We start from the raw sequence: 56,497 nt of genomic DNA on the forward strand, positions 1-56,497 counted from the left end.
AGGAGCCCCTGGCGGAGCCTGGGGCGGGGGACAGGAGCGGGGCAGAGTGCCCAGTCGGCCTGCTCAAGCCCGGCTCCTCAAAGTTGATTGCTCACTGGGCCGACAAGCTCTAGATTGAGATGCCGTGGTTCGTTCAAGCTTCGTTTTCGTTTACATGGCGTTGAATATTCCTCAGCCATCGCAGACCTTGTCTTGTTCCTGAATCACAATCGCCCCGGTTCCGGAAAGATGCGGCGCGCGCGGTAGTGAAGGCCGGGACGGGGTGTGAGGAGGAGAGGGTTCCGATGAACTATGTGTTTGGTGCGGCGGACAACGCCTTGATTTGCGGCTTTGTGCTGGCCCCGGGCCAGAAGGGCCGTGCAATCGGTTTGACCGAGGCGATGACATGGCTGGCTCAAAACGCGGAAGCGACCGGACCGGAGTTTCTCTGGCTGCACTTCAACCTCACCGACACCACCGCTGAAAAGTGGATGCAGGCGAATTTGAGCCTGCCGCCGGAGTTCTTTGAAGCCTTGCGCGAAGGCTCTCGCTCCACCCGCATTGAGGATGCATCCGACAACCTGATCGCCGTCGTCAACGATGTGGCCTTCGAGTTCACCTTTGACCCCTCAGAGATTGCCACCTTGTGGGTCAATGTGAGCGAACGGGTGCTGGTCAGTGCCCGGGCGCATCCCTTGCGTTCCATCGACCGGCTGCGCCAAGCGGTCAAAGACGGGGCCTGCTTTGGCTCCAGCGTCGAGTTGCTGAACCACTTGATGAACGACCAAGGCGATGTGCTGGTGCGCATCGTGCGCGAGGCGACGCTGCAGGTGGATCAGATTGAAGACGGCTTGCTGGGCGGGCGTTTGCAGAAAAAACGCGGTGAGCTGGGCCAGCTGCGCCGGGTGCTGGTGCGCTTGCAAAGACTGTTAGCCCCGGAGCCGGGGGCACTGTTCCGCTTGCTGCGGCAGCCGCCGCCCTGGGTGGCGGCACATGACCTAGATGAATTGCGCCAAGCGACCGAAGAGTTCTCGCTGGTGATTCGGGACTTGTCGGCGCTGCAAGAGCGCATCAAGCTCTTGCAAGAAGAAATGGCCGCTCAAGTGGGCGAGCAGACCAACCGCAGCGTTTTCACCTTGACCGTGGTGACCGTGCTGGCGCTGCCGATCAACATCATGGCCGGTATGTTTGGCATGAATGTGGGCGGCATTCCGCTGTCTGACCATCCGCATGGCTTTGCCATCATTGCGGCGATCGTGCTCTGCTTCACCGCCGTGGCGGCTTGGCTGGCTTTTCGAAAAAGGGACTAGCTGCAGCAAGGCGAGCGAGCGTGTTTGCAACGCTGCTCGCTAACGCTGGATTTCAGCGCTTTGCCAAGGCGGCCAGCAGCTTGTCGTGGATGCCGCCAAAGCCGCCATTGCTCATGCAGAGCAAATGGTCGCCCGGCTTGGCGAGTTTGACCACCGCCGCCACCAAGGCATCCACGTCGGCGCCTACATGGGCTTGCGCGCCCAGTGGTGTCAAGGCCTCCTTGGCATCCCAGTCCAGGCCCAGCTGATTGCAAAAGCTCAGGTCGGCTTCTTCCAGCGCCCAAGGCAGTTGCGCCTTCATCGCGCCCAGCTTCATGGTGTTGGAGCGCGGCTCGAAGATGGCCAAGATGCGCTCGGCCGGTGCAATGCGGCGGCGCAGACCGTTTACCGTGGTGCGGATGGCGGTGGGGTGGTGGGCAAAGTCGTCGTAGACCTTGATGCCAGCCACTTCGCCGCGCAACTCCATGCGGCGACGCACATTCTTGAACTCGGCCAAGGCTGCAGCGCTCTGTTCCGGCGTGACGCCCACATGCTCGGCGGCGGCGATGGCGGCCAAGGCGTTCAGCTGGTTGTGCTCGCCATACAGCGACCACTCGACCCGCGCGACTTTGAGGCTGCCGCGCAGCACATCAAAGGCTTGCGGTTCGCCTCGGGCGCGCAGCGTGCCGCTTTCTTCCTTGCGGGCGCCGAAGCGCTGCACATCGCTCCAGCAGCCGCGGCTGAGCACGCGCTGCAGCGCCTCTTCACGCGCATTGACGACGATGCGGCCGCTGGCCGGCACGGTCCGCACCAAATGGTGGAACTGCGTCTCGATGGCGGCCAGGTCGGCAAAGATGTCGGCGTGGTCAAACTCGAGGTTGTTCAGCACGGCAGTGCGCGGCCGGTAATGCACAAACTTGCTGCGCTTGTCGAAGAAGGCGGTGTCGTATTCGTCGGCTTCGATGACGAAGCTGGCGCCTTCGCCGAGCCGCGCGGAGACGCCAAAGTTTTGCGGCACACCGCCGACCAAGAAGCCGGGCTTCAAGCCGGCGTGTTCCAAGATCCAGGCCAGCATCGAGGTCGTGCTGGTCTTGCCATGCGTGCCGGCCACGGCCAGCACATGGCGGCCTTGCAGTACATGCTCGGCCAAGAACTGCGGGCCGCTGGTGTAGGGCAGGCCGGCGTCCAGAATGGCTTCCATCAGCGGGAACTTCTCGCCACGGGTGACCACGTTGCCGATCACGAAGAGATCGGGTTTCAGGCTCAGCTGATCGGCGCCAAAGCCGCTGATCAGCTCAATGCCCAAAGCCTCCAGCTGATCGCTCATCGGCGGGTAGACATTGGCGTCGCAGCCGGTGACCTTGTGGCCTGCCTCACGGGCCAGCGCGGCCAAGCCGCCCATGAAAGTGCCGCAGATGCCGAGGATGTGAATGTGCATGGCGAGAAAGAAGAAGGAAAAGCGTTGGGGCTCAGGCGCTGAACCAGTGCGGGCAGCGTTCCAAAACGTTGTGTAAAGAAGTCAGGATGGTGCATCGATCGGCCACGGCCGGATCGGGCTGCTTCAGATCGGGCACCAAGACCACGCCCATACCGGCACTCAGGCCGCCTTGGGCGCCGTAGCTGCTGTCTTCAAACACCAAGGCATTAGCAGGAGCCATGCCAAGGCTTTGGGCCGCCAGCAAGAAGAGATCGGGGTGGGGCTTGCCGCGCTGCACTTGATCGCCGCCGTGAACCCGGCTGCCAAAGAAGTCGAGCAGGCCTGCCAAGCGCAGGCGCCTGAGCACCTCAGCATGGCGGGTGGAGGAGGCCAGGGCCAGTGGCACGCCTTGCTCTTTCAGTTGGCTCAGCAGCGCTTCGGCGCCGGGTTTCAATGCAAAGCCGCGGCCTTGGAACTGCGCCTCGACTTCGGCATCCACCGATTCATACATGGCTTCGGCATTGACGCGCGAGCCGAGTTTTTCACTCAGGATCTGCAGACAGTCGGCGCGGTTGCGCCCAACAGTCAGCAGGTAGTCGCTGGGCGAGAGCGGCGTGCCGGCCGCTGCGCTTTGGCGCAGCCAGGCGTCACGGATGGGCCGCTCGGAGTCGAGCAGCAAGCCGTCCATATCGAAGATGGCCGCGTTGAAGCGGCGGCCGGTGTGGGGCATGTTTGCGTTCGGCTCAGCGCAGCGCGTGGCGCGCGGCGTCCAGCGTCGCTTGGATGTCGGCGTCCGTGTGCGCGGCGGAGACAAAGCCGGCCTCGTACAGCGCCGGGGCCAGATAGACGCCGGCGTCCAACATGGCGTGGAAGAAGCGGTTGAAGCGCTCCTTGTCGGTGGTCATCACGGTCTGGTATTCCTGCGGCAGCTGGTCCATCAGGAAGAAGCCGAACATGCCGCCTTGGCAGTCCACGCTGAAGGGCACGCCGTTCTCTTTAGCAACGGCCGCCAAGCCATCGACCAGGCGGCGCGTCTTGGCCGACAGGTCTTCAAAGAAACCGGGCTTTTGGATCTCGCGCAGCGTGGCCAGGCCGCAGGCGGTGGCCACCGGGTTGCCGCTCAAGGTGCCGGCTTGGTAGACGCCGCCCAGCGGGGCCAGATGTTTCATGATCTCGCGGCTGGCGCCAAAGGCCGCCAGCGGCATGCCGCCGCCGATGACCTTGCCGAAGACGCTGATATCGGGCTTGAAGCCGGGGATCAGGCTGGCGTAATGGCCTTGGGCGCTGTGCAGGCCGACGCGGAAGCCGGTCATCACCTCGTCCAGCACCAGCAGGGCGCCGTGCTCGGTGCAAAGCTCGCGCAGGCGCTTCATATAAGCCGTCTGGGTGCGCACGAAGTTCATATTGCCGGCGATAGGCTCAATGATCACGCAGGCCAGCTCCTTGCCGTGCAGGGCAAAAGCTTCTTCCAGCTGGGCCAGATGGTTGAACTCCAGCACCAGGGTGTGCTGCGCCACTTCGGCCGGCACGCCGGCGCTGGTGGGGTGGCCGAAAGTGGCAAGACCTGACCCTGCCTTGACCAGCAAGGCGTCGGTGTGGCCGTGGTAGCAGCCTTCGAACTTGATGAACTTGCTGCGGCCGGTGGCGCCGCGCGCCAGGCGAATGGCGCTCATCGTAGCCTCGGTGCCCGAGGAGACCAAACGCACCTGCTCCATGCTGGGCACCAGCTTCAAGATCTCTTCGGCCAGCTCGATCTCACGCTCGGTCGGCGCGCCGAAGGAGAAGCCTTCTTGTGCGGCCTTGGTGACGGCTTCCAGCACGGCCGGGTGGCCGTGGCCCAGAATCATCGGGCCCCAGGAGCCGATGTAGTCGATATAGCGCTGGCCATCAGCGTCATAGATATAGGCACCGTCGCCGCGTTTGATAAAGCGCGGCGTGCCGCCGACCGCGCGGAAGGCGCGCACCGGGGAGTTCACGCCGCCAGGGATGACCTTTTGGGCGCGTTCGAACAGGACTTGGTTTTGGGACATTGACATGAACAGATTGAATTGAATTAGTGCATTCGGCGAGGCGGGCGACCTGGCGTCACGTCTTCCAGGCTGAGACTGGGGGCCTCGGCGGGGCTGGCGGGCGCGGCCAAATTGCCGTCCTCGCCGTCTTCGCCTTCTTCCGGCGGCAGGGCCCAGAAAAAGCGGTCCGGAATGGCATTGCCCATGCCGGGCCGGAAACCGGCGTCCAGCGCCTGATCCAAGAAGGACAGCGCTTCACCGACCGCTGAATGAATCTCGGCGCCGACTGACAGCAGGGCGGCCAAGGAGGCGGACAAGGTGTCGCCGGCGCCGACGAAGTTGACCTCGAAGCGCTCGAATTTCTCGCCGGTGATCGGGCCTTGGGGGTTGGCCAGCACATTGTCGACAAACTGGTTGGCCAAGCCGATGCCGGTCACCAACACATGGGCAGCACCATGTTGGCCGGCGGCCACGGCCAACTCGCGCGGCGAGGCTGGGCGGTCGGCATCCCAGTCGGGCAGCAAGAAATCGGTCAAGGTCTTGTGGTTGCCCACCAGCACATGGGTTTGCGGCAGCACCAACTCGCGGAAAGCATCCAGATAGCTTTGCTGCTGCTCTTCATCCAGCCAAGATACGTTGGGCAAATAGGCCACCAGCGGCACATCCGGATAGTCGCTCAGCACCTCGGCCACGGCGCTGACGCCCTCCGGGCTGCCGAGGAAGCCGACCTTCCAGGCGGTGATGGGCACGTCTTCCAGAATCAAGCGGGCTTGTTCGGCGATGGTGTCCGCATCCAGCGTGTGGTGTTCGAAGGCCTCAGCGGTATCGCGCATGATGATGGCGGTCACCACCGGCAGGCAATGGGCGCCCATGGCGGCAATGGTGGCCACATCGCAGGCCAGGCCGCTGGCGCCGCTGGCCTCGCTGGCGTTGAAGCTCATCACGCAGGCGGGCGCTTGCGGCTCTTCCTGGCCCTCAAGCGCCAAGGCCGGGTCGGCAGTTGCCGCTGCGGGTGGGGTTGTTTTGCTCATAAATTTGCGGCGCGATCGGTCGGTTTCTGCAGGAAAAAACAGTTGCAACAACTTCTGCATGGGGCTGGCCGCAGGCGGCAAGACCGCGCCGGATCCGTGAGCGGGAGAAAGGTGCAAAACGTGCAAAGCGAACGGATTCGCTGTTGCTTCCTTGCCGATTCACCCGCCACGGCGGACTTGCCGGCGTGGCTACAATCTTTGCATTGTAGTGAGCAAAAAGAACCCCATCGTGAGCAACCCAAGTACCTGGATGTGCCTGATTTGTGGCTGGATTTACGACGAGGCCGCGGGGGATCCGGAACACGGAATTCCGCCCGGCACGCCTTGGGCCGCGGTCGATATGAATTGGACCTGCCCGGAATGCGGTGCCCGCAAAGACGATTTCGAGATGGTTGCAATTTGATGCGATCTCGGGGCTTGTTCCGCTGATCAAATTGGCGCTTGGCGGGCATACTGCGGCAGCCGAGGCTTGGAGTCTCGTTGGCTTTGAGGAGAGACAAGCTTGGACGTGCAAGTTCCTGAAGGCAGCCGCGCATATGCCGCCAAAGTGTTGGTCATCGATGACAGCAACACGATTCGCCGCAGCGCCGAAATTTTTCTAAAGCAAGGCGGCCACGAGGTGGTCTTGGCCGAGGACGGCTTTGACGCGCTCGCCAAGCTGAGCGAGTATCAGCCCGACCTGGTGTTTTGCGACATCCTGATGCCGCGCTTGGACGGCTATCAAACCTGCGCCATCATCAAGCGCAACCCTCTTTTTTCCGGTGTGCCGGTCGTCATGTTGTCCAGCAAGGACGGCCTGTTCGACAAGGCACGCGGCCGCATGGTGGGCTCTCAGGACTATCTGACCAAGCCCTTCACCAAGGATCAGTTGCTGCAGACCGTGCTCACGCACCGGCGTGAGGCCTGATGCGGGCCGCCTGCGTTCAAGGGCCCACTATGCCTATCGCTGCCGAATTCAAATTCGCAGAGTCCGACTCTGCCGCCTGTTTTGCCGCCGCAGCCTGTTGGGCTGCCTGAGGAATCGCGATGCCTATTCACAAAATTTTGCTGGTTGATGATTCCAAGACCGAGCTGCATGTGCTTAGCGACATGCTGATCAAGCGCGGTTTTTCGGTGCGCACCGCCGAAAACGGCGAAGAGGCGATGAAGCGCCTGGCCGAGGACACACCCGATCTGATCTTGATGGATGTGGTGATGCCGGGCCAAAACGGTTTTCAACTGACCCGCACCATCACCCGAGATGAGCGCTTTGCTGCCGTGCCGGTGATCATGTGCACCAGCAAGAATCAAGAGACCGACAAGGTCTGGGGCATGCGCCAGGGCGCGCGCGACTATGTGGTCAAGCCGGTCAAGGCCGAGGAGTTGTTGGCCAAGATCAAGGCGCTGGGCTGATGCGTCTTCATACTCAAGCGTCATGAGCAAAAGCCACGCCCTGCGAGAACTTCAGCAACGTCTCGCGCAGCGCATGCAGGCTGCACGCGAGCAGCAAACCCAGGTGGCCAACTGGTTGGCCGTGGAATGTGCCGGTTACGGTCTGCTGCTGTCCTTGAAGGAAGCGGCCGAAATCTTCACGCCGGTCACGCTCAAACCGGTGCCGTATTCGCAGCCTTGGTTGGCCGGTGTGGCCAATTTGCGCGGCGGCTTGTTCACGGTGATCGATCTGGCGGTGTTTTTGGGTCTGCGTGAGAGCAGCCCACGCGTTGAGATGCGCGCGGACGCGGTGCAAACCCGCTTGGTGTCGCTCAATCCCGAACTCAATATCAATTGCGCGTTGCAGGTGGACCGTTTGGTGGGCCTGCGCGCGGATGATCAATTGCAGCTGGAGACGCCGCTGCCCGATGAGTTGCTGCCGGGCGCGCGACCCCGCTTTGCCGGGCCGCGGATGCGCGATGCCGAAGGTCGATCGTGGCAACAACTGCATTTGGATGCCCTTTCAAAGCATGAACGGTTCTTGCAGGTTGTGGTTTGATTCGGAGTTAGCAAGAACAAGGCTGGCCTGCGCCGGCAAACATACGACTTCACGAGGGTGAGATGAGCTTCCTGGACAAGATCAAGAACCTGGGCAAGACCGATTCCGACGCGGCTCGTGAGACGCCTCAGGCGCCAGGCGCCGCCAGCGAACAACTGCCCCTCTCAACCCAAGGTCTGGCCTCGACCGGCAGTCGCCCGAGCGAGGCGTCGATCATTTCCGAAGCCTTGCCCACCGAAGTGGCCAGCACCGAGTTTGGTGAAACCACCGCCACATTTGCGACCACCACCTCCACGGTGTCCGAGCCCCGCGGTTTGCCGGCCGTCAACAAGGCCGGCGCCGGTCGGCGGCAGACCATCTTGACCTTGCTGGTGGCCTTGGGCCTGTTGGGCACGGCGGCCACGGTGAGCTTGAGTTTGCTCGGCGGTTCGCGCAATGCCGCCCAGGTGCGCGCTACCGGTCAGGCCTTGATGCAATCGCAGCGCCTGGCCAAATCGGTGTCCGCGGCCTTGGTCGGCAATACGGGCGCTTTTGCCGAGTTGCGTGAAAGCGTGGGCACCTTGAGTGCGGTGGTCGGCAGTCTGCGCACCGGTCAGGGCGAGTTGATGATTGCGCCGGCCGCGGTGCAGCCCAGCCTGGAAGCAGTGCTGCCCTTGGTGCAGCGGGCCGAAAAGAATGGTCAGCTGGTGCAGTCGCAGGAAAAAGTGTTGACCGAAGTGGGGCTGGCCTTGCGCGCCATCAACCGCCAGTCCTCCGATTTGCTGGAGAGCGCCGACGCAGTGGCGGCGGAATCCTTGCAGCAAGGCGGCTCGGCCGCCGAGATCTCCGCGGCAGGCCAATTGGTGATGTTGACGCAGCGCATTGGCAAGAGCGCGAATGAATTCCTGACCCAGGAGGGCGTCAGCCCCGAGGCGGTGTTCCTGCTGGGCAAGGACCTGAATTCCTTCAAACTGATCACCGACGCGCTGCTGAATGGCAGCTCCGAATTGAAGCTGAATGCCGCCAAGGACCCCCAGATGCGGGCGCGCCTGGCCACGCTGATGAAGCAGTACGAGCAGACCCGCAGTCAGGCCAGTTCGATTCTGGGCAATCTGCAGGGCCTGGTATCGGCGCGTGAGGCGCAGACCAGCATCTTGGCCGACAGCGAGACCTTGCGCAAAGGCCTGGAACAGGTGGCCTTGGAGTTGGAGCGTGCGGGTGGTGTCAGCATGTGGCTGATCGGCCTGATGTTGGCCTCCTTGGCCGCGCTGGTGCTTGGCGCGCTCGGTTTCCTGCGGTTTTATGTGTCCGATCAGGCGCAACGCGCGCAGATGGCCGAATCCCAAAAGGCCGAGGCCGAGGCGCAGGAGCGCGAGGCCAAGCGTGTCAATGATGCCAATCAGGCGGCGATTTTGCGTTTGATGAATGAATTGCAGTCGGTCGCCGAGGGTGATTTGACGCAGCAAGCCACGGTGACCGAAGACATCACCGGCGCGATTGCCGACTCGGTCAATTACACGGTGGAAGAGTTGCGCAATCTGGTCAGCCAGGTGCAAAGCACGGCGGCCCGGGTGACCGACACGACCGGTCAGGTCGACCAAACCTCCACCGATCTGTTGGCTGCGTCGAAGGAGCAGTTGCACGAGATTCGCTCCACCGGCGAGGCAGTGCTGCAAATGGCTGGACGCATCAATGAGGTGTCGAACCAGGCCCAGGCCACGGCCTCGGTGGCGCGCCAGTCGCGCGAAGCGGCCGAGTCGGGTTTGCAGGCGATGCAAAACAATATCAGCGGCATGAACTCGATCCGCGAGCACATTCAGGAAACCTCCAAACGCATCAAGCGCCTGGGCGAGTCTTCGCAGGAAATTGGCGAGATCACCGAGCTGATCTCCGACATTACCGAACAGACCAATGTGCTGGCGCTGAACGCCGCCATCCAGGCCGCCTCGGCCGGTGAGGCTGGGCGTGGTTTCTCTGTGGTGGCGGAAGAGGTGCAGCGACTGGCCGAACGCTCCGGCGATGCGACGCGGCGCATTGCTGCGTTGGTGAAGACGATTCAAACCGACACCCACGATGCGGTGGCCGCCATGGAGCGCTCGACGCTGGGCGTGGTGCAAGGTACCCGTCTGTCCGACGCGGCCGGACGGGCGCTGGAGGAGATTGACTCGGTGTCGCGGCGCCTGGACGAATTGATCGCGCAAATTTCGGGTCAGGCGCTCAGCGAAGCCCGTTCAGCCAATGAGGTGGCCTCGAACATTCAGCACATTTTTGCGGTGACCGAGCAGACCAGCGAGGGCACGCGATCGACCGCACAGATGGTGCATGAGTTGTCCCGTTCGGCCGATGCCTTGAAGGCTTCGGTGGCGCGGTTCAAGGTCAATTGAGGGGTGGGGACCGGCATGGATTCATCCCGCGATTCAGAATTTCCACCTGATCTCAGCCCGCTGGCCTGGGTGCAGGAGGAGTTGCGCCGCTCGCTCGAGTCGGTGCACAAGTCAATGCGCCGTTTGCTGCGCGATGGCGATGTCCGCACGACGGTGGCCGCCACGCTCGGCGGCGAGAGTTCCAACCACGCGCCGATGCAAAGCGCTGCCGCGCAATTGCATCAGGTGGCCGGCGTCTTGTCCCTGGTCGGTTTGCCGGCTGGATCGCTGATGCTCGGTGCGGCCGAGCAAGCGGTGGCCTTTTTGGCTCAGAACCCGCAAGAGATCGACCTGAAGCGGGTTGAAACGATTGAGCGCGCCGACTTCGCCTTGCTGTCGCTGATTGCCCGCATGTTGGCCGGCAACAAAAGTTCGACACTGAGCCTGTTTCCCAGCTACCGCGATCTGCAGACGCTGAATGGCGCCGAGCGTATTCACCCCGCCGATCTGTGGGACCATGAATGGAGCTGGCGCACGTTGCCGCCAGACGCCCATGCGCAAGCGATGGCTCATGCGGTGGTGCGCGGGCCATTTGAAGCGACGCTGCTGAAGGCCATGCGCGAGCCGAGTGCTGCCCATGCGCGCAGCCTGAGCGACCTGTGCGCGGCGCTGGCAGCGGGTTTGACCGAGCCCCATAGCCGCACGCTGTGGCAACTGGCCAGTGCTGTGTTTGAAGCGCAGGCGCTGGGGCTGTTGACGGTCGATGCCTATGTCAAACGCCTGGGCTCGCGCCTGCTGTCGCAACTGCGCGTGGTGGCGCAAGGGGATGCGGGCGTCAACGAACGCCTGGCGCATGACTTGCTCTTCTTCTGCGCGCAAAGCCGTGCGCCGGCCCAAGGCCAGGCCGCGCCGCGTTTGCAGGCTGCACTGGCCGCCTATGGCTTGGCCGAGCCAGGTGCCGCTGAGCCGGGGGATTATGAGGATGAGACCCTGGGCCGAATCGACCCGGCCTGGGTGACCCAGGCGCGCCGTCGAGTCAGCTCGGCCAAGGAATCATGGAGCAGCGCCGCAGAGGGCGACAGCCACCGCACCGGTGCGCTGAACGAGCAGTTCGTGGCGCTGGCCGAGTCTTTGCAGCGACTCTTTCCCTCTGGCGAGGTTTTGGCCGAATCCTTGCAGCGTGCGGTCGTGGCGACCCTGCGTTCGGGTGAGGCGCCGCCGCCGGCGCTGGCAATGGAAGTGGCGACCAGCCTCTTGTATGTGGACGCTGCGCTGGATGACGCCGCCTTTGATCAGCCCGAACAGGCCGAACGCGTGCGGCGCCTGGCCCGCCGGGTCGAAGCGGTGCAGCACGGGGACTCGCCCGAGCCGCTTGAAGCTTGGATGGAGGACTTGTACCGCCGTGTCTCGGACCGTCAGACCCTGGGCAGCGTGGTGCAGGAATTGCGCAGCAACTTGTCCGAGGTCGAGCGTCTGGCCGACGAATATTTCCGTGATCCTAGTCAGCGTGAACGCCTGATCCCGGTGCCGGCTCAGTTGTCGGCCATGCGCGGGGTGCTGACCGTGCTGGGCTTGGATCAAGCGGCACTGGCTTGTCTGCGCATGCGCGATGAGGTCGACGAGCTGGCCAACACCGAGGTTGATGTGGCCCGAACTGGGCCGCGTGAATTGTTCGATCGCCTCGCCAACAATCTGGGCGCCTTGGGTTTTCTGATCGATATGTTGAGCGTGCAGCCGCAACTGGCCAAGCGCATGTTCGTGTTCGATGAAGCCAGTGGGCGCCTCAATCCGGTGATGGGCCGGCGCAGCGACGCCAGCCAATTGCCGCCGTTGGACCCCGCCGTGGTGGCCGCGCACACGCCGCCTCCGGCGATGCCGGCCGGTTTGGCCGAGCCGCCGCAGCTCTTGCAGCCGATGCACGAGCTGGAACTGCCCGAGCTGCATCAAGCGGAGCCGGCCGTGGCGGCTGCGCCCGTGCCCGCTCCCGCAGTGCCTGTGCCACCGCCTGTGCAAACTCCGCCGCTTGCCGCGCCCGCCAAGCCGTCCTTGGTGCCGCAGATGGCCTCGGCCACCGACCCCGAGATGCAGGAGATCTTCCTGGAAGAGGCCGGCGAGGTTTTGACCACGGCCGGCCGCGCCTTGGCGGCCCTGCGCGTGAACGGGCAGGACAAGGAACAGATGACGGTGCTGCGCCGCGCCTTCCACACCCTCAAGGGCAGTGCCCGCATGGTTGGCTTCGACGCCTTTGGCGAAGGTGCTTGGGCCTGCGAGCAGTTGTACAACGCGCGCCTGGCTGAGGCCGCACCGCAGGCCGATGCCGCTTTGTTGGGCTTTAGCGCCGAGGCCTTGAGCTATCTGGGCGGCTGGTGCGAACAGATTGCCGGTCGTCAGCCGGGCCAACATGTGCCCGATCCGTTGCGCCGCAGTGCCGATGCGCTGCGCCTCGTGGGTGAGGCCTTGCCGATCGAATGGCCGGCCACCACCATCGAGGTGGAGCCGACCGTGTTTGCTGGCGAGCTGAGCGAGCCCGAGCCAGCGCCGGAGTCTGAGGTCCTTGAGCGTTTGCATCTGCACGAGATGGCCCCCGAGCCTTTGGGCGCCAGCGCGAGTGCGCCCATGGATGCGCCCGAAGTGGTCGAGATGCCCGAAGTGCTGGAGGTGCTGGAGCTCCCCGACGCCACGGAAGCCCTCGCAGCGCCCGAGGCCTTTGAGGAACTCGGCTTCGATTTGGATCTGCCCTTGCTGCCGGCCGAAGCCACGGCCACCGCACAGCCTGCGTTTGAATTGCCGGAGTTTGAACTGCGCCTGGATTTGGGCGAAGACACGCAAGACCAGCCAGGGCTGGCAGCGCCTATCGATACCGAAGCCGAGACCGAGGCCGCTGAGTTGCTGGAACTGCCTCAACTGCTGGAGTCGGACGAGCTGTCCTTGACCGACACGGTGCCGCCCGAGTCAGCCCAGACGCCCTCCGTTGCCGAGGAAGAGGGCGAAGCCGAGTTGCCCGAGCTGCCGTCGGCCACCATCATCGAGTTGCATCGGGCCCAGCCAAACGCTGAACTTCTACAGGTTCCGCAGGCCGACGATGAACTGCCGGAGCTGGAAGAAAGCCGGGACGAAAGCCTGGACGAGCAGTTCAAGATGATTGGCACGTTGCCGGTCAAGCTGGAGCTGTTCAATATCTTCCTCAACGAGGCCGATGAATTGTCGCGTCGCTTGGCCACCCAGCTGGCCGAGTGGGCGCTCGAGTTGAACCGGCCTGTGCCCGCCAGCTGCGAAGCGCTGGCGCATGCCTTGGCCGGCAGTTCGGCCGCCGTGCGCTTTGATGATTTGTCCACGCTGAACCGGGCGCTGGAACATGCGCTGGGTCGTGCCCAGCGGGCCGGCCGCTACAGCGAGGCCGATGCCCAGCTGTTTGTGCTGGCGGCCGATGAGGTGCGGCATCTGCTGCATCAGTTCGCCGCGGGTTTCCTGAAGTCGCTCAACCCGGTCACGCTGGCCAATTTGCAAGCCTATGAGCCCGATTTGGCCGCCAGCAGCCAGTTCGGCGCCTTGGATGCCGAGCTTGGCGATGAGGTGCATCAGTTTGCCGATCGAGATGGCTTGGACGAGGCGCAAGCCCTGTCCAGCGAGTCTGGCGCGCAGGCCGACGTCGCCGAAATCGAGCCCGAGCCTGGCCAGCCCGACGACATCGATCCGGTCTTGCTGCCCATCTTCGAGGAAGAGGCTCGCGATCTTTTGCGCGATCTGCATGCCGCGCTGCGGGCTTGGTTGGCGCATCCATCCGAGATTCAGCACGGCGACGCTTGCATGCGCGCGCTGCACACCTTCAAAGGTGGCGCGCGCCTGAGCGGTGCGATGCGTCTGGGTGAACAAGCGCATGTCTTGGAATCGGCGATCGAGCGCGCCATGGCGGCCGAGATGCCGACATCGAATGAATTGCAGGCCGTGCAGGCCGCTGCCGATGCCTTGGAAGCCGGGCTCGACCTGCTCATGCAAGCGCCGGCCGAGGTGATCAAGGTTGAAGCAGCGCTTGCTTCATCCGAGCCTGAGCTTGTAGTGCTGCCGACCGTAGCGGAGCCGGAGCTTCTGCAAACGCCCGAGCGCGAAGAGCCAATCGGCTTGGCGCTAGACGCAGCCGCGGCTGAGCCCGCGCTGTTGGACGAGGTGGCCGAAGTAGATCTTCCCGCGGCCGAGGCCATGCCCGTGGCTGCAGAGTTGGTAGCGCCTGAGGCTGCTGTGTTGCCTGAAACGACCGATGCGACCGAAGCGACCGAGGGGGATGATTCGATTCAGTTCAGCGATGCGCCAGCCGAGGCACCGCTCGCTGAACCGGCCGCGCCAGTCAGTGGCCCGCAGATCGATTGGGCTCGCTTCGCCGAGCCACCACTGGACGCCAGCGCCGACAGCGCGGCCTCTGGCTTGCAGGCGCTGGTGCGTGTGCGCGCCAGCCTGTTGGAACGCATGGCAGCCCAGGCCGGCGAGGTCAGCATCCGGCGCGCGCGCTTGGAGTCCGAGCTGGCGCAGATGAAGTCCTCGCTGCTTGATCTGGACGACAACTTGGACCGCTTGCGGGCCCAGTTGCGCGAGCTGGAGTTGCAAGCCGAGGCGCAGATGGGGGCCCAGCAAGAGCAGCAGCTGAAGTCGAACCAGGCCCGTTCGGCCGACTTCGATCCGCTCGAGTTCGACCGCTACACGCGCTTCCAGGAGTTGACCCGCATGCTGGCCGAGTCGGTGGGTGACGTGGCCACCGTGCAGCGCAGCTTGCAGCGCAATGTGCAGTTGGGTGAAGACGAGTTGGCGGCGCAGTCGCGCTTGACACGCGAGTTGCAGGACGATTTGCTGCGCACCCGCATGGTTGAATTCGAGAGCCTGGCCGAGCGTCTGCACCGGGTGGTGCGGCAGGCCGCGCGCGATGCCGGTCGCCAGGCCAAGCTGGAAATCGAAGGCAGCCAGACCGAGCTGGACCGCAGTGTGTTGGAACGCATGTCCGGCGCTTTCGAGCATTTGCTGCGCAACAGCGTCAGCCATGGCATCGAGGCACCGGAGCAGCGCTTGGCTGCCGGCAAAGAGGCGGTCGGCACGGTTCGCTTGCAGGTTCACCAAGAAGGCAATGAAGTCTTGCTGAGCTTCAGCGACGACGGCGCGGGCCTGAATCTGGCGCGCATTCGTGAGCGTGGCCTGCAGCTCGGCCTGATCAAGCCCGAGACCGAGGCGCTCAATCCGATCAGCGACGCAGCGCTGATGCAACTGATCTTCACGCCCGGCTTTTCAACCGCAGCCCAGGTGACCGAGTTGTCGGGGCGTGGCGTCGGCATGGATGTGGTGCGGGCCGAGGTCAGCACCTTGGGCGGTTCGATCGAGATCAATTCAACGGCCGGGCAGGGCAGTTGCTTCGCGCTGCGCCTGCCGCTGACTACGGCTTTGACCCAGGTGGTGCTTTTGCGCTGCGGCGAGCAGTCGGTGGCGGTGCCCGCCAGCTTGATGGACTCGGTGCAGCGTGTGCCGCTGGAGCAGGTCGAGGCCGCCTATGCGGGGGGCAGCTTGAACTACGCCGGCGAGGCCTTGCCTTTCTATTGGCTGGGCGGCCTACTGGGCCAGACCGGCCGTGGCCACGGGCATGGCAAACATGCCTCGGTGGTACTGGTGCGCAGTGCGCATCAACGGCTGGCCCTGCATGTGGACGAAGTGTTGGGCAACCAGGAAGTGGTGGTCAAGAACCTGGGCCCGCAATTGAGCCGGGTGCCAGGTCTTGCTGGCATCAGCCTATTGGCCTCCGGCGAGGTGGCCTTGATCTACAACCCGGTGGCCTTGGCCAGCTGGTATGGATTGGCAGCCCAGCAGCAACTGCGTGAGCTGAGCCTGGCGCAGCAACAGGCGCAGATGCAGACCTTGCAGGCCGCGGCCGAAGAGCCCGAGGCACCCTTGGTGTTGGTGGTCGACGATTCGCTGACCGTGCGGCGTGTCACCCAACGTCTGTTGGAGCGGGAGGGCTACCGGGTGCAACTGGCCAAGGATGGTCTGGATGCGATGGAGCAGTTGGCCGGCGAGGAATTGCCGGATTTGGTCTTGTCCGATATTGAGATGCCGCGCATGGACGGCTTTGACCTGGTCCGCAATATGCGCGCCGATGCACGCTTGGCGGGCTTGCCGGTCATCATGATCACCTCGCGTATTGCGCAAAAACATCGTGATTACGCCGAACAGCTAGGGGTCAACCATTACCTGGGCAAGCCTTATGACGAAGAAAAGCTTTTGTCATTGATTGCTGGATACACTTCGACACAAATTGCCGCTGAAGACACACGGCAGTGATCGAGGTGAGGAGGCGTTGGGGCTTCTGGTCACCATCAGAAGCTTGCCACCATAACGATCAGACCTCCGACAAGGGGGCGATCAGAAGCAATGTCCGAAGTCGTTGACCATCTTGCCGAACTGACGGGCTTCCGTGACCGCGATGTCATGGACGTCACCTTGGTGTCGGCCCTGCGCGATCTGCTCGAGCCCTTGTCGGTGGCGATTTTTCGCTGCATCGGCGAGCCCGGTCAGGAGCGCTGGTTGACGCGTGCCCGTTTGCATGCCGACGACGCGGTCGCCACGGCCGACCCCTTGTGGGCCGACCCGGCGGGCTTGCCCTTGGCGCACGAGCATCCGAAACGACTCGACTGCATGCACAACCGCACGGTGGTGCAAATGGAGTCGGGCGGTCAATTCATCAGCCTGTTTCCCATTGCCACCGACCGCGAGGTGGTGGGCGTTGTGGAGGTGGTGTCGTCCGAGCGGATGAAAAACACGGCTCAGCGCATGGTCACTAGCGTGCTGAGGATTTATCACAACTTCCAAGGCCTGTTGGACTACAGCGAGCGCGACACGCTGACCGGCCTGTTGAACCGCAAGACCTTCGAAGAGAGTTTTTTGAAGGCGGTCAGCGAGTTGCCGGCGCGTGCCGTCTTGTCGGACACCGATGATGGCCGGCGCCATGAAGGCCCGAGCCCGCGCTACTTTTTGGGTGTCGTTGACATCGACCATTTCAAATCGGTCAACGATCGCTTTGGTCATCTGATTGGCGATGAGGTCTTGCTGCTGCTGTCGCGTCTGATGCGCAGCAGTTTCCGCTTCCACGACCTGCTCTACCGCTTTGGCGGCGAGGAGTTCGTGGTGTTGATGCGCTGCGAAGATGAGGCCGACGCGGTGCTGGCCTTCGAGCGCCTGCGCCACAACACCGAGCATTACGCTTTTCCTCAGGTGGGCCGCATCACGGTCAGCATCGGCTTCACCCAGGTGCGTCTGGGCGACTCTCCTGCCGGCGCTTTTGAGCGCGCCGACAAGGCCGTCTATCACGCCAAGGATTCTGGCCGCAACCAAGTCCACAGCCACGCCGAACTGGTCTTGGCCGGCAAGATGAGCGAGCAGGCGCAGCTCAGCGCCATGGAGTTGTTCTAAACCCGAGTTGCCTGTTCGGCCGCGGTGTGCGGCCCGGCTTGCTGGCCCGCCCATTTGGAGATGCCGGCCGCCATAGAGACGAATTCGCTCGGCATCATGATGATGGTCGTGGTGTTCTGTTCTGCGCCGACCTCGGTGATCATCTGCATGCGGCGCAACTCCAGCCCGGCCGGGTTCTCCATGATCACGCCGGCCGCCTCCTTCAGTTTCAGCGAGGCCTCCAACTCGGCCTCCGCCTTGATGATGCGGGCGCGCTTTTCACGCAGCGCTTCGGCCTCCTGGGCCATGGCGCGTTGCATCGACTCGGGAATCTCGACGTTACGCATCTCGACCCGCGTGACCTTCACGCCCCAGGGCTCGGTGGCCGAGTCAATGGCTTGACGCATATCGGTGCCGAGTCGCTCCTGCTCCTTCAGCACATCATCAAGCGTGTGGCGGCCAATGATGTTGCGCATCGAGGTCAAGGCGACCTGAATCACCGAGCGGTCCACATCCAATACCTCGATGACGGCGCGTACCGGGTCGGTGACGGCGTACCAGACCACCACCGTCACCTTGACCGGCACATTGTCCTTGGTGATGGTTTCTTGTTGGTCCACCGAGGCGGTGATGGTGCGCAGGTCCATCATCCGCTGCCATTCAAGCAGCGGGATCAACCAGTACAGGCCCGGGCCGCGGGTCCCCCTGAGTTTGCCAAGTCGGAACACGACCGCCCGCTGGTATTGGTTGGCGATGCGCAAACCGCTCAAGGCGATCAAGCTGACTGCGATCAACAGAAGATAGATGTATAGACCGTCCATGATGGCGGACCTCCCTGGTCTTGTTTCGCCGGAATAGCGCCGGCGCACCGTCGACCCTCGAAAGCTGTTGCGGCCGACTGGGTGTCAGCTTCGCAGCAGTGGTGTTAGGAAAGCATCAGGAACCCATTGCTGCCGAGGGGCGCTGTGCAGACTCTTGAAATCTCTGCTACGGTGACCCACATGCAAGCGATGAATCAAGGCCCAAGCTCGAAACCAGTTTCTGCCCGCCTGCCCGGCGTCTTGCGTGGCGCCGCCTTTTTAGGCCTGGCGCTGGCGCTGGCGGCCTGCCGTAGCCCCAGTGTTGAGACGCAGCCTGCCGAGGCCTTGCGGGGCGAACCGCTGGCGGCGAGCGTCGATGCGCCCGCCTTGGCAGTGGACTACCGCACCGAAGACCTCGATTGGCAAGACCCCAGCCGAAGCCGCGCGGTGCCAGCGCGCCTGTACTGGCCGGCCAAGGCCACTGCGCCCGACCATGCCGACGGTACGGTGCCCTTGATCGTGTTCTCGCATGGCATTGGCGGCTCCCGGCGCGGCTACAGCTATCTGGGCGCCTATTGGTCTTCGCAGGGTTATGCCAGCTTGCATGTGCAACATGTGGGCAGCGACCGCGCTTTGTGGATGGGCAACCCCTTCGGTCTGGTGGGGCGCTTGCAGCAAGCGGCCAAGGAAGGCGAGGCTTTGAATCGGGTGGCCGATGTGCGCTTTGCGCTTGACCAGCTCCTGCAAAGTCCTTATGGCGCCAAGATTGATGTGCAGCGCATCAGCGCCGCTGGCCATAGCTATGGCGCCAATACGGTGATGCTCTTGTCGGGCGCTGAGGTCACTCGCGAAGGTCAAACCTTGGGGCAATTGCGTGACCCGCGCATCAAGGCCGCCATCATCATTTCGGCCCCACCTTTTTATGGCGAGACCGAGAAGACGGCCGCCATCCTCAAGCCCATCAGCATCCCCACGCTGCACATCACCGCGTCTGAGGATGTGATCAATATCCCTGGCTATCATTCGGATGCCAAAGACCGCATCGCCGTGTTTGATGCCACCGGCAGCTCCCGCAAGAGCCTGGTGGTGTTTGAAGGCGGCTCCCACAGCATCTTCACCGACCGGGCCGCTGCTGGTGGCGTGGCCCTGAACCCCAAGGTCAAGGCTGCCACCCAGGAGTTGTCTTTGGCCTTCTTGAACCAGGTCTATCAGGGCCGAGACGATGACTTGCGCCACTGGGGCGCGCGCCACGGCGGCTTGGTGCAGCAATGGCGCTTGAGCCCTGATGTGGGCGACAAGCCTGCCAAGGACTTGGCCTTCAGCCCTTGACCGTGGTCTTGCCGGTGGCCTCGCAACGGTCCACGGGCTTGGGGATGTCGCCATCCAAATCGGAGATCCAGCAGGCATCGAGCACCGAGCAGTAGCAGGCCTCCACCGAGATCTTGCCACGCCCTTGGCGGTCAAATTGCTGCCAAAGCTTCAGGGCAGCATCATCGCTGGCGGCCGGCTGGTCCCAGGCGAACAGCGTGACGCTATTGCCTGGCGAGATCAGGCGCGGCGCAATCGTTGAGGTCGTGATGTAAAGCGACATGGGCGTGGCCTCCTTGGCGTCGCCACGAATCTCTTCCCGCAAGCTTTTGATCAGCCGCCCCTCGGATTTCATCTCGAACCAGACGACGCGGGCTGGCCCGTTGCCGTCATTGGTGACCTTGAAACTCAGGCTGGGTTTGCCGCCGTCGTAGTTGCTGCTCATCAACTGCAGCAAGGGCGTTGAGCTGGCCAAGACCAGGCGCGAGTTTTCTTTCACCAAGGCCTGCATGGCGGCACTGGTCTTCATCGAGCTGTAGACGGCGCTGAGCGTGCTGAGCACCATACTGGCGGCCACGGCAATATGGAACCAGCGCGGGGCCGGGTCGTTCTGAGGTTTGAGCAGCTTGGTGGGTTCGATCACGGTTGGTCTCTCAGGGGCAATGACTTCGGCCCAGTAACTGGGCAGGCGACTATAGCGCCGCAGGCGTCGGCCCGCCCGACTGTGGCGCGGGGCTTGAATGAGGGTTCAGCGGGCTATGGCGGGCGGCCCGGCTGTGCCATGCTTGGCACTGTGCGAATAAGAGGCGGCCGATGATGCTGCCCGTGGGTCGTACGCTTGCCGATGAATACCTTCGAAGCCGTCTCCCTGCTCTTGCTCGACATTGTCGACAGTGCCGCCCTGGCAGAACGTCTGGGCGATGCAGCCATGGTCCAGCTCTGGACCGCCCATGATCGCGCCGCGCGTGATCTCTTGCGCCAGTGGCGCGGGCGTGAAATTGACAAGACCGATGGCTTCTTGCTGCTGTTCGTGCAGCCCAGTGATGCGCTTGGTTTCGCCTTGGCTTACCACCGCGCTTTGGCTGGGTTGTCTACGCCGATGCGGGCGCGCGCCGGCCTGCATGTTGGGCCGATTTCGGTGCGTGAGAACCCGCCCGCCGATGTGGCGCTGGGCGCCAAACCGATCGAGTTGGACGGCCTGGCCAAGCCGGTTGCAGCGCGGGTGATGGCGGCCGCCTTGGGTGGGCAAACCTTGCTGACCGAGACGGCGATGCGTGCCCTGGGTCCGGTTGCGCAGCGGCTGCTGTCGCATGGCCATTGGCGCTTGAAGGGCTTGCCCGAGCCGATGGAATTGTTCGAAATTGGCGAGGAGGCCGATGGTTGCGCGCCGTTTACGCCGCCGCCCGATTCCGACAAAGCCTATCGGGTGCTGCGCAATCGCGATGTTTGGATGCCGGTGCGCGAAGTCAGCCACAGCCTACCGGCCGAACGGGACAATTTTGTCGGCCGCCACGCAGCCATGCTGGGCCTCGCGCGCTTGTTCGAAAAGGGGGCTCGGCTGGTCTCGCTATTGGGCATGGGCGGCAGTGGCAAAACGCGCTTGGCGACACATTTCGGGCTCAGCCGCTTGGGCGACTATCCGGGCGGCGTCTGGTTCTGCGATCTGGCGTCGGCGCGCGCCATCGATGGGCTGGTGCACGCGGTGGCGCAAGGTCTGGATGTGCCCTTGGGCAAGGCCGATCCTGTCGAACAACTGGGCCACGCGATCGCCGGGCGCGGCAATTGCCTGCTCATCCTCGACAACTTCGAGCAGGTGGCACGCTTCGCCGAGGACAGCGTCGGTCATTGGCTTGACCGCGCGCCCGAGGCGCACTTTCTGGTCACCTCCCGAGAGCTCCTTGGCATTGCTGGCGAAGAGGCCTTGGTGCTGCCACCGCTGGGCGGCGAGGAGGCGCGAGACCTGTTCATCTTGCGCGCCAAGGCTGCGCGACAAGACTTTGCGCCCGACGGACCCGAAAGCCAGGCGATTGCCGAATTGATGCGCCTGCTGGATGGCTTGCCCTTGGCCATTGAGTTGGCGGCGGCGCGGGCGCGCATCTTGCCGCCCAGTGCCATGTTGGTGCGCATGAGTGAGCGCTTCAAGCTCTTGGCTGGCGGAGGTGGGCGGGGCGAACGGCAATCCACCCTGCGCGGCACCTTTGACTGGTCCTGGGATTTGTTGGCGCCGGCTGAGCGCGCCGCGCTGGCGCAGCTGTCGGTGTTCGAAGGGGGCTTCAGTTTGGCGGCGGCCGAGGTGGTCATCGATGTGTCCGCCTTTGCCGATGCGCCCTGGCCCATGGACGCGCTTGCCTCCTTGGTGGACAAGTCCTTTGTGCGCAGCCTCGGCGCCGATCGCTTCGACCTCTTGGTCAGCGTGCAGGTCTACGCCGACGAGCATCTGCGCACCGAAGGCCGCTTTCTCGGCAGTGGGCCGCCGGCCTTGCGGGCGGCGCAATGCCGGCATGGTGCTTGGTTTGCAGCCCTGGGGCCCGAGCATGCGATCGATGGCGACTGCGCCGATCTGGAGAACCTGGTGGTCGGCTGCCGGCGCGCGGTGGATCGACAAGAGGTTCAGACCGCCTTGGGCCTGCTGGAGGGCGCCTGGGAGGCCCTGAGTTTGCATGGGCCGTTCAAGTCCGGCCTGGAACTGGCCGAGCAAGTGGCCAGCATGGCCGTGCTGAATGACGCGGACCGCGCCCGAGTGCATCTGATACAGGGCCGCGTGGCCGAGTCGGTCGGTCGTTTGGTGGAGGCACGGCAGCATGCCGAGCAAGCCTTGACGCTGGCGCGCCAGGCGGGAGACTCACGCAGCCAGGCGCAGGCGGGGCTGCAATTGGCGCAGGGCCTCGCCCGCCAGGGGCATGATGAACTTGCCCGGGCGATGTTGAGCGATGCCTTGAGCCTGGCTCGAAGTCAGGGCGACCGGGCGATTGAATGCGCGGTGCTGAATGCCTTGGGCAATCTTGACCACAATGTCGCTCGGCCTAGCGAGTCGGAGGCGCATTACCAGGCTGCCTTGCGCGTCGCGCAGCAATTGCCGCAACAAAGTTGGCGCGGCAGTGTGTTGGGCAATCTCGGTATTCTGAATATGTCTCTTGGCCGGCTTGAGCTGGCGACCGAACAGTTGACCGAGGCCTTGCAACTGGCGCGCCAGTTGGGCGACCGCAAGCGAGAGGGCAATACCTTGTGCAATCTGGGCCTCTTGCATCACACCCAGGGCCGGCTTGCTGAGGCGGTCAGCGTCAGCGAAGCCGCGCGGACGATTGCCCGCGAGTTGGGCTATCTGCGCCTGGAATGCACGGTGCTGTGCAATCTGGGCATCTTCCATTTGGCGCAGGCCCAAGAGTCCCGGGCGCTGGAATGTTTAAACGCCGCCAGATCGTTGGCGCGGCAGCTTCCTGACACCCGGCTTGAGGGGCAGGCGTTGACCTATCTGGTGGCCTTGCATGGCCGGCAGCGGGCCTTTGAGCTGGGGCGGGCTTGCGCGCAAGAGGGTCAGGTCTTGCTGCAATCCGTCGGTGATCTGTCGGACCTCGGGCTTTTGTTCTGCTTTGAGGCCGAACTGGCTTGGCTGTCGGGCGATGCGCGGGCTGCGGCAGTGCTACTGGATCGGGCCGACACCTTGGCGCAGCAAGTCAAGGCCAACCCAGCGTCCGAGTTGGCGCTTGCCCTGGCGCGGACCCACGCCTTGATGACGTGAGGCCGGGCCGGGCCACATTCAGTCGTTCTGAATCACCGGGTCGACGCTGATCGATTGACCCGCGGCGTTCAGCAGATTGATGTCGTACTTGAAGCGCTTGCCATCGGCGTGTTTGAGCTTCTTGCACTCGAACATCCTCTTGTCTTTGCCCTTGATGCCGCAGTCGCCGTAGTCACCGCCATTGCCTTGGATGACGATGCCGTTGTCGGCGAAGGTGTAGCCCGAGCTTTTCAACTCCCAACGCAGCTTGTTGTGTTGCTTGCTCATGGCCACGGGGTCGGGGTTTGCGGTGATCGCTGCACCGTTCACGGTGACGTTCACAGTCTTGTCCGAGTTGCCCTGGGCGAGCGAGAGGTTGGCCGCGAGGGCCAGGCAAACAGGCAACATCCATCGATTCATCATGGCGGTCTCCAAAAAGTCTGCTTGGCCGAGTTGGCCGCTGGCGATTCTGTAACGATCTGCGCCTCGCCGATAGAGGGCGCCGGGCGGCGTCGGCTGCCGGCAACGGCGGCCAGGGCTGCCGATGTCCAAACGCCAGCTTAGGGATTGATGTTTCGATGTTTGACCACCGCATAGCGCGCCAGCGTGGCCAGCCGCGCTTGATCGTGCTGCACGATGGGTTGCGGGTAGTTGTCGCCCAGGATGACGCCGCCGGCCTGTAGGTCCCCCGGCCTGGCGGTCCAAGGCGCGTGCAGCAGCTTGGCCGGTAGCTTGGCCAGCTGCGGCAGATAGCGCTTGATGAAACGGCCCTCGGCATCAAACTTCTCGCTTTGCGTGACCGGGTTGAAGATGCGGAAATAGGGTTGCGCATCGCAACCGCTGGACGAGGCCCATTGCCAGCCGCCGTTGTTGGCAGCGAGGTCAAAGTCCAGCAACTTTTCGGCGAAGTAGGCCTCGCCGCGGCGCCAGTCGATCCCCAGATCCTTGATCAGAAAACAGGCCGTCACCATGCGCAAGCGGTTGTGCATATAGCCGCTCTGGTTCAGCTGCAGCATGGTGGCGTCCACCAGCGGATAGCCGGTCCGGCCTTCGCACCAGGCCTGAAAGTTGGCTTCGGCCTGCGGGCCTTGTTCCCAGACGATGTGGTCGTATTCGGGCCTGAAGGCTCGGCTCATCGCATGCGGGTGGTGATGCATGACCTGGTGATAGAAGTCGCGCCAGATCAGCTCGGACAGCCAGACCTCGGCGCCTCGGTCGCCGGCCTGCATGCGCTGCCAGGCCGCGCGCGCCAGTTGCCGGATCGAGATGGTGCCGAAGCGCAGGTGCACGCTCAAATAACTCGGCCCTTTGACGGCAGGAAAGTCGCGGGCGTTGGCGTACTGGTCGATGCGGTTCAAAAAATCGTCCAGCAAGGCCTGGGCGCCCGCGCTGCCCGCGCCCAGATGTGGGCTCAGGCCGGCACGCTCGAAGCCGATCTCGGCCAGGCTCGGCACACCTTGGGCCAGCGGGCTTTGGGCCAAACTGCCGGCATAGCGTTCAACCGGGTAGGCCTGCAGGTAAAAAGGCTCGAGCTTGCGCAGCCAGGCATTTTTGTAGGGCGTGAACACCCCGTAAGGCTTGCCCACGGCCGTCAGCACCTCGCTGCGTTCAAACACCACATGGTCCTTGAAGCTGTGAAAGGCGCAGGCAAAGCTCTGTAATCGTTCGGCCACTTGGGCGTCGCGGGTCAGGGCAGTCGGTTCGTCGTCATGGTTGCAAAACACCGCCTGCACGCCCAGTTCCGCCGCCAGTTGCGGGATCAGATCGACAGACCGACCGTGCCGCACGAGCAGGCCGGCGCCGGGCTGATGGCTGCGCAACTCCTCGTCCAGGGTCTTCAAAGAGGCCCAAATGAACTCGACGCGGCGATCCTGGCGGGGCAGGGGGGCGAGGATGTCGCTGTCGAACACAAAGGCGCAAAACACCTGTTCGGACTGTTTCAGCGCCTGATACAGCGCCGCCTGATCTTGCACCCGCAGGTCGCGACGAAACCACAGCAGGGCGGACTTGTACTTCTTCATTCGCGCAGTGTCGCAGCGCCGCGCTTTCTCTGTGAGGTGCAGGGGCATGGTGCGGGGCTCGGCCTCGCCTAAAATGCCCGCATGTCACAAGATCGGATCGTCCTCACCAATCAGTTTCTGATCGCCATGCCTGGCATGGCCGACGAGGCTTTCGCCGGCAGCGTGGTCTATATGTGCGAGCACAACGAAAAAGGCGCGCTCGGCCTGGTCATCAACAAACCGATCTCCATGACCCTGGGCAATTTGTTCGAAAAAGTCGAACTCAGCCCGCCCAAGGGCGAGGTGTCCAGCGGCCCGGTCTATTACGGTGGCCCGGTGCAGGCCGAACGCGGCTTTGTGCTGCATGAGCCTTTGGATGCCACCGGTGGCCACTACAACGCCACCCTGGTGGTGCCAGGCGGCCTGGAGATGACCACCAGCCGGGATGTGCTGGAAGCCTTGTCCAACGGCGCCGGCCCCAAGCGCGTGCTGGTCACGCTGGGCTATAGCGGCTGGGCCGCGGGTCAGTTGGAAGAAGAAATCGGCCGCAATGGCTGGCTGACCGTGGACGCCGCGCCCGAGATCATTTTTGACACCCCGGTGGAGCAGCGCTACGAGCGCGCACTCGGCCTGCTGGGCGTCGACCCGCGCATGCTCAGCCAAGAGGCTGGCCACGCATGAAGATTGTGAGCCCCCCAGTCGCTTCGCTTCTGCCCCCAAGGGGCGCATCCTGCCTTGGGGCGGCCCGGCGGCAGGATGGCCGATGCTGAATCCACAAAGCTCGCCCTCGTTGGCGCAATCTTTATTGGCATTTGACTTCGGCACCAAACGCGTGGGCGTGGCCAATGGCAGCCGCTTCACCGGCCGGGGCGAGCCGCTCAAAAGCATTGCGGTGGACGGCGAGGCGCGCTTTCAGGCGATTGCCAAGCTGATCAAGGACTGGCAGCCCGATGCCTTGGTGATCGGCGTGCCTTTCCATCCCGACGGCGCCGAGCATGAAATCACGCTGCGCGCGCGCCGCTTTGGTCGCCAGCTGAAAAGCCGCTTCCGCCTGCCGGTGTTTGAAGTCGACGAGCGCTACACCAGCGTCGAGGCTGAAAGTTATGGCGTCCGTGATGTCGATTCCACCGCCGCCGCACTGATTCTTGAACAATTCTTCCGTGAGAACACTTGATGAGTACTCTCCTTCTTGACGCCGAGGCGATCTACGCCGATCTGCTGCAAGGCGTGCGCAAGCTGATGCGCCCCGACAGCGCGCTGGTGGGCATCTGGTCCGGCGGCGCTTGGTTGGCCGAGCGCCTGCAGACCGATCTGGGCTTGAGCGGTGCGGCCGGCGTGATCTCCAGCTCCTTGCACCGTGATGATTTCGGCTCGCGCGGCATGTCGGCCAGTGCCGATCACACCAAATTGCCTTTTGACGTCAACGGCCAGCACATCGTGCTGATCGACGATGTGCTCTACACCGGCCGCACCACCCGCGCCGTCATCAACGAGTTGTTTGACTTCGGCCGCCCGGCCAGCGTGACGCTGGCGGTGCTGGTGGACCGAGGCGGGCGCGAGTTGCCGATCGAGCCGGCCTTCTCGGCCGCCCGCATCCATCTGGCCGCCGCGCAGCGCCTGCGTCTGGCCAAGGATGACAACGGCCGATTCAGTTTTGACTTGAAAGGGGATTGATCGATGCTCTCCAAGCGCAATCCGCAACTGAACAAGCATGGTGAACTGGTTCACCTGCTGTCCATCGAAGGCCTGCCGCAGGCCAATATTCATCAGATCCTCGACACGGCCGGTAGCTTCCTCTCGGTCAATGACCGCGAGGTCAAGAAGGTGCCGCTCTTGCGCGGCAAGTCGGTGTTCAATCTGTTCTTCGAGAACAGCACCCGCACCCGCACCACTTTTGAGATCGCGGCCAAGCGCCTGTCGGCCGACGTGCTGAATCTGGACATCGCTCGCTCCAGCACCGCCAAGGGCGAGACCCTGCTCGACACGGTGGCCAACCTCAGCGCCATGCACGCCGATATGTTTGTGGTGCGCCACAGCGAATCCGGCGCGCCCTATCTGATCGCCCAGCATTGCGCGCCGCATGTGCATGTGGTCAACGCCGGTGACGGCCGCCACGCGCACCCGACGCAAGGCCTGCTGGACATGTACACGATCCGGCACTTCAAGAAAGACTTCCGCAACCTCACGGTCGCCATCGTTGGCGACATCGTGCATTCGCGGGTGGCCCGTTCGGACATCCACGCACTCAACATCCTGGGCGTGCCCGAGATTCGCGCGGTTGGCCCCAAGACCCTGGTGCCTGGCGACTTGAAGGACATGGGCGTGCGCGTCTGCCACGACATGGCCGAGGGCGTGCGCGGCGCCGATGTGATCATCATGCTGCGCCTACAAAACGAGCGCATGAGCGGCGGCATGCTGCCCAGCGCCGGTGAGTTCTTCAAGAACTTTGGTCTGACGCCGGAGAAGCTGGCGCTGGCCAAACCCGATGCCATCGTCATGCACCCGGGCCCGATCAACCGCGGCGTGGAAATCGCCTCCACCGTGGCCGATGGCGCGCAAAGCGTGATCCTGCCGCAGGTGACCTTTGGTATTGCGGTGCGCATGGCCGTTATGTCCATCTTGGCTGGGAACGAAGCATGAAGATTTTGATCAAGGGTGGTCGCCTGATCGACCCCGCCTCCGGACTTGACCGCGTGGGCGACCTGGCCATCGCCAATGGCCGCATCGTGGGCCTGGGCGAGGCGACTGAGTTCGCTGCCGATCGCGTCATCGACGCCACCGGCCTGATCGTCGCCCCCGGCCTGGTCGATCTGGCCGCGCGCTTGCGCGAGCCCGGCCATGAGCATGAAGGCATGTTGGAAAGCGAACTGGCGGCGGCCGCCGCTGGTGGCGTGACCAGCCTGGTCTGCCCGCCCGACACCGACCCGGTGCTGGACGAACCCGGTCTGGTGGAGATGCTGAAGTTCCGCGCTCGCAAGCTGAGCCGCTGCCGTTTGTTCCCCCTGGGCGCTTTGACGCAAGGCCTGCAAGGGCAGGCCTTGACCGAGATGGCCGAGCTGACCGAAGCCGGCTGCATTGGCTTCTCGCAAGCCGAAGTGCCGGTGCGTGACACCCAGGTGTTGGCGCGCGCGCTGCTGTATGCGGCCACTTATGACTACACCGTCTGGCTGCGCCCGCAAGACGCCTACCTCGGCGGTGGCGTGGCCGCCAGCGGCGCCATGGCCACGCGCTTGGGTCTGGCCGGCGTGCCGGTGACGGCAGAGACGGTGGCCTTGCATACGATTTTTGAGCTGATGCGCTCCACCGGCGCCCGCGTCCATCTGTGTCGCATCTCCAGCGCCGCCGGCGTGGAGTTGGTGCGCGCCGCCAAGCGCGACGGCTTGCAGGTGACGGCTGATGTGTCCATCAACTCGCTGCACCTCACCGATGTGGATATCGGTTACTTCAACTCCGCCATGCGCCTGACACCGCCGCTGCGCCAGGGCCGCGACCGCGATGCGCTGCGCGCTGGCCTGGCTGACGGCACGCTGGATGCGCTGGTGTCGGACCACATGCCAGTGGCACCCGACGAGAAGAACGTGCCCTTTGCCGAAGCCATGCCGGGTGCCACCGGCCTGGAGTTGCTCTTGAGCCTGGCCCTGCGCTGGGCCGAAGACTCGGGCCTGCCGCTGTCCCGCGCCTTGGCGGTGGTCACGGCCGAACCAGTGCGGGTGCTGGGCTCGGCCCTGGGCTCTTTGTCGGCCAGCGCTGGACGCTTGGTGCAGGGCGGGGTGGCCGATGTTTGTGTGTTCGACCCGAACGCCAGTTGGTCGGTCACGCCCGAGGCCTTGAGCAGCCAGGGCAAGCACACGCCTTTCGCTTTCGAGATCAGCGGCTTTGAGCTGCCGGCCTCGGTGCGCTACACCTTGGTGGCCGGTCATGTGGCTTTTGAAGCTCAAGCTCAGCAAGAGATGGCCCGCGCCTGATGTCGATGTTTAGAAATTTGATCGCCGCAGGACGCCTGCTCCGTTTCAGCCTGCATGTGATCTACGGCCTGCTGCTGATCAAGCTGCGCTTTGGCAGCCTCAGCCTGGCCCAGCGCCATGCGCATATCCAGCGTTGGTCGCGCAAAATGCTCAGCATCTTCGGCATCAAGCTTGAGGTGTCAGGTCTTGCCGCAAGACCTGGCGCCAAGCTCTTGGTGGCCAACCACGTCTCTTGGCTGGATATTGCCGCGGTGCATTCGGTGGTGCCGGAGGCACGTTTTGTCTCCAAGGCCGACGTCAAGCATTGGCCCTTGGTCGGTGGCTTGGTGACCGGCGTGGGCACCTTGTTCATCGAGCGGGCCAGCAAGCGCGACGCCCTGCGAGTGGTGCACCAGATGGCCGATGCCTTGAAGGCTGGCGACTCGGTGGCCGTGTTTCCTGAGGGCACTACCGGGGCCGGGCCTGAGCTCTTGCCCTTCCACGGCAATCTGCTGCAAGCGGCCATCGCCACCGAGGTGCCGATTCAACCGCTGGTGCTGCGCTTCTCCGAGCCGGGCGAACGTTTCAGCTCATCGGCCCGCTTCATCGGCGACACCACCCTGGTGCAAAGCCTGTGGCGAGTGTTGACGGCCAAGGGCCTGAGCGTGTCGGTGCGGGTCTTGCCGGCCATGGGCACGGCGCACGCCGACCGGCGCTTATTGGCCGAGCATGTGCGCGAGCAGATTGCCGGGGCGCTGTAGCCGCTATAGCTGATTTAGCCGCAGCGGCCACCCCCGCTGCATCCCCTGTTCGCGGGGTGTGGCGAGAAATCCATCACACATTCGTCCTTGCTAACCGCGATACTGCGCAGCGCAATCGCGCGGCGCTTGCATTCAATCTCTGGGGAGAGGTAGCGATGACTAAGAATGGATTTCAAGCTCGAGTGAGAAAGGCGGCACTGGCATTGGCTTTGGCCTGCACGGCATGGGGCTCGGCCCAGGCGGGCGTGGTGACTGGTGACTTCGATCCCGAGTTCGGCTATATGCTGCCCGGGGTGTCGTACCGAGGGACGTTTTCCTTTGATGTGCCCGATAGTTTGATTCCAGCGGCTGGCGGCTCCCATGTGGTTGATGTCTCTGCAACCCCAATCGTTGCGAATGTGAGCCTGACGCTTTCCAACGGAGCCCTCAGCCGCACGCGGACCTTCGAAATGAATGTCTTGAAGTTGAATATCGATCTTTCCTTGGGTTTGGACTCGGGTCCGTCGGGTCCCAACAAGGGTTACTTGATCGGCTTTGAAACCGATGAGGAGATCGATTTGACTTTCGAACCCACGGTGTGGGTGGACACGACGTTTAAATTCCGATACCTCCTGAGTGGCTTGGCAGATTTGGAAGCGGATGTGGGTGGTGGCGGTGAGGTTTACAACGCGAGTTACGAGAACTACGCCATATTGATTCGACATAGCTATGACGAATCAGCGGGGGGCGGTAGCCGCCTCGGCGATGGATTGGCTTTGCGCCGCACTTATACCGGCGGTGACACCAACGGCAATCCAACTTTCGATACGCAACAAGTCAGCGTCGTTCCCGAGCCCAGTAGTCTGGCCCTGATGTTCGGTGCCCTGGGGGCCTTGGCGCTGACGCGCCGCAGCAGCCAGCGCGAGCACCGCGGCTGATCGTCAGAGATGCATCTGGCCCGCCGGTAAGGACAGGGCCAGAACATGACGGATCGCCTCGGCGGTGTCCCAGCCTTGGCCCAGTTCTTGGGCGCTGAGCCAGGCCGACTCCTCCACGCAGGCTTCACGCATCTGCGTGTGCAGGGCTTCCAAAGCGGCTTGCGCCGCGGCCGACAAACCGAGCCCGGCCTTCTTGCGCAGTTGCTCCGCGGCCGCGCCAAGGGCGATGGCCGAGGGCACTTGCCCGGCGCGCAGCGCCAAGGCGGCGTGATCTTCCAGGCAGGCCAGCAATTGCTCGCGCATTTCAAAGGCATTGAAGGCGCTCAACGCTTCCGTCAAACGGCTGCGGGCTTGCGCCAGTCGGTCCGCCAGTACATCGAGTTTGCCTTGCCAGCCCAGCGCATTGGCGGCGCCGCGCCGGTCACCGGCGCTTAGGCAAATCTTCAGCGAGCGCGCCAAGGCAGCATCGGCCGAAGCCAACTCGCCTTGATAGAAGGCCAGTTGGCCCAACACCAACTCGGCCTCGGCCTCGTTCTCAGGGTGCTTGATTTGGCGAGCCAGGCCGAGGGCTTGGTCCAGATAGGCTTTGGCTGGGTCGGGGCGGCCTGCATAGAGCTCGATTTGGCCCAGTTGCAAGAGGGCGGTGGTCTCGCCGACCTTGTTGCCGCCTTCGCGGAACAAGCTCAGCGCTTCTAGATCCGACTGCAGGGCCGCGGCCGCATCACCGGCGGCCAATTGCGCCATTGCCAGGGTCGACAAGGTGGCGGCAACTTCCACCCCATTGCCCAAGCCGCGCCTTATCTCCAAGCAGGTTTGCAGCAAACGCAGGGCGGCGGCATGGTCGCTTTGGCTCCAGGCCAGTGCCCCGGCCACATAGAGCGCATGGCCATGGGCATGCGGTGCAGCGATGACGGCCGGCAAGGCCAGCGCGGCTTCCAGCGTGGCGCGCCCCTCGCTGCTGTGGCCGCGCAAGATCCAAAAGCCTTGCAGCGCCACCGCCAGCTTGACGGCAATGATGGGGTCGACCGTGCCGTCGTCGCGCAGGGCCGCCTCGGTGGCGGCGCGCAGATTGTCTTGTTCCAGCTCGAGGCGATTCAGCCACAGGCCTTGCTGCGGGCCGCGCAGGCCATTGCGGCCGAGTTTGGCCAGGCCGAAGAAATAGTCGCAATGAGCGGCGGCGAGGCTGGCCAGGTCGCCGCTGTCACGCAGTTTTTCCTGCGCGTAGTCGCGGATCGTCTCCAGCATCTTGTAGCGCGAGGCGTCATCGGTTTCGAGCCGCATCAGCAGCGATTTTTCGATCAGCGGTGTCAGCAAATCAAGAATGTCCTCGGGTGCCAGCGGCGCGCCGCCGCAGACGGCTTCGCAGGCCTCCAGATCGAAGCCGCCCTTGAAGGGCGCCAGCCTTTGCAACAGGGTTTGCTCTTCGGGCGGCAGCATGTCGTAGGACCAGTCGACCAGGGCGCGCAGTGTTTGCTGGCGCTGCTGCAGCACCTTGGAGCCGCCGGTCAGCAGCTTGTAGCGGTCATCCAGGCGGCGATTGATGTCGGCCACCGACAGCGCCCGCACTCGCGCCGCCGCCAACTCCAGCGCCAAGGGAATGCCCTCCAGGCGCGAGACCAGTTCGGCCACGGCCGGGGCTTGGGTCTCGTCCAGTTCGAAGCTGGGTTTGTGCGCCTTGGCGCGGTCGACAAACAGGCGCACCGCGGGGGATGCCTTCAGGCTGGCCAGATCGGCGCCTGCGCGTGGCAGCGGCAAGGGCATGATCGGATAGGCGCGCTCGCCGGGGATGTTCAGGGCCTCGCGGCTGGAGGCGGCCAGGCGCACCTGCGGTGCGGCACGAACAATCGCAAACGCCAAGTCAGCCGCGGGCTTGATCAGGTGCTCGCAGTTGTCAAAGATCATCAGCACCCGCAGGTTCTTCAGATGCGCGCACACCGACTGCAACAGGCTGCGCTCTGGCTCTTCGCGTACCCCCAAGACTTGCGCCGCTTCGGCCAGGGCCAGGCTGGGGTCCGAGATCGGTGCCAGGTCCAGGAACCAGACGCCGTCGGGGAATTGGTGCATCAACTCGGCCGCGGCTTGCAGGCTCAGGCGCGTCTTGCCCAGGCCGCCCATGCCCAGCAGCGTGACCAGCCGGGCGCTGCCCAGCAAGGCTTTGATGTCGCGCAGCTCCTGCTCGCGGCCGATGAAGTTGCTGCTCTGCTGAGGCAGGTTGTTAGGGATTTCTTTGACCGGCAGCCAGCGCTCGCCGGACTTGAAGACGCGGTAGACCTTCTCGCCGTCTTCTGGCGTCTTGGCGATGCCGCCCGGCGGGACGCACTCGAAGAGCTCCACGGCTTCTGAGACGCCTTTCATCATCCAGTGGCCGTGCGATTCGATGCTTTGATCTTGCAGCGTCAGGGCGGCGCGTGCTTCGGCGCTGATCAGCGTTTGGCCGCCGCCGGCGACGGACATGATGCGCGCTGCGGTCGGCTTGGCCAGGCCGTCGACCTCCAGCGGCTTGGCGCCCCGCGCCACGTCCTCGGCGCTGTTTTCGCGCAAGATCACCGGCCCCATATGCAGGCCCGCGCGCGCCAGCAGCGGCACCGGCAGGCTGGCAATGGCTTGGTGGTAGGCCAGCGCATAAGCGACAGCATCATCGGGCTGATCGAACAGCAAAAGCATGCCGTCGGTCTTGTCGATCTCGCGGCCACGCCATTGCGGCAGCAGGTCGCGTGCCGCACGGTCATGCTGGGTCCAGACCTCGGCCATGGCGTCATCGCCCAGGGCTTCGGAGAGTTTGGTGCTGTCGACTACATCGGTTAGCAGCAGCGCGCGAATGTCAGACATGGGACTGTTTGGAATTGTTCTCGGTGAGCGCGGTTTGGGCTTGGTGCAACTGCTGCCGAGCCCGTTCGACATCATCGCTCAGCCGGCTCGCCAGCAGGTCGATCAAGTGGAAGCCGAAGGCCGGGTCTTGGAAATAAAGCTGCCTGACGGTGCTGTCGTGAATGCGCAGCACGGTGCAGGCCGTGACGCAGCGTACCGTGCTGGTGCGCAGGCGGCTGGGCGAGAACAGCGCGATCTCGCCAAAGATGCGGCCTGGCTCGAGTCGCTTGCCCAACTCGACCAGTTCCAATTCGCCGTCGACCAGCAGGAATAGATGCTCGGCGCGGGCGCCTTTGCTGAACAAGGTTTGCCCGGCCCTGAGCTTTTTGGCCTTCATGTATGGCTTGAGCCACAGGCCCGCATGGTCGGCGGCGGCTTCGGCGCGGTGGACCCTGCGCGTTAGGCGAGTCACTTCAATCGCGCGGTACAGATTGACCGGCAACAAGACGGCGGCCACGCAAAAAGTGATCGGGGAGGGGCGCAGCGCGCCATAAATCATCAGCCCCACATTGCTGCCGGCCGCCAACCAGCGCAAGGGCGCCATCGTGCGGGTCAGGGCGCCGGCCATCACCAGGCCAATGCCGGCGGCCGCGGCCAAGTGGGCCAAGGTCTGTTGCGGCGAAGCCAGCACGGCTTCCAGCCAGTTGCTGGCGAAGGCGAGGGCTTGCGACAACCAGGGGTTCAACATAGGGCGAGTGATGGGGACTTTGAGGGCGGATTGTCTACCGGGCGGCGCGGCAGCTTTGGGTTTTAGTGCCAGTTCCGGATTTTGGCTTGCCGATCGTTCGCATTACAATGGCCAGCGACGCGGTGCAAACCGTGTCACCGCCGATTTACCAACTACTTGCGGGCGGGCTATCAAATACGGCTAAAGCGTTGCGGCTCCGAGATGCCCTGGGCCGGCAAACGCCGGTACCAGGGCACTCGGAGTTTTCAATTCATCATGCAAGGTCTTGCTTCTTTCGATCGATGGCTGACACGGCGCGCCTCGGAGGCCGCACAAGCCAGGGTTCACGCTTCAAGCCCGGCGTTCAATCCAAGGTCTAGCGCCGATGTTAAGCGGCATCCGACAAGCAATCCAAGCAGTAGCGCGGCGCGGCTCGCGCAAGCTGCGGCTGCCTCCACCCATCATTTGATCAGCCCCTGGGGCGAGGCCGTGGCGCCCATGCCCAAACGGGCCTCGGCAGCGCGCATTTTGCGGGCCGCCTATGGGGTGCGCAGCGCCGACTGGTTGGGCCTGCTGGCCGACGACAGCCAGGCCCAAGGCACGCGGCAGGCTTGGCGATTGGCCTTGTGGCGTGCCGATGCGGCGGGCGAGGCGGGCGCGGGACCACAGTGGTTGAGCCCGGTGCTGGCGGCGCGCCCGGGTCAAAGCCCGGCGGCCTTGCGCGAGGCGGTGATGAATGAAGCGCTGAGCGCCTTGTGGCAGCAGGGCTGGCGCTTGCAAGAGGCGTTTGCTCCCGATTTGCACTGAGCCGCTGGTTTTGGCGCCGATCGCCGTGGCGGCGGTCTAGCCTGCGCCGCTGCCGCTACAGTTGCGCCCTATGAGTCTTTCAGCATCCACCCATCCGCCTTTAAGCCAGGCGGACATGCAGGCGGTTTTGGCGGTGACGCGGGCATTGGCGGCACCATTTGATTTGCCGACCATGCTGCAGAAGGTGACCGAGGCCGCGCGCCAAGTCTTGCACGCCGAGCGCAGCTCGGTTTGGTTGTTGGACGCGGGTGCCAATGAATTGGTGCTTGAGGTGTCGTCGGACCTGAAGCAGATCCGGCTGCCGGTGGGGGCGGGTTTGGTGGGCGCCTGCGCGCGCGACCAAGTCTTGATCAATGTGCCGGATTGCTATGCCGACCCACGCTTCAATGCCGAGGTGGACAAGCGCTCCGGCTTCCATACCCGCTGCAGCTTGACCTTGCCCTTGATCGATCACACAGGTGCACTGGTCGGTGTGATGCAGGTGCTGAATCGGCAGGGCGGTGTTTTTGAAGCCGAGGACGAGGCGCTGGCCGAGGCCTTGGCGGCTCAATGCGCGGTCGCTTTGAGCCGCGTGCGCCTGTTGGCGGCGATGCTGGAGGGCGAGCGCATGCGTCAGGAGTTGGAGTTAGCGCGCACTGTGCAGTTGTCAACGCTGCCGGCTGCGCCGCCGCGAGTGGCCGGCTATGACATGCACGGCACCTTCTTGCCTGCCTCCCAGACCGGTGGCGATACCTACGATATTGCGCGCATCGAGCAGGGCTTGCTGCTGGTGCTGGGCGACGCCACGGGGCATGGCATTGCGCCGGCCTTGTCAGTGACGCAGATGCACGCCATGCTGCGCATGGCCTTCGCCATGGGGGCCGATCTGGAAACGGCTTTTCGCAAGGTCAATGACCAATTGGCGGCCACCTTGGCGGACAGCCGCTTTGTTACCGCTTTTATCGGCTTGCTGGACACCGACAGCCATCGCCTGCGCTTCCTCAGTGGTGGGCAGGGGCCGATTCTTCATTTCCAGGCGGCCGCCGGGGCTTGCAGTAGCTACAAGGCCACCAGTTTCCCGATGGGCGCGATGCCGATTGCGACGCTGCGCCCGACGGTTCAGATTGAGTTGGCGCCGGGCGATATCTTGTGTCTGCTCACGGATGGCATTTACGAGTACGAGGCGCCGGATGGCGAACAGTTTGGCCGGCAACGGGTTGAGGCCTTGTTGGCGCAGCACCGCGAGGCCTCGGCCGAGCAGCTGTCGGCACTGATCCTGGCCGCAGTGCGTGAGTTTGCGCGCGGTGCGCCGCAGGAAGACGACATCACCATGCTGCTGGTGAAACGTAGTGCGGACGAGGTTTGTCAATAATTTGTCATGAAGTTTGGCTAGGCTGGCAGATGGAGTCTGTCTCGCTTCTTTGAGGCGGGAGGCGGCACAACAAGGCGCCAAAGACACAAACAATCAACAAGGAATTGCAATGGAACTGGCAGTCACTGAAATTGGCGCGGCAAAGAACTGCGTGCGCCTGAATGGCCGCTTGGACGCGGCAGGGGCTGATCAAATCGGCGTTCGGTTTACCGCTTCGACCGCAGCGACCGGGCAGGACACCTTGGTCGATTTGTCCGGCGTGCCTTTCATCGCTTCGATGGGTATTCGGCTCTTGATCTCCAGCGCGCGCGCGCTGAGCGCCAAGGGCGCCAAGCTGGTGCTGTTTGGCGCCCAAGAGCTGGTGCAAGAGGTGCTGGAGCAGGCCGCGGTCGACCAGATCGTGTCGCTGGTGGCCACCGAGCAGCAAGCGCTAGAGCTGCTCGAGGCTTGAGTTTCGGCGGCTCGGTTCAGGTCGCAGCAGGTCAGCACAAAGCATGGCTGAACATCAAGTGATGGCTTCGCAGGGGGCGCCAGCGCCAAGCTTGCTGAAGCCGCCGGCCGATTGCTGGACCCTGTCGTTGCCGAATCGACTCGATGCGCTGGAGACCGCTAGGCTGGCGCTGTTGGCTCATCTGGCACCCTTGGCCTTGCCTGACAAGCTCTTGTTCACACTCGAGTTGGTGTTGGAAGAGGTGCTGATGAATGTGAAGCTGCATGCCTTCCAGGATGAGCAGCAGCATCTGAGCGAATTGAAGGCCTGGTTCGACGACGCGCAGCTGTATCTGCGCTTTGAAGACGAGGGCCTGGCCTTTGACCCGACGCAGGCGGCTGAGCCCGCTGTACCCTCGTCGATCGCCGAGGCACCGACCGGTGGGCGTGGCCTGCTGCTGGTTCGCAAACGTGCCAGCCATATGCAGTACCAGCGCGTCGGCGAGCGCAATCAGCTGACGATTGCACTGGCCCGCCCTTGAGGGGATGCAAACCCGGCCTTCATCAGGCTGGAGCAGTGATCACAGCAAGCTGGTGATCTTTACCGACGAGCCCAGGCTTTCAATCTGCACATTGTCGGCCAGCCCGCGGGCCAGTTTGATCATGTGATCATTGTTGGCCAAGACCTCGGCCACGAAACCGCGCACGCCGCGTGCCTTGGCGTGTTCGCTCATGCGCTGTTGCAACAGTCCGCCTAGACCCTGGCCCTGCCAGTCCGGGTGTACCATGAAGGCGGTTTCGGCCAGGTTGGTGCCGGGGTCGACCATATACATCGCGTGAGCGACGATCTGTGGGTTCTCACGGCTGCCCACGCAGGCCACCATGCCGACCTCGGTCTCTGAGTTCAGATTGCACAGGCGCTGGACATCGCGGCTGGAGAGGCCGCGCAGGCGGCGGAAAAAGCGCGTGTAGATGTCGCGTTCGGGCAATTGATGGAAGAGGCCGCGGATCGCGTCACCGTCGCTCGGCATGGCCGGGCGCAGCAGCACCGGCCGTTTGTCCTTCAATTGCAGCTGACGTTCTTCTTCGACGGCATAGGCCTGCAGATTGCGCAAGCTTTGGTCGGCGGGCACGTAGCCCATGGCCTGCGCCTGCTCCAGCAGCGCTTGCCGGGCATCCGGGTGAGCAATTTGAATCATCGCCACGGCCCGTTCGCGGATCGATTTGCCGAACAGATAGGCGATGCCGTACTCGGTGATCACGTAATGCACATCGCTGCGCGGAATGGCCACACCCTCGCCGGCTAGTAGAGCCGGCCGGATGCGCGAGCTGTGGCCGTCTTCCTCGGTGGAGGGCAAGCAGATGATGGCCTTGCCACCTTGTGAGCGCGAGGCGCCCTGCAGGAACTCGGCTTGGGCGGCGACGCCGCTGTAGAAGTCGCCCTGGTATTGGTCAACACAGACCTGACCGGTCAGATCGACGGCAAAGGCCTGCGTCACCGACACCAGCTTGTGTTGCGAGCCCAAGGTCCAGGCATCGCAGATCGCCTCGATGGGCTGGAAGGAAAACATCGGGTTGCGGTCGAGCAAGTCGTAGAGGCGCCGCGAGCCCATCGCGAAGCTGGTGACGATCTTGCCGCGTTGGTCGGTCTTGCGCTGGCCGTTCAGAATGCCGCGCTCCAGCAAGGGGATGATGGCGTCGGTGATGACGTCCGAGTGGATGCCCAGATCCTGCCGGTCGCTCAGGTATTTGAGAGCCTCGTTGCTGAAGCGGCCCAGGCCGATTTGCAGCGTCGAGCCGTCATCGATGATGCTGCTGATGTAACGCGCTATCTTCTCGATCACCTCGGTTTGCAGGGCCGGATGCAGATACTCGGTGACCGGCGTGTCCACCGGCACCAGATGGTCGATCTCACCAATGTGCAGGGTCGAGTCGCCCATGGTGCGCGGCATATGCGGGTTGACCTCGGCAATCACCAGTCTCGCCTTGGCCACCGCCGCCGGTGTGATGTCCACCGAGACGCCCAGCGAGACATAGCCGAATTCATCCGGCATCGAGACCTGGATCAGCGCCACATCGAGCGGAATGCGGCCGATGGCGATCAGCTGCGGCACGCGCGCGATCGAGATCGGCACATAGTCGGCCAGGCCTTGTTTGACGGCCGCACGCATGTCTTGGCCGACAAAGAAGCAGCGGTGCTGGTACTTGGTCTTTGGCTTGCCCTGTTCATCGTGTTGGACCGCATGGTCGGTCAGGAAGTGCAGTAACTCCACGTCTTGCGGCGCGGGCGAGAGGGCCTCCAAGGCCGCCACCAGACTGCGCGGCGTGGCGCATGCGGTGCCGACATAGACATGCTCGCCGGGTTTGATCTGGCTGACCGCCATTTGGGCGCTGCAGATTTTTTCGGAGCAGGCGGCCAGGCGCGGGTCAACGGCCGGGCTGGCGTCCTCGGTGCTTTGCGCAGCGCTGCTGAAGCGCTGCTGCCAGGCTTGTGCCAAGCGGCTTAGCAAACCAGCCGCGGAAGGCTTGTCGACGCTGTTTGCGGGATCACTGGCCATATGTGGACTCCTGTTTGTGGGCCCCGGCTTCGGCCGAAGCCGACCCGACGCTGAAGGGGTGGGTCTCCAGCACCTCGCGGGCATGTTCGTAGCCGAGCTTCACCAATTCGTCGAATCGGTTCCACTGCAACATGCCGATGCGCTGCAAGGGCGGATTGAAGTAGAGGTCAATCAGTTGACGCACCTGACGCTGCCTGGAAGTGCTGTAAAGCACGGTCACGTTCATCAGCAGTGCGGACAGATCGGGCAAACGGTAGCGGCGCTGGGCCCGTGGGCGCAGCTTGTCGCGCAGCAGGGTCAGGCTGCCGGGCACCTCTTCATTCTCAAAGCGGCGCGGTTTGTTGCTGCCCAGGTCAACGCCTATTACCCGGCCAATGCCCCAGCGTCCGCGCATCACGTCGGCTGGCAGGTTGTTGAAGGTGCCGCCGTCGCAGAGCAAGTCGCCATTCAGGATGACCGGGGGCAGGGCGCCCGGAATGGCCACGCTGGCCAACAAGGACTTGGCCAGTGAGCCCTGGTCCAGCAGTTGTTCACGCGCCTGCGAGTAGTTGGAGGCGATGCAGAAGAAGTTTTTCCACAGGTCTTCGATCTGGGCGGCGTGGCCGGTCAATTCGTTGATCGAGCCTTCCACCACCCGGCGCAGGCGCCGCCCGCGAATCAGCGAGATCATCGGCAGCCAGTTGAAGTCGCCGGTCGGATTGATGGCGAAGGCGGACTTGGCGGTGGCGGTCGTCAGGTCCAGCGGGCGGTCCATGCCGACCAGGGCGGCCATGACCGCGCCGATGCTTGTGCCACCGACCAAGTCGACCTCGATGCCGCGCTCCTGCAGGGCGCGATAGATGCCGAGGTGCGCCAAGCCGCGTGCGCCGCCGCCGGCCAGCACCAACCCAACGCCATTGCGGCTGACGAGTCGCGCCAGGCGGCGCATATCGGCCGCCAGTTTGGGGCGGATGTGTACATGCGCAGCCAAGGGGCGACGCGCCAACCAAGCCTGGGTGCCGCTTGGCGACACGCGGCCCTCAGGGTGCAGCAAGACCAAGACCTCGGTCGCATCGGTGCGGGGCGGCCGGCTGATCAGGCATTGGATTTCGATCGGGTGCAACTGTGCTTCTTGGTCCGCATCGGCCAGTAGCAGCAACTCGTCGCAATGCCGGCAGCAGCGCTCGGTCCAGGGGCTGGGGCCGCTGTCGCCGATGAGCAGCACAAAGTCATTTTCCGACTCGATCTGGTCCAGATGCATGGCGATGCGCCGGGTCGCGGTGGCATCGGTGCGCGGCCGTTCGCAGATCAAAGGGTCGCCCAAATCGGCGCCAATGCTTGCGGCCGACACCACGGATACGCGTCCCATGGCTCCGAGTTTCTTGGCCAGTTGCGCGGTAAAGCTCGCCGCATCGACATGGGCGGTGATCGGCAGCATGCCGATGGTGACCGGCTTGTCCGGTATCGAGCGAGAGCCTTCGGTCTTGAGGCGCAAGATGATCTGGCGGGTCAGTGCAATCGACACCTGTTCGCTGATGGCCAGCAGTTGCTTGAAGCGTTCCTTGGCCAGTCGCACCAGCACCGAGTCCCGGATGGCCACCAAGGTGGCGGAGCGGGGCTCGTCGGTGAACAGACTCATCTCGCCGACGATTTGCCCGCGCCCGATTTCGCGCACCACCCGCGTTTCACCGAACTCATTGGTGATGTAGGTGCGCAGCCGGCCGCTGAGCAAGAGGTACATGGCATCGCCCGCTTCGCCCTGCGTCATCAAGGCTTGACCGGCTGGGATTTCAACCCATTCCAGATGGGGTAGCAGGACTTCGATCGATTGCGGGTCGATGTCGCCGAGCAAGGCGGGCAGATGCCTGCGCAGCAGGGTGTCAAGGTGTTTCGGGTGCTCGCTGTTGTTCAGCATGTATTGGGGTACAGCCAGGATTCAGTAACTTGTAAACCTAACAGCATTTCAGGCTTTTTGGTCGCTGCATTCTGCAGGTATTCCCTAGGTGATGCGACCCGGTGAACGCAGTGGGGCGAGCCGCAGGGTGCGGCGGGCGCTGCTCAACGGCTTTGACTTTGACCCTTGTGCCGGGCGCTGTTGCAGGCCTCGTATAACCACGTGACGGCGATGTCGGTATCCAAAAAGGCTTGGCTGTGACCAAGTTCATGGCGCTCATCGCCGCAGGCTGCGTCATGGGTGGGGGCGCTTGTTGTTCCACGGCGGCGGCCGAATCGGGCTGTCAAGTCGTAGTTGAACAAGCCGGTCAGTCGTTGTTGTACTTCCCTGATGAGGCTCATGATGTGCTCCTGGGCGGGCCTCGGCCAATACAGATGGCTTCTCTTGCCCTGGAGTCAGTGTCAGCGTCGCCTCAAGGCCTTGTCTTGAAAATCCTATGAAACATCAGCGTACGGCCGGGATGCGTTCGGGCTCGGCGTTCAAACGATAGCCATAGCCGGCTACCGTGCTGATCAATTTGGGGCCCAAGACCTTGCGCAGGGCAGCCACCTGGGCGGCCACATTGTTTTCCTCCACGACCAGACCGGGCCAGACCCATTCCAACAGTTCGCCCTTGGTGACCAGGCGTCCCGGGCGCTCCAGCAAGGCCAAGAGCAAGTCGAAGGCGCGTGAGCCTAGGGCCACGGGCTGGCCGTTCATCAGCAGATGGCGCTCCTGGGCATGGGCCTCAAAGCGATCAAAGCGCCAGCCTGCGGGCTGCCGTGCCTTGCCCGAGTCGATGGGGAGGCCGCTCTGTCCGCTGACACGGTTGGCCAAACGGGCCAAGTCCTGACTCAGGTCAGGCTTGAGTTCCAAATGTGCTCGGGCTGGCCGCAAGGCCATCCAGTGGCGCGCCAGTTTGGCGGGAAAGGGCTCGCTTGGGTGTAGCAGCACCAGCGTTTCGTTGGCGCCCTTGATCGCCGGGTTGCGCTTCGGCAGGGCATGCTCGTTGGCATGCAAGACCGGCGCTTGCGCGGCGTTGGCGACCAGCAGCAGCTCGTCGCAATGGCGCGCGCAGTATTCGTTCCAAGCGCTGGGGCTGGGGTCGGCCACCAGCAAGACAAAGTCATGGTTGGCTTCGATCTCGTCCAATTCCTGGATCGATACGGTCGAATCGACTTGCGCGACCGTGACCGCCGGCCCGCGTGCCTTCAACTGCCCGGCCAAGCCGGTGGCCAGCTCGGTCAGATCAGTCTCTTCGCTGATCGGCAAGAGCGTGATGGTGGCGGTTCGGCCTAGCGCGACCGGCGAAGATTCGGTGCGCAAGCGCTGGATGATCTGGCGGGTCAGCACCTGCGAGACATGGCTGTTCAGGGCCAACAGGCGCTCGAACTCAGGCTTGCCCAGGCGCACGAGGACCGAGTCGCGCGCGGTGATCAGGGTGGCGGAACGGGGCTCATCGGTGTAGAGGCTGATTTCTCCGACAAACTGCCCGCGGCTGATTTCGCGCACCATGCGCTGCTCGCCGGTGTCGGCGTCGCTGATATAGGTGCGCAGCCGGCCTCGCAAGAGCAGATAGAGCGCGTCACCCGGGTCGCCTTGTCGCATCAGCGGCTGGCCGGCCGCGATTTCCACCCATTGCAGGTGCTCGCGCAGCATCTCCAAGGTGGCCGCATCCAACTCGCCCAGCAAGCCGGGGAGGTGGCGCATCAGCAAATCGTTGAGCGGGGGCTTGGGCTGCGAGCGGACCTGTTGCATGAATGAGCGGGGCCAGAGGGGACGAGCGGATGGCGGCTGAACCCTAGTGGCGGGGCCGCGGTGTTGCGGCCGAGAACATAGCATGAACCTGCTTGACTCCGTGCAGCCGGAGGCCGCCCGCGAGTCCGTTAAAGTCTAAGCATGAGTGCTTCCCAGCAGAGTGCATTGCGTATTCGCCGTATCGGCATCGACACCTGGCGTGAGAACGTGGCCTACGTCCACCGTAACTGCCCGGTGGTGAGAGCGGCCGGTTTCCAGGCGCTTTCCAAGGTTGAGATACGCGCTAACGGTCAGTTGATCCTGGCGGTTTTGAATGTGGTGGACGATGAGCGCATCGTCAGCGATTGTGAATTGGGCGTCAGCGAGGATGCCTTCAGCCGCTTGGGCGTGGCCGAGGGGCATTCGGCCAGCATTGCGCATGCCGAGCCGCCGGCCTCGATTGCGGCCTTGCACCGCAAGATCAATGGTGAGCGCCTGTCCAAGGAGGAGCTGGCGGCCATCATTCGTGATGTGGCCGAGGCCCGCTATTCCAAAATCGAGTTGGCCGCTTTTGTGGTGGCGACCAACCAGTACGAGTTGGACCGCGAAGAAGTTTTGCACCTGACCGAGGCGATGATCGCCGTGGGCCGCAAGCTCGACTGGCACAACCAGGTCGGCGCAGGCCCGGTGGTCGACAAACATTGCATCGGCGGTATCCCGGGCAATCGCACCTCGATGCTGGTGGTGCCGATCGTCAGTGCGCACGGCATGTTGTGCCCCAAGACCAGCTCACGGGCGATCACCTCGCCCTCGGGCACCGCCGACACGATGGAGATGCTGGCGCAGGTGGAGCTCAGCTTTGAGCGCATGGTGCAGATCGTCAAGGACACCCACGCTTGCCTGGCCTGGGGTGGCACGGCCGACCTGTCGCCGGCCGATGACATCTTGATCTCGGTCGAGCGGCCGCTGTCGATCGACTCGCCGGGGCAGATGGTGGCGTCCATCCTGTCGAAGAAGATCGCTGCCGGTTCCACCCATCTGGTGCTGGATATTCCGGTCGGGCCGAGTGCCAAGGTGCGCTCGATGGTGGAGGCGCAGCGCCTGAAAAAGCTGTTCGAGTACGTGGCCGGTCATTTGCGACTGCAGCTCGATGTGGTGCTCAGCGACGGCCGCCAGCCGATCGGCCGCGGCATCGGCCCGGTGCTAGAGGCGCGCGATGTGATGCAGGTGCTGCAGGGGGACCCAGTCGCGCCGCAGGACTTGCGCCAAAAAGCCTTGCGCCTGGCCGGTCGCATGATCGAGTTCGACCCCGATGTTCGCGGCGGCGAGGGCTACACCATCGCCCGCGACATCCTCGACTCGGGCCGGGCGCTGGCGCAGATGAATGCCATCATCGATGCGCAGGGGCGGCGAGCCGACCTGCCGGCGGTCGGCGCGCTGAGTGCGGAGGTTTTGGCGATGCAGGATGGCGTGGTGGTGGCCATCGACAATTTGCGCATCGCCCGCATTGCTCGCCTGGCCGGTGCGCCGCAAGTGGCGGGGGCGGGGATGGATTTGTTGAAGAAACTGGGTGAGTCGGTGCGCGCCGGTGAGCCGCTGTACCGCATCCACGCCCAATACCAGGCCGATCTTCAGTTCGCGCAGGCGCATGCCGAAAAGGAATCGGGCTACCGGGTCGGCAGCGCCGACCAGTTGCCGCATGAGTTCGCCAGTGCCGGCGCCATGTTCTCGCTCTAAATCTTGCTCTGAAGACTCTCGATGAATTCAAACACGATCTTGCTGGCTTTTGAGGATGAGCGCGCCCTGGCGCAGGAGTTGGCCGAGGCGCTGGTCTTGCCGCTGCGCTTCATCAGCCGCCACCGTTTTCCCGATGGCGAGATGCGGCTGGTCTTGCCGACCCCGTTGCCGCCCACGGTGTTGCTGCTGCGCGGCCTGCAGCAGCCCAATGACAAATTGGTCGAGCTGCTGATTGCCGCACCGACCGCCCGCGAGCTGGGGGCCAAGCGGCTGGTGTTGCTGTCGCCCTACCTGGCCTATATGCGCCAGGACATGGAATTCACGCCCGGCGAAGCGGTCAGCCAACGCCATATCGCCCGGCTCTTGGCCATGCATTTCGAGCATGTGATCACCATCGACCCGCATCTGCATCGCATCGACAGCCTTGATGAGGTGATGCCGGCTGGTTGTGGCGTTTCGCTGTCGGCGGCGCGCCTGCTGGGCGAATGGGTGGCGCAGCAGGTGCCGGGCGCGCTTTTGATCGGGCCGGATGAAGAGTCGGCGCAGTGGGTCAGCGAGGCGGCCTCGGCCGGCGGCTTGCGGCACGCGATCGGCCGCAAGGTGCGGCACGGTGATCATCAAGTGACGCTGGCACTGCCCGACATCGATGTGGCCGGGCAGTCGGTGGTCTTGCTCGACGATATGGCCTCCACCGGCCGCACGCTGATTGGTTCGGCCGAGGGCCTGCTGCAGCGCGGCGCCAAGTCGGTCGATGTGGCGGTCACGCATGCGCTCTTCAATGGTGACGCCTTGGCCGCGCTCAGCGCTGCCGGTGTGCGCCATGTCTGGAGCAGCAATGCGGTGGCGCATGCGAGCAATGCGGTGTCGGTGGCGCCGCTGTTGGCGCAGGCTTGGCGGGCGCTGACTTAGTCCCTGACGAACTCCGTTTCTGCGGCCGCTGCAGCAGCGCCGGGTAGCCAAGGACGCAGCCAGCCCAAGCCCGCTCTTGTGTCGGCGCGAGGGCGGTATTCGCAGCCGACATAGCCTGTGTAGCCGAGCTCATCCAAGAGCGTCAGCAGATACTCAACGCGCAGTTCGCCCTCGTCGGGTTCGTGGCGGTCCGGCGCGCCGGCGATTTGCACATGGCTCAGCAGGCCTTGGTCCAGCGCCAGACGCAGCTTGCGGGCGACATCGCCCTCGCTGATTTGGCAGTGATAGGCATCGAACTGCAGGCGGACATTGGGCGCGTCGATGGCCTCGATCAGCGCCAAGGCCTGTGCTTGCCGGTTCAAAAAGTAGCCAGGCATATCGCGCAGATTGATGGGCTCGATGCAGATCTGGCGGCCCTGTGCATGGGCTTGGTCGGCCGCCCAGCGCAGGTTGCTGATGTAGGTGTCGTTCAGCTGTTCAGCAGTTAGGCCGGTGGGGGCAATACCAGCCATCACATGCAGGCGAGGGCAGGCTAACGCTTCGGCGTAGTCCAGGGCTTGTTGGATGCCGGCGCGGAACTCGGTCTGCCGGTCGGGCAGGCAGGCCAGCCCGCGCTCGCCGGCGTCCCAATCGCCGGGCGGCGCGTTGAAGAGGGCTTGCTGCAGGCCGTGGGTGTGCAACTGCTGCCGCAAGGCAGTCGCATCAACGCTGTAGGGGAATAGGAATTCAACCGCCTTGAAGCCGTCGGCCGCGGCAGCACCGAAGCGTTCCAGAAAGGGCAGCTCGGTGTAGAGCAGGCTGAGGTTGGCGGCGAATTGAGGCATGGGACGGCGTGGCGCGGGCTTGCGCTTGGGTCTGGATTGCCTTGAATTTTCATCCATTGTTCATCTCCCTCGCGCCTGTGGCGCCGGTGCCAGCCCTTACAGTCACTGGATGTTCCGTGCGCGTTTGCTTTTGGCGATTTCCTTGCTGGGTGTGTTGGCCTTGATGGAGGGCGGCGTGGCGCTGTGGGCGCAACACACCGCGCATTGGCAGGTGCAGCGCGGGCGTTTGAGCAGCGATATCTTGAAGGGCTTTGTCGAGCTCTCTGCCAACAAGCAGCGCCTGCGCAGCTGGACCGCGCAGCGCCTGCTGGCCGCCGATGCCAGCCCGACGGTGCGCGACCGTTTGATCAGCGATATGCGCGAGGGCCTGCGCGAGCTGCATGACTTGGCCGTGCAACTGGACGAATTGGAATCGGGACAAGTGAAGTCAGTGCGGACAGCGCCGCTGGGCGACCGTTCGGCCGAGCGGCGCCAATCGCTGCAAGTGTTGGATCGACATTTGGATGAGCTGATCCGCGTTTTGGCCGCCGTGCAGCCCTTGGCCGAGGGGGCAGATGGTCGGCTGGCCTGGGCGCGCTTGTCGGGCCTGTTTGATCAGTCGCAGGGGCAAGATCTGCGGCGTTTGTTGAACGCGGAAATCGTCGCCGAGCGCGAAGCCACGCAGCGCTCGCGTGCTGCCGCCGACCGGGCCTTGTCGACGATGCGTCGCACCGTGTTGGCCATCAGCCTGACCGCCTTGCTGGCCGCGGCCTGGCTGGCGTTTTACTTCATGCGCCGGCTCAAGCAGCCGATCGATGACCTGAGCCATGGCGCCTTGGCGCTGCAAGGCGGCGACCTCAGTCACCGCATCCCGGAGCGGCAGTTAGACGAGTTCGGCTCGGTGGCGCGCAGCTTCAATGCGATGGCGGCCGAGCTGCAAGTGCGGCGAGCACAGGACCAGGCCGACCGGGTGCGGCTCGAGGAAATGGTCGAGGCCCGTACCGCCGAACTGCGCGAAGCACACGACACCTTGCTGGCGCTGGACCAGCGGCGCCGGCGCTTTTTTGCCGATGTCAGCCATGAGCTGCGCACCCCGGTGACGGCCATCCGCGGCGAGGCCGAGGTGGCCTTGCGGGGGCGCGAGAAATCGGTGTTGGAGTACCAGCAGGCGCTGGCGCGCATCGTCAGCACGGTGGGTCAGTTTTCCCATGTGGTGGAGGACTTGACGCTGTTGGCGCGCAGCGACTTTGAGCAACTGGTCTGGCAGCAGCAGGCCTTGAATTGGCGCGAACTGTTGCAGTCGGTATGCGAGCAATTCAGCGTGCAGGCCCAGGCCGCGCAGATGCAACTGCACTGGTCGCTGGCGGAGGTCGAAGCTGGCCAGGCACAGATCCGCGGTGACGCCAAACGTCTGCGCCAGATGCTGGTCATCGTGCTGGAAAACGCCCTGCGCTATTCGCATGCCGGAGGCCGCATCGAACTCAGCGCGCGTGTCGACGCAGGGCGATTGAGGGTGCAAGTGCGAGATCAGGGCATCGGTGTGTCGAGCGAAGATTTGCCGCATCTGTTTGAGCGCCACTACCGCGGCCAGGCAGCAAGGGTGCACCGGCCGGATGGTCTTGGCCTGGGCCTGCCGATCGCACAGATGATTGCGCAAGCGCATGCGGCCCAGATCAGTATGGAAAGCGTGCAAGGGCAGGGCAGCTGTGTCAGCATCGATCTGCCACTGAGCCCTACCGCTGAGGACGAGGAATGATGAACAAGCTTTTGATCGTTGAAGACGATGCCCGCGTGGCTGATTTCTTGGAGCGCGGCCTGCGCGCCGAGGGTTATGCGGTGAGTCTGGCGCGCACCGGGCCGGAAGGCTTGGCCGCAGCGCGCCAGAGCGACTGGGCTCTGATCGTGTTGGACGTCATGCTGCCCGGCCTGAGTGGCATGGACGTGCTGCAAACGCTGCGCAGCGAGGGGCAGCAGACGCCGGTCTTGATGCTGACCGCGATGGACAGCCTGGAGGACAAGGTCGGTGGTCTGCGGCTGGGTGCCGATGACTATCTGACCAAGCCATTTGCCTTTGATGAATTGGTGGCCCGCTTAGAGGCGCTGCGTCGGCGCGGACGGGATGTTCAGCAGGTCAGCAATACGCTGGTGTTGGCCGATCTGCGCCTGGACCGGGAACGCATGCGAGTTACACGTGCAGAGCAGCCCATCGTATTGACGGCCAAGGAGCTGGCCTTTTTGGAGTTGCTGATGAGTGCGCCGGGGCGGGTCTTCAGCCGTGAGCGCATTTTGTCGAACGTCTGGGGCGCGAATGAGGATCCACTCACCAATGTGGTGGATGTCTATGTGCGTCGCTTGCGTCAAAAGATCGACGAAGGACGTCCGCTGGCGCTGCTGAAAACCGTGCGCGGGATCGGCTACAAGATCGACGCTGAGGTGGACTGAGATACCTCTGTGGGTGGGGCCGGGTTCGTTCATATCCGGTTCATTCGTTCGTTAGGCTCGCTTCATGCCCGGCGCACCTGGGGTTCATGCGCGCTATCGACACTGGCGTTGTTCTCTCCACAACCCTTGATGAGATAGACGATGAAACACTCCAAAAAATTTGCGTTGGCCACCACCATCGCTGCTGCCTCGCTGTTCTCTGGTCTGAGCCAGGCCCAAAGTCCTGCGCCCGCCACGGCGGCTTTGCCCACGGCCAGTTGCGCGCTCACCGATCAGGCTCAAATTGCTGCTTTGTTTGATCGCTGGAATGCCTCGCTGGCGACCTTGAGCCCGGACAAGGTGGTGGCCAATTACGCGGCCGACGGCGTCTTGCTCCCGACCGTGTCGAACCAGCCTCGCACCAACCCGGCTGAAATTCGCGACTACTTTGTGCACTTCCTGGAGAAGAAGCCGCAGGGCAAGATCGACCGCCGCATCATCAAGCTGGGCTGCAATGTGGCGCAGGATCTGGGCACCTACACCTTCACCTTCAAGGACGGCAGCAAGGTCAGCGCCCGCTACACCTATGTCTACGAGTTTGTGAATGGCCAGTGGCTGATCGCCCATCACCACTCATCGGCCATGCCTGAAAAACAGCCTCACTGAGTTTGACAGACGAGGGGGCTGTAGTCGGCACTTTGCGGACTTTAGTGGCCCTCTTGCCGAGGCCATCGGGTGCACGATTCCGCTCATGTCCTCCGGCTCTGGTTGCGCCAGACCCTCCCCCTTCACTTCGCTTCACCGTACCCCCGACGCCCTCGGCGATTGTTCTTACGCAACGACCAATCCTGCGGGAGCAGGGCGGCTGGGCGCTCTGAACCGCGACGTAAAGGAGGAGACCCGGGCGCAAGCCCGGGGCGGGGGACAGGAGCGGGGCAGAGTGCCCAGTCGGCCAGCTCAACCACAGCCTTTGCCCGTTCGCTAAGGCCGGCAAGCAGTCGTTCCAAGTCGGATGTCCGCAAAGTGCCGGCAGCGGCCGCACCTTTGAAAACAGTATTGAATCGAACAAAGCCCCCGCAGGACTGCTGTCCGGTGGGGGCTTTGCCATTTGTAGCGGCGCCCAAGCAATGCAGTGGATCAATGACGTTTGATCAAACTTAACGGCGGTCCAGCAGTCGACCGCCGTGGAGCCGAGCCTTCAAATGTCCGCCTCCGTGTTGCTTGCGCACGCAGGCCTTGTTCAAACCTAGTAGTGAACCATAGCGGCGCTCGTTCGGGTACAAGTTGTGGGCAACAGGCAACCCTGCGCAATCCTTTTGATCCAAACAGGGGCAAAAAGTCCAAACTAAACGCTTGAGCATTCAGGCGCAGATGACATCACGGTCCTGACCCAACTCCTTCAGTAGCCGGCGGTTTTGTTTTCTTCACGTCGGCGGCTTGGGCCCCTGTATAGGCCCAGCTGGTGTGCCGGCTTGTTGGTTCAAGACCAAGTCGCCAGGTTGATTGAGTGGGGGCTTCTCGAAGGACTGTGAGCGATTTGCTGTCGCTCAAGTGGGCTGAAGGGGCTCATTCGGCACGGTGTAGGGCTTTAGTTTCCTGAAGAACCAACCGAAAGGATAGGTTCAGGGCGCTTTCGCTGTGCCGATATAGCTCCCAATGCCCGCGGAAATCGGTGTGCACAAGCGCATCGAAATCGGCTGGGACATTGGTCAATATAAAGGAGACTTCATGAAGAAACTGTCGTTGGGTCGTTGCTCGTCAATGGCTTTGGCTGTGGTGGCCTTGGGCGCACAAGCGCAGGATTCGGCGCCTGCCGACTCGATTTTCTCGTTCTCGGGCTTTGCCACCGTCGGTGTGGTGGGCAGCAATACGGACGAGGCTCGCTACGTCATTTCCGGCCAGCCCAATGGGGCGACCAAGTCTTGGAGCGGCGACGTCGACACCAAGCTGGGTGTGCAGGTGAATGCCAAGCTGAACAAAATGTTCTCGGCCACGGCGCAAGTCTTGTCCAAGCAAAACGGCGACGGCAATTACCGGCCGGAATTGGAATGGGCCTTTGCCAAGCTGCAATTCAGCCCGGCGCTGTCGGCTCGATTGGGTCGCATGGGCGCACCGTTCTTTGCGGTCTCGGATTTCCGCGATGTGGGCTATGCCAATACCTGGCTGCGCCCGCCGCAAGACGTTTACGGCCAAGTGCCGGTCAGCCACTTTGATGGCGGCGACGTCAATTACCAGGCCAGCATGGGTTCGGCCACGCTGAACTTCCAACTCTATGGCGGTAAGTCCACCTCGGTGTTCGAGGGCGTGGACGTCAAGATGGAAAGCTTGGTGGGCTTCAGTGCCTCGGCCGAATTTGACGGCGGCATCACCCTGCGTGCCGGCCATGTGGAGGGCAAGCTGACGGTGGACAGCCCGACCCTGAGTGGCTTTGTGGGTTTGCTCCGCAAGCTGCCGGTGCCGGGCGCCCTGGCGGTGGGTGACCAAATGGATGCCACCAAGAAAAAGGCAACCTTCACCGGCTTCGGCATCACGGTCGATCAGGGTAATTGGCTGGCCATGGCCGAGTACACGATGCGCCGCACCGAGTCCTATGTGCCGGACACTGATGGCTGGTATGCCACGGTGGGCTATCGCCTGGGCAAGTTCACGCCTTATGTGACGATCTCCGACCTCAAGCAAAAGGACAACAACGTCAACAACTCCATCCCTGCCGGCATCCCAATTCCGGCGGCTCAGATTCCTGACCTGAAGGCGGTGGTGGACGGTACGCTGCGCGCGCAAAGCAATCAGCAAAAGACCAATGCAATTGGCCTGCGTTGGGATGCCTACCGCAACGTCGCGGTGAAGGGCCAGATTGAACGCATCAAGGCGGACGGCCCCGGCCTGTTCTCCTCTCCTTCTGCGGCCTTCACGGCGGGGCAGAACACCGTCAATGTCTACAGCTTGGCTGTTGATTTCGTGTTCTGAGCGAGAGGTAGATATGAATAACAAACATCAAAACATTCGTTCGCTCGTGTTCGCATCGGCGCTTTTTCTGAGTGGCTTGGCGCAAGCGCAGGTGGCCGTGATCGTCAACGCCAAGAGTGCCGCCGCCAGCATGACCGCCGATCAGGTGGCCAGCATCTTCCTGGGCAAGAGCAACACCCTGCCCAGCGGCGCTACTGCCTTGGCTGCTGATCTGCCCGAAAGCTCGGCAGTGCGGGACCAGTTCTACAGCAAGGTGACCGGCAAACAGGCCGCGCAGGTGAAGGCGGCTTGGTCTCGTCTGGTCTTCTCCGGTAAGGCCACGCCGCCGAAGGAGTTGGCCACAGCGGCGGAAGTGAAGAAATACGTCGCGGCCAATGCCGACGCCATCGGCTATATCGAGAAGTCGGCCGTTGACGGCTCGGTCAAGGTGGTCTTGAGCGTAGACTAAGTCCGGCCCTTCCCCCTGGAGCGCCGGCCTGTCCGGCGCTCCTGCACTGGAGACGCGAATGAATGTGAAGACAAGAATCTGGCTGCTGCCGGTGTTCGCTGCGGTAATTTTTGCGGTGGGTATTGCGGTGGTGCTGGTGTTTTCTACGCGCACCTCGTCGGCCATCAGCGCCGTCGAACAGGTGCATTACCCGTTTGTGGATGCCACCACGCAACTGGGTGCACAAATGGATGCGCTCGGCGCCACGATTCAGAGTGCCGTGGCCGAGGGTGAGAAAAAACGCCTCGATGAGGCCAACGAGAAGGCCAGCAATATTCGCAAATTGCTCGATGCAATCGCCCGCATCGAAGGCAAGGCCGAGATGGCGAGCAAGCTGAAGGGCTCTTTCGAGGCCTACTTCGCCGCTTCGGTGGACACCGCGCAGCTGTTCCTCGGCATCAAGCAGGGTGATCAAGCCGGCGCGATCCCGAAAATGCAGGCCGCGCTGAAGGTCTTTGAGGCCGATGTGGCGAAGGCCCGTAGCGAGGCCAACGAGGGCTTTGACAGCGGACTGAAAAGTGCCAACTCCGGCGTCTCGGCCAGCTTGATGGCCATCGTGTTGAGCGGGCTGGCGGTGGTGGCGGCCCTTGGCGTTGGGTCTTACCTGGTGATCGGCAGTGTCTGGCGACAACTGGGCGGTGAACCTGAATATGCCCGCGATGTGATGCGGCATATTGCTGCCGGTGATCTGTCGCAGTCGATCGCGGTGGCATCCGGCGCAGAGGCCAGCTTGCTGGCGGCGGTGCGAGAGGTGTCGCAAGGCTTGGCGGCCATCGTGACCGATGTGCGTTCGGGCACCGACTCCATGTCGGTGGCTTCGCGCGAAATCGCGGCCGGCAACCATGATCTGTCGCTGCGCACCGAGAAACAGGCTACATCGCTGGAGCAAACCTCCAGCAATATGCAGACCCTGACCGACGCGGTGCGCCAGAGCGCCGAGGCGGCGGCGCAAGCGAACCAGTTGGCGGGCTCGGCCGCGGCGGTGGCGCGCAAAGGTGGCGAGGTGGTCAGCCAGGTGGTCACGACGATGGAAGAGATCAACAACAGCTCGAAGAAGATCAACGACATCATTGGCGTCATCGATGGCATTGCCTTTCAGACCAATATCCTGGCGCTGAATGCCGCGGTGGAAGCGGCGCGGGCCGGCGAGCAGGGCCGCGGCTTTGCGGTCGTGGCCAGCGAGGTGCGCTCCTTGGCGCAGCGCTCAGCCGAGGCCGCCAAGGAGATCAAGTCCTTGATTGGTGCCAGCGTGGACCGGGTCGAGTCGGGCAGCCGCTTGGTGCGCGATGCGGGCGAGACGATGACGGAAATCGTCGCCAGCGTGCAGCGTGTCTCGGACATCATTGGCGAGGTCACAGCCGCTTCGGGCGAACAAAGCCAGGGCATCGGCTTGGTGAACCAGTCGGTGGGCCAACTCGATCAGATGACGCAGCAAAACGCGGCCTTGGTCGAGCAGGCGGCTGCGGCGGCGACCAGCCTGGAGCAGCAAGCGCAGTCGCTGCAAACCGCGGTGGCCACCTTCAAGCTCTGACGCTGAGCAATAACCGGCCCCTCCTGGGGTCCAATCAGAGGCCCGTCGGCATGCCGGCGGGCCTCTTTCTATAATCGCCACCCTTGTGCACTCAATAACCGGAATACTGCTTTGTTGAACTTTTTGCTTGAAAACTGGATTCTGGTCTTGGCCGCCTTGAGCTCCGGCGGTCTGCTGCTGTGGCCCACCCTGGTCAGTGGCAGCCAAGGCGCGACGCTTTCCACCGCCGAGGCGGTGCAACTGATCAACCGGGAAAAGGCCGTGTTGATCGACGTCTGTGAGCCGGCCGAATTTGCTGCCGCCCATGTCGCTGGTGCGCGCAATATCCCGCTGGCTTCCTTGGAAGGCCACAAGTCCTTGCCCAGCAACAAGACCTTGCCTTTGGTGCTGATCTGCCAGAGCGGCGCCCGTGCTGCCCGCGCCGCCGCGACGCTGCGCAAGCTCGGCTACGAAAAGGCCCAGGTGTTGGGCGGCGGCTTGAAGAGTTGGCGCGAAGCCAATCTGCCGGTCGAGAAGTCGGCCGCCTGAGGCGCGAGCTTTTCCGTTCCCAAAGTAGCAAAGAAGGACATGCCCGATGGCTGCCGTGAAGATGTACACCACCCAGGTCTGCCCCTACTGCGTGCGGGCCAAGGCCTTGCTGAAGCAGCGCGGCGTGGAGCAGATTGAAGAGATCCGGATCGACCTGAATCCGAGCGAGCGCGATGCCATGATGAGCCTGACGGGTCGCCGCACGGTGCCGCAGATCTTCATCGGCGACACCCATGTCGGCGGCTGTGATGACCTGATGGCGTTGGACCAGCGCGGTGGCCTGCAAGCGTTGCTGCACGCGGCTTGATCCGGATCAGCCGATTTCAAGAGGGGGGAGACCCCCACCGAATCGTCACAAGGGCTGAGTAATAATCAGCCCCGCCGCCCGCAGCATTGGCTGACGGGCTTCACTTTTTTGGGAATTACCATGGCCGACGAGAACAATACCCCCGTGTTTCAGATTCAGCGCATGTATCTGAAGGATCTGTCGCTGGAGCAGCCGAACGCGCCGCAAATCCTGCTCGAGCAGACCCAGCCCCAGGTGGATATCAACCTGGCTCTGTCCGCCGAACCAGTGGCTGAAGGCATCTTCGAAGTCTGCGTCACCGCGACCGTCACCACCAAGGTCGGCGAGCGCACCCTGTTCCTGATCGAAGCCAAGCAAGCCGGTATCTTTGAGATCCGCAACGTGCCGCAAGAGCAGGTCGAAGGCATTCTGGGCATCGTCTGCCCGCAGATGATTTACCCCTATCTGCGCGCTATCGTGTCGGACGTTTGCACACGCGCAGGCTTCCCGCCGGTGCTGCTGTCGGAAGTCAACTTCCAGGCGATGTTCGAAGCTCAGCAGGCCCAGCGCGAAGCTGCCGCCGCTGCTCCGACGCTCAACTGAGACTAGCGCTCATGCCACGCGCCCCACGCTGCCAGCCGCAGCCGGGGCGCGTCTTTTTTTCTGGACTCCGCGTATGAAAATCAGCGTTCTGGGCGCCGGCGCCTGGGGGACGGCCTTGGCCATCCAAGCCAGTGCCCGACATGATGTGATGTTGTGGGCGCGTGATGCGTCGGCCGTGGCGGCCATGCGCACCCAGGGGCGCAATCAGCAATACCTGCCCGAGGCGCCTTTGCCACCGACCCTGCGGTTGGAGAGTGAGTTGAGTGCTGCCGTGGCCCATGCTACCGAGGCCGATGGGCTGATCATTGTGGCCACGCCGATGGCGGCCTTGCGCAGCATGTTGGCCGGCTTGCCGGACGGCGCGCAGGTGCTGTGGTTGTGCAAGGGTTTTGAGGCCGGCAGCGGTCTGTTGGGACACGAGATTGCGCGCGCGGTGCAGCCGCGCCTGCGCGCCGGCATTCTGTCGGGCCCGAGCTTCGCGCAGGAGGTGGCGCTGGGCCAGCCGACGGCCCTGGTGGCGGCCAGCGAAGATGCGGCGCTGGCGCTGGCGGCGGTCGACGCCTTCCATAGCGAGCGTCTGCGCATCTACACCTCGGCCGATCCGGTGGGCGTGGAGGTTGGCGGCGCGGTCAAGAACGTGATGGCCATCGCCGTTGGCGCGGCCGATGGCCTGCGTTTGCGTGCCGAGCGGATTGGTTCCGCTGGCGATGCGCCGGGCTTGAACGCCCGAGCGGCCCTGATCACGCGCGGCTTGGCCGAGATGCTGCGACTGGGCCTGGCCCTGGGTGCACGCAGCGAGACCTTCATGGGCCTGTCGGGCATGGGCGATCTGGTGCTGACGGCGACCGGCGATCTGTCGCGCAATCGCCGCGTCGGCCTGTTGTTGGCCGAGGGGCTGGCTCTGCCGAAAATCCTGCATGACCTGGGTCATGTGGCCGAAGGGGTCTACAGCGCACCGACGGTGCTGGCCCGCGCGCAGCAAAAAGGCGTGGA

48 protein-coding genes (1 of these 48 cut by a window edge) are annotated in these 56,497 nt (G+C 63.6%); 33 read left to right on the forward strand and 15 right to left on the reverse strand.

From position 1 onward, the window contains the following. The first annotated feature begins 284 nt into the window (after positions 1-284). Positions 285-1,289 (forward strand): transporter, encoded by a 1,005-nt coding sequence (locus WG899_RS20015; protein WP_339597425.1) that lies wholly within the window; start codon positions 285-287, stop codon positions 1,287-1,289. A 52-nt stretch (positions 1,290-1,341) separates the two neighbouring features. On the opposite strand, the gene mpl is transcribed toward WG899_RS20015, so the two are convergent. The 4 genes from mpl to thiD are packed head-to-tail and all read right to left on the reverse strand — an operon-like array spanning position 1,342 to position 5,725. Continuing rightward, entirely contained in the window at positions 1,342-2,706 is a 1,365-nt protein-coding gene (gene mpl, locus WG899_RS20020; RefSeq protein ID WP_339597426.1) for a UDP-N-acetylmuramate:L-alanyl-gamma-D-glutamyl-meso-diaminopimelate ligase, read from the reverse strand. Between the two features lie 31 nt (positions 2,707-2,737). Then, the gene (locus WG899_RS20025) at positions 2,738-3,415 is read right to left on the reverse strand and encodes an HAD family hydrolase (RefSeq protein ID WP_339597427.1); all 678 of its coding nucleotides are present in this window, start codon (positions 3,413-3,415) and stop codon (positions 2,738-2,740) included. 13 nt (positions 3,416-3,428) lie between these two features. Beyond that, on the reverse strand, positions 3,429-4,715 hold the full coding sequence (hemL, locus tag WG899_RS20030; RefSeq protein ID WP_444718881.1) for a glutamate-1-semialdehyde 2,1-aminomutase: 1,287 nt from the start codon (positions 4,713-4,715) through the stop codon (positions 3,429-3,431). 23 nt (positions 4,716-4,738) lie between these two features. Beyond that, positions 4,739-5,725 carry a bifunctional hydroxymethylpyrimidine kinase/phosphomethylpyrimidine kinase gene (gene thiD / locus WG899_RS20035; RefSeq protein ID WP_339597429.1) on the reverse strand — a complete coding sequence of 329 codons (987 nt, stop codon included), beginning with the start codon at positions 5,723-5,725 and terminating at the stop codon, positions 4,739-4,741. 250 nt (positions 5,726-5,975) lie between these two features. Here thiD and WG899_RS20040 point away from each other — a divergent pair, with 250 nt between their 5' ends. The 7 genes from WG899_RS20040 to WG899_RS20070 all read left to right on the forward strand — a co-directional run bounded on the left by WG899_RS20040 (position 5,976) and on the right by WG899_RS20070 (position 17,476). Then, positions 5,976-6,128, forward strand: a complete 153-nt coding sequence (locus WG899_RS20040) for a rubredoxin (RefSeq protein WP_263538328.1) — start codon at positions 5,976-5,978, stop codon at positions 6,126-6,128. 99 nt (positions 6,129-6,227) lie between these two features. Continuing rightward, positions 6,228-6,632 (forward strand): response regulator, encoded by a 405-nt coding sequence (locus WG899_RS20045; protein WP_339597430.1) that lies wholly within the window; start codon positions 6,228-6,230, stop codon positions 6,630-6,632. A gap of 119 nt (positions 6,633-6,751) precedes the next feature. After that, complete coding sequence (locus tag WG899_RS20050; RefSeq protein ID WP_339597431.1) at positions 6,752-7,117, forward strand: response regulator transcription factor; 366 nt, start codon at positions 6,752-6,754, stop codon at positions 7,115-7,117. 22 nt (positions 7,118-7,139) lie between these two features. Then, the gene (locus WG899_RS20055) at positions 7,140-7,694 is read left to right on the forward strand and encodes a chemotaxis protein CheW (protein ID WP_339597432.1); all 555 of its coding nucleotides are present in this window, start codon (positions 7,140-7,142) and stop codon (positions 7,692-7,694) included. 62 nt (positions 7,695-7,756) lie between these two features. Further along, a complete protein-coding gene (locus WG899_RS20060) occupies positions 7,757-10,057 on the forward strand; it encodes a methyl-accepting chemotaxis protein (RefSeq protein ID WP_339597433.1) in 2,301 nt (766 codons plus the stop codon). A gap of 15 nt (positions 10,058-10,072) precedes the next feature. Further along, entirely contained in the window at positions 10,073-16,348 is a 6,276-nt protein-coding gene (locus WG899_RS20065; protein ID WP_339597434.1) for a hybrid sensor histidine kinase/response regulator, read from the forward strand. Positions 16,349-16,438: 90 nt separating this feature from the next. After that, positions 16,439-17,476: a GGDEF domain-containing protein gene (locus tag WG899_RS20070; protein WP_339597435.1), complete on the forward strand. Its 1,038-nt coding sequence runs from the start codon at positions 16,439-16,441 to the stop codon at positions 17,474-17,476. On the opposite strand, the gene WG899_RS20075 is transcribed toward WG899_RS20070, so the two are convergent. After that, positions 17,473-18,276, reverse strand: coding sequence for an SPFH domain-containing protein (locus tag WG899_RS20075; protein WP_339597436.1), 804 nt, complete (start codon positions 18,274-18,276; stop codon positions 17,473-17,475). The two genes, WG899_RS20070 and WG899_RS20075, sit on opposite strands and share 4 nt — an antisense overlap. Before the next feature lie 189 nt (positions 18,277-18,465). Here WG899_RS20075 and WG899_RS20080 point away from each other — a divergent pair, with 189 nt between their 5' ends. Next, on the forward strand, positions 18,466-19,584 hold the full coding sequence (locus WG899_RS20080; protein ID WP_339597437.1) for an alpha/beta hydrolase family protein: 1,119 nt from the start codon (positions 18,466-18,468) through the stop codon (positions 19,582-19,584). Here the strand turns inward: WG899_RS20080 and WG899_RS20085 are convergent. Beyond that, on the reverse strand, positions 19,574-20,206 hold the full coding sequence (locus WG899_RS20085) for a hypothetical protein (RefSeq protein WP_339597438.1): 633 nt from the start codon (positions 20,204-20,206) through the stop codon (positions 19,574-19,576). The genes WG899_RS20080 and WG899_RS20085 overlap by 11 nt on opposite strands. Before the next feature lie 201 nt (positions 20,207-20,407). Here WG899_RS20085 and WG899_RS20090 point away from each other — a divergent pair, with 201 nt between their 5' ends. Next, entirely contained in the window at positions 20,408-23,302 is a 2,895-nt protein-coding gene (locus WG899_RS20090; protein WP_339597439.1) for an ATP-binding protein, read from the forward strand. A gap of 18 nt (positions 23,303-23,320) precedes the next feature. On the opposite strand, the gene WG899_RS20095 is transcribed toward WG899_RS20090, so the two are convergent. Then, a complete protein-coding gene (locus WG899_RS20095) occupies positions 23,321-23,704 on the reverse strand; it encodes a hypothetical protein (protein WP_339597440.1) in 384 nt (127 codons plus the stop codon). Positions 23,705-23,841: 137 nt separating this feature from the next. Continuing rightward, positions 23,842-25,302, reverse strand: a complete 1,461-nt coding sequence (locus tag WG899_RS20100) for a cryptochrome/photolyase family protein (RefSeq protein ID WP_339597441.1) — start codon at positions 25,300-25,302, stop codon at positions 23,842-23,844. A gap of 81 nt (positions 25,303-25,383) precedes the next feature. Between WG899_RS20100 and WG899_RS20105 the strand changes: the two genes are divergently transcribed. From WG899_RS20105 to WG899_RS20135, 7 genes are all read left to right on the forward strand, one after another. Next, a complete protein-coding gene (locus WG899_RS20105; protein WP_263537830.1) occupies positions 25,384-25,962 on the forward strand; it encodes a YqgE/AlgH family protein in 579 nt (192 codons plus the stop codon). A gap of 82 nt (positions 25,963-26,044) precedes the next feature. Then, the gene (gene ruvX / locus WG899_RS20110) at positions 26,045-26,455 is read left to right on the forward strand and encodes a Holliday junction resolvase RuvX (RefSeq protein ID WP_339597442.1); all 411 of its coding nucleotides are present in this window, start codon (positions 26,045-26,047) and stop codon (positions 26,453-26,455) included. Beyond that, the gene (pyrR, locus tag WG899_RS20115) at positions 26,455-26,955 is read left to right on the forward strand and encodes a bifunctional pyr operon transcriptional regulator/uracil phosphoribosyltransferase PyrR (protein WP_339597443.1); all 501 of its coding nucleotides are present in this window, start codon (positions 26,455-26,457) and stop codon (positions 26,953-26,955) included. Before ruvX ends, pyrR begins: the two co-directional genes overlap by 1 nt. Before the next feature lie 3 nt (positions 26,956-26,958). After that, a complete protein-coding gene (locus WG899_RS20120) occupies positions 26,959-27,921 on the forward strand; it encodes an aspartate carbamoyltransferase catalytic subunit (protein ID WP_339597444.1) in 963 nt (320 codons plus the stop codon). Then, complete coding sequence (locus WG899_RS20125) at positions 27,918-29,246, forward strand: dihydroorotase (RefSeq protein ID WP_339597445.1); 1,329 nt, start codon at positions 27,918-27,920, stop codon at positions 29,244-29,246. The genes WG899_RS20120 and WG899_RS20125 overlap by 4 nt, the downstream gene beginning before the upstream one ends. After that, positions 29,246-29,986 (forward strand): lysophospholipid acyltransferase family protein, encoded by a 741-nt coding sequence (locus WG899_RS20130; protein WP_339597446.1) that lies wholly within the window; start codon positions 29,246-29,248, stop codon positions 29,984-29,986. The genes WG899_RS20125 and WG899_RS20130 overlap by 1 nt, the downstream gene beginning before the upstream one ends. Positions 29,987-30,141: 155 nt before the next feature. Next, complete coding sequence (locus WG899_RS20135) at positions 30,142-30,903, forward strand: PEP-CTERM sorting domain-containing protein (protein WP_339597447.1); 762 nt, start codon at positions 30,142-30,144, stop codon at positions 30,901-30,903. Positions 30,904-30,906: 3 nt separating this feature from the next. Here the strand turns inward: WG899_RS20135 and WG899_RS20140 are convergent, their stop codons facing one another. Together WG899_RS20140 and WG899_RS20145 are read right to left on the reverse strand one after the other, a co-directional pair. Then, entirely contained in the window at positions 30,907-33,732 is a 2,826-nt protein-coding gene (locus tag WG899_RS20140; protein ID WP_339597448.1) for a tetratricopeptide repeat protein, read from the reverse strand. After that, entirely contained in the window at positions 33,725-34,459 is a 735-nt protein-coding gene (locus WG899_RS20145) for a Crp/Fnr family transcriptional regulator (RefSeq protein ID WP_339597449.1), read from the reverse strand. The genes WG899_RS20140 and WG899_RS20145 overlap by 8 nt, the downstream gene beginning before the upstream one ends. 477 nt (positions 34,460-34,936) lie before the next feature. Here WG899_RS20145 and WG899_RS20150 point away from each other — a divergent pair, with 477 nt between their 5' ends. From WG899_RS20150 to WG899_RS20165, 4 genes are all read left to right on the forward strand, one after another. Then, entirely contained in the window at positions 34,937-35,245 is a 309-nt protein-coding gene (locus WG899_RS20150; protein ID WP_339597450.1) for a hypothetical protein, read from the forward strand. A gap of 70 nt (positions 35,246-35,315) precedes the next feature. After that, positions 35,316-36,596: a PP2C family protein-serine/threonine phosphatase gene (locus WG899_RS20155; RefSeq protein ID WP_339597451.1), complete on the forward strand. Its 1,281-nt coding sequence runs from the start codon at positions 35,316-35,318 to the stop codon at positions 36,594-36,596. Positions 36,597-36,705: 109 nt separating this feature from the next. Continuing rightward, positions 36,706-37,047: an STAS domain-containing protein gene (locus WG899_RS20160; protein WP_339597452.1), complete on the forward strand. Its 342-nt coding sequence runs from the start codon at positions 36,706-36,708 to the stop codon at positions 37,045-37,047. Positions 37,048-37,090: 43 nt separating this feature from the next. After that, positions 37,091-37,567, forward strand: coding sequence for an ATP-binding protein (locus tag WG899_RS20165; protein ID WP_339597453.1), 477 nt, complete (start codon positions 37,091-37,093; stop codon positions 37,565-37,567). Between the two features lie 39 nt (positions 37,568-37,606). Here WG899_RS20165 and WG899_RS20170 read toward each other — a convergent pair whose 3' ends face one another. From WG899_RS20170 to WG899_RS20185, 4 genes are all read right to left on the reverse strand, one after another. Next, positions 37,607-39,583, reverse strand: coding sequence for a GNAT family N-acetyltransferase (locus WG899_RS20170; protein WP_339597454.1), 1,977 nt, complete (start codon positions 39,581-39,583; stop codon positions 37,607-37,609). After that, on the reverse strand, positions 39,573-41,477 hold the full coding sequence (locus WG899_RS20175) for a patatin-like phospholipase family protein (RefSeq protein WP_339597455.1): 1,905 nt from the start codon (positions 41,475-41,477) through the stop codon (positions 39,573-39,575). Before WG899_RS20175 ends, WG899_RS20170 begins: the two co-directional genes overlap by 11 nt. A 143-nt stretch (positions 41,478-41,620) precedes the next feature. After that, the gene (locus WG899_RS20180; RefSeq protein ID WP_339597456.1) at positions 41,621-41,857 is read right to left on the reverse strand and encodes a hypothetical protein; all 237 of its coding nucleotides are present in this window, start codon (positions 41,855-41,857) and stop codon (positions 41,621-41,623) included. 103 nt (positions 41,858-41,960) lie between these two features. Next, the gene (locus tag WG899_RS20185) at positions 41,961-43,253 is read right to left on the reverse strand and encodes a cyclic nucleotide-binding domain-containing protein (RefSeq protein ID WP_339597457.1); all 1,293 of its coding nucleotides are present in this window, start codon (positions 43,251-43,253) and stop codon (positions 41,961-41,963) included. Between the two features lie 141 nt (positions 43,254-43,394). Between WG899_RS20185 and WG899_RS20190 the strand changes: the two genes are divergently transcribed. Next, positions 43,395-44,969, forward strand: a complete 1,575-nt coding sequence (locus WG899_RS20190; protein WP_339597458.1) for a thymidine phosphorylase family protein — start codon at positions 43,395-43,397, stop codon at positions 44,967-44,969. A 21-nt stretch (positions 44,970-44,990) separates the two neighbouring features. Further along, a complete protein-coding gene (locus WG899_RS20195) occupies positions 44,991-45,878 on the forward strand; it encodes a ribose-phosphate diphosphokinase (protein WP_339597459.1) in 888 nt (295 codons plus the stop codon). Here WG899_RS20195 and otnI read toward each other — a convergent pair. Next, positions 45,875-46,702: a 2-oxo-tetronate isomerase gene (gene otnI, locus WG899_RS20200; protein WP_339597460.1), complete on the reverse strand. Its 828-nt coding sequence runs from the start codon at positions 46,700-46,702 to the stop codon at positions 45,875-45,877. The two genes, WG899_RS20195 and otnI, sit on opposite strands and share 4 nt — an antisense overlap. Before the next feature lie 109 nt (positions 46,703-46,811). Between otnI and WG899_RS20205 the strand changes: the two genes are divergently transcribed. The 10 genes from WG899_RS20205 to WG899_RS20250 all read left to right on the forward strand — a co-directional run. After that, positions 46,812-48,437: a sensor histidine kinase gene (locus tag WG899_RS20205; RefSeq protein ID WP_339597461.1), complete on the forward strand. Its 1,626-nt coding sequence runs from the start codon at positions 46,812-46,814 to the stop codon at positions 48,435-48,437. Beyond that, entirely contained in the window at positions 48,434-49,123 is a 690-nt protein-coding gene (locus WG899_RS20210; protein ID WP_444718880.1) for a response regulator transcription factor, read from the forward strand. The genes WG899_RS20205 and WG899_RS20210 overlap by 4 nt, the downstream gene beginning before the upstream one ends. 141 nt (positions 49,124-49,264) lie before the next feature. Next, positions 49,265-49,768, forward strand: a complete 504-nt coding sequence (locus WG899_RS20215) for an SgcJ/EcaC family oxidoreductase (protein WP_339597463.1) — start codon at positions 49,265-49,267, stop codon at positions 49,766-49,768. 1,062 nt (positions 49,769-50,830) lie between these two features. Next, the gene (locus tag WG899_RS20220) at positions 50,831-52,069 is read left to right on the forward strand and encodes a porin (protein ID WP_339597464.1); all 1,239 of its coding nucleotides are present in this window, start codon (positions 50,831-50,833) and stop codon (positions 52,067-52,069) included. A 13-nt stretch (positions 52,070-52,082) separates the two neighbouring features. Then, complete coding sequence (locus WG899_RS20225) at positions 52,083-52,517, forward strand: type 2 periplasmic-binding domain-containing protein (RefSeq protein WP_339597465.1); 435 nt, start codon at positions 52,083-52,085, stop codon at positions 52,515-52,517. A 58-nt stretch (positions 52,518-52,575) separates the two neighbouring features. Further along, on the forward strand, positions 52,576-54,087 hold the full coding sequence (locus WG899_RS20230; RefSeq protein WP_339597466.1) for a methyl-accepting chemotaxis protein: 1,512 nt from the start codon (positions 52,576-52,578) through the stop codon (positions 54,085-54,087). A 114-nt stretch (positions 54,088-54,201) separates the two neighbouring features. Further along, positions 54,202-54,615: a rhodanese-like domain-containing protein gene (locus tag WG899_RS20235; RefSeq protein WP_339597467.1), complete on the forward strand. Its 414-nt coding sequence runs from the start codon at positions 54,202-54,204 to the stop codon at positions 54,613-54,615. 46 nt (positions 54,616-54,661) lie between these two features. Next, positions 54,662-54,922: a glutaredoxin 3 gene (gene grxC / locus WG899_RS20240; RefSeq protein ID WP_339597468.1), complete on the forward strand. Its 261-nt coding sequence runs from the start codon at positions 54,662-54,664 to the stop codon at positions 54,920-54,922. Between the two features lie 120 nt (positions 54,923-55,042). Further along, entirely contained in the window at positions 55,043-55,504 is a 462-nt protein-coding gene (gene secB / locus WG899_RS20245) for a protein-export chaperone SecB (protein WP_339597469.1), read from the forward strand. Between the two features lie 73 nt (positions 55,505-55,577). Continuing rightward, positions 55,578-56,497, forward strand: partial view of an NAD(P)H-dependent glycerol-3-phosphate dehydrogenase gene (locus tag WG899_RS20250; protein ID WP_339597470.1) — the 5' portion only. 103 nt of this gene lie beyond the right edge of the window; the window shows 920 of its 1,023 coding nt (coding positions 1-920); the start codon lies at positions 55,578-55,580; its stop codon lies beyond the right edge, outside the window.

Source organism: Paucibacter hankyongi, from assembly GCF_037482915.1.
Classification (GTDB): Bacteria; Pseudomonadota; Gammaproteobacteria; order Burkholderiales; family Burkholderiaceae_C; genus Paucibacter_A; species Paucibacter_A hankyongi.

Excerpts from the sequence above, each read along its gene's own strand:
- WG899_RS20165 (WP_339597453.1), top strand. The coding sequence starts at position 37,091 with ATGGCTGAACATCAAGTGATGGCTTCGCAGGGGGCGCCAGCGCCAAGC.
- WG899_RS20025 (WP_339597427.1), bottom strand. The coding sequence starts at position 3,415 with ATGCCCCACACCGGCCGCCGCTTCAACGCGGCCATCTTCGATATGGAC.
- WG899_RS20185 (WP_339597457.1), bottom strand. The coding sequence starts at position 43,253 with ATGCAACAGGTCCGCTCGCAGCCCAAGCCCCCGCTCAACGATTTGCTG.
- WG899_RS20060 (WP_339597433.1), top strand. The coding sequence starts at position 7,757 with ATGAGCTTCCTGGACAAGATCAAGAACCTGGGCAAGACCGATTCCGAC.
- WG899_RS20125 (WP_339597445.1), top strand. The coding sequence starts at position 27,918 with ATGAAGATTTTGATCAAGGGTGGTCGCCTGATCGACCCCGCCTCCGGA.
- WG899_RS20175 (WP_339597455.1), bottom strand. The coding sequence starts at position 41,477 with ATGCTGAACAACAGCGAGCACCCGAAACACCTTGACACCCTGCTGCGC.
- secB (WP_339597469.1), top strand. The coding sequence starts at position 55,043 with ATGGCCGACGAGAACAATACCCCCGTGTTTCAGATTCAGCGCATGTAT.
- WG899_RS20220 (WP_339597464.1), top strand. The coding sequence starts at position 50,831 with ATGAAGAAACTGTCGTTGGGTCGTTGCTCGTCAATGGCTTTGGCTGTG.
- WG899_RS20070 (WP_339597435.1), top strand. The coding sequence starts at position 16,439 with ATGTCCGAAGTCGTTGACCATCTTGCCGAACTGACGGGCTTCCGTGAC.
- grxC (WP_339597468.1), top strand. The coding sequence starts at position 54,662 with ATGGCTGCCGTGAAGATGTACACCACCCAGGTCTGCCCCTACTGCGTG.
- WG899_RS20180 (WP_339597456.1), bottom strand. The coding sequence starts at position 41,857 with ATGAGCCTCATCAGGGAAGTACAACAACGACTGACCGGCTTGTTCAAC.
- WG899_RS20215 (WP_339597463.1), top strand. The coding sequence starts at position 49,265 with ATGAAACACTCCAAAAAATTTGCGTTGGCCACCACCATCGCTGCTGCC.
- WG899_RS20190 (WP_339597458.1), top strand. The coding sequence starts at position 43,395 with ATGAGTGCTTCCCAGCAGAGTGCATTGCGTATTCGCCGTATCGGCATC.
- WG899_RS20050 (WP_339597431.1), top strand. The coding sequence starts at position 6,752 with ATGCCTATTCACAAAATTTTGCTGGTTGATGATTCCAAGACCGAGCTG.
- WG899_RS20065 (WP_339597434.1), top strand. The coding sequence starts at position 10,073 with ATGGATTCATCCCGCGATTCAGAATTTCCACCTGATCTCAGCCCGCTG.
- otnI (WP_339597460.1), bottom strand. The coding sequence starts at position 46,702 with ATGCCTCAATTCGCCGCCAACCTCAGCCTGCTCTACACCGAGCTGCCC.
- WG899_RS20195 (WP_339597459.1), top strand. The coding sequence starts at position 44,991 with ATGAATTCAAACACGATCTTGCTGGCTTTTGAGGATGAGCGCGCCCTG.
- WG899_RS20075 (WP_339597436.1), bottom strand. The coding sequence starts at position 18,276 with ATGGACGGTCTATACATCTATCTTCTGTTGATCGCAGTCAGCTTGATC.
- WG899_RS20095 (WP_339597440.1), bottom strand. The coding sequence starts at position 23,704 with ATGATGAATCGATGGATGTTGCCTGTTTGCCTGGCCCTCGCGGCCAAC.
- WG899_RS20080 (WP_339597437.1), top strand. The coding sequence starts at position 18,466 with ATGAATCAAGGCCCAAGCTCGAAACCAGTTTCTGCCCGCCTGCCCGGC.
- WG899_RS20055 (WP_339597432.1), top strand. The coding sequence starts at position 7,140 with ATGAGCAAAAGCCACGCCCTGCGAGAACTTCAGCAACGTCTCGCGCAG.
- hemL (WP_444718881.1), bottom strand. The coding sequence starts at position 4,715 with ATGTCCCAAAACCAAGTCCTGTTCGAACGCGCCCAAAAGGTCATCCCT.
- WG899_RS20100 (WP_339597441.1), bottom strand. The coding sequence starts at position 25,302 with ATGAAGAAGTACAAGTCCGCCCTGCTGTGGTTTCGTCGCGACCTGCGG.
- WG899_RS20120 (WP_339597444.1), top strand. The coding sequence starts at position 26,959 with ATGCTCTCCAAGCGCAATCCGCAACTGAACAAGCATGGTGAACTGGTT.
- thiD (WP_339597429.1), bottom strand. The coding sequence starts at position 5,725 with ATGAGCAAAACAACCCCACCCGCAGCGGCAACTGCCGACCCGGCCTTG.
- WG899_RS20140 (WP_339597448.1), bottom strand. The coding sequence starts at position 33,732 with ATGTCTGACATTCGCGCGCTGCTGCTAACCGATGTAGTCGACAGCACC.
- WG899_RS20230 (WP_339597466.1), top strand. The coding sequence starts at position 52,576 with ATGAATGTGAAGACAAGAATCTGGCTGCTGCCGGTGTTCGCTGCGGTA.
- WG899_RS20090 (WP_339597439.1), top strand. The coding sequence starts at position 20,408 with ATGAATACCTTCGAAGCCGTCTCCCTGCTCTTGCTCGACATTGTCGAC.
- WG899_RS20150 (WP_339597450.1), top strand. The coding sequence starts at position 34,937 with ATGCCCAAACGGGCCTCGGCAGCGCGCATTTTGCGGGCCGCCTATGGG.
- WG899_RS20130 (WP_339597446.1), top strand. The coding sequence starts at position 29,246 with ATGTCGATGTTTAGAAATTTGATCGCCGCAGGACGCCTGCTCCGTTTC.
- WG899_RS20155 (WP_339597451.1), top strand. The coding sequence starts at position 35,316 with ATGAGTCTTTCAGCATCCACCCATCCGCCTTTAAGCCAGGCGGACATG.
- mpl (WP_339597426.1), bottom strand. The coding sequence starts at position 2,706 with ATGCACATTCACATCCTCGGCATCTGCGGCACTTTCATGGGCGGCTTG.
- WG899_RS20105 (WP_263537830.1), top strand. The coding sequence starts at position 25,384 with ATGTCACAAGATCGGATCGTCCTCACCAATCAGTTTCTGATCGCCATG.
- WG899_RS20160 (WP_339597452.1), top strand. The coding sequence starts at position 36,706 with ATGGAACTGGCAGTCACTGAAATTGGCGCGGCAAAGAACTGCGTGCGC.
- pyrR (WP_339597443.1), top strand. The coding sequence starts at position 26,455 with ATGAGTACTCTCCTTCTTGACGCCGAGGCGATCTACGCCGATCTGCTG.
- WG899_RS20015 (WP_339597425.1), top strand. The coding sequence starts at position 285 with ATGAACTATGTGTTTGGTGCGGCGGACAACGCCTTGATTTGCGGCTTT.
- WG899_RS20145 (WP_339597449.1), bottom strand. The coding sequence starts at position 34,459 with ATGTTGAACCCCTGGTTGTCGCAAGCCCTCGCCTTCGCCAGCAACTGG.
- WG899_RS20210 (WP_444718880.1), top strand. The coding sequence starts at position 48,434 with ATGATGAACAAGCTTTTGATCGTTGAAGACGATGCCCGCGTGGCTGAT.
- WG899_RS20205 (WP_339597461.1), top strand. The coding sequence starts at position 46,812 with ATGTTCCGTGCGCGTTTGCTTTTGGCGATTTCCTTGCTGGGTGTGTTG.
- WG899_RS20040 (WP_263538328.1), top strand. The coding sequence starts at position 5,976 with ATGTGCCTGATTTGTGGCTGGATTTACGACGAGGCCGCGGGGGATCCG.
- WG899_RS20225 (WP_339597465.1), top strand. The coding sequence starts at position 52,083 with ATGAATAACAAACATCAAAACATTCGTTCGCTCGTGTTCGCATCGGCG.
- ruvX (WP_339597442.1), top strand. The coding sequence starts at position 26,045 with ATGCTGAATCCACAAAGCTCGCCCTCGTTGGCGCAATCTTTATTGGCA.
- WG899_RS20135 (WP_339597447.1), top strand. The coding sequence starts at position 30,142 with ATGACTAAGAATGGATTTCAAGCTCGAGTGAGAAAGGCGGCACTGGCA.
- WG899_RS20170 (WP_339597454.1), bottom strand. The coding sequence starts at position 39,583 with ATGGCCAGTGATCCCGCAAACAGCGTCGACAAGCCTTCCGCGGCTGGT.